Origin of the sequence: Mucilaginibacter sp. SG564 (assembly GCF_013149275.1) — a bacterium.
Taxonomy (GTDB): domain Bacteria; phylum Bacteroidota; class Bacteroidia; order Sphingobacteriales; family Sphingobacteriaceae; genus Mucilaginibacter.
In genome coordinates this window covers 230,686-288,356 of sequence record NZ_JABGNA010000006.1, presented here as the reverse complement: position 1 = coordinate 288,356, position 57,671 = coordinate 230,686, and the positions used below count along the sequence as shown (strand labels likewise).

47 protein-coding genes and 1 riboswitch (2 of these 48 only partly in view) are annotated in these 57,671 nt (G+C 43.9%); of the genes, 22 read left to right on the top strand and 25 right to left on the bottom strand.

Annotated elements, in window-relative coordinates:
• Positions 1–556, top strand: partial view of a ferritin-like domain-containing protein gene (locus tag FHW89_RS15750; RefSeq protein WP_172336016.1) — the 3' portion only. 344 nt of this gene lie to the left of the window's left edge; 556 of the gene's 900 nt are visible here — the last part of the coding sequence; the start codon falls outside the window, past its left edge; the stop codon is at positions 554–556.
• Between the two features lie 66 nt (positions 557–622).
• Here FHW89_RS15750 and FHW89_RS15745 read toward each other — a convergent pair whose 3' ends face one another.
• Together FHW89_RS15745 and FHW89_RS15740 are read right to left on the bottom strand one after the other, a co-directional pair.
• Positions 623–1,078 carry a thioredoxin domain-containing protein gene (locus FHW89_RS15745; RefSeq protein ID WP_172336015.1) on the bottom strand — a complete coding sequence of 152 codons (456 nt, stop codon included), beginning with the start codon at positions 1,076–1,078 and terminating at the stop codon, positions 623–625.
• Positions 1,079–1,179: 101 nt separating this feature from the next.
• Complete coding sequence (locus FHW89_RS15740) at positions 1,180–2,889, bottom strand: DUF6600 domain-containing protein (protein WP_172336014.1); 1,710 nt, start codon at positions 2,887–2,889, stop codon at positions 1,180–1,182.
• Positions 2,890–3,093: 204 nt separating this feature from the next.
• Between FHW89_RS15740 and FHW89_RS15735 the strand changes: the two genes are divergently transcribed.
• On the top strand, positions 3,094–4,056 hold the full coding sequence (locus FHW89_RS15735; RefSeq protein ID WP_172336013.1) for an isopenicillin N synthase family oxygenase: 963 nt from the start codon (positions 3,094–3,096) through the stop codon (positions 4,054–4,056).
• 335 nt (positions 4,057–4,391) lie between these two features.
• Here FHW89_RS15735 and FHW89_RS15730 read toward each other — a convergent pair whose 3' ends face one another.
• A complete protein-coding gene (locus FHW89_RS15730; RefSeq protein ID WP_172336012.1) occupies positions 4,392–5,633 on the bottom strand; it encodes an MFS transporter in 1,242 nt (413 codons plus the stop codon).
• A gap of 142 nt (positions 5,634–5,775) precedes the next feature.
• Between FHW89_RS15730 and FHW89_RS15725 the strand changes: the two genes are divergently transcribed.
• On the top strand, positions 5,776–6,657 hold the full coding sequence (locus FHW89_RS15725; RefSeq protein ID WP_172336011.1) for a LysR substrate-binding domain-containing protein: 882 nt from the start codon (positions 5,776–5,778) through the stop codon (positions 6,655–6,657).
• Positions 6,658–6,668: 11 nt separating this feature from the next.
• Here FHW89_RS15725 and FHW89_RS15720 read toward each other — a convergent pair whose 3' ends face one another.
• From FHW89_RS15720 to tilS, 4 genes are all read right to left on the bottom strand, one after another.
• Entirely contained in the window at positions 6,669–7,619 is a 951-nt protein-coding gene (locus FHW89_RS15720) for a hypothetical protein (RefSeq protein ID WP_172336010.1), read from the bottom strand.
• 104 nt (positions 7,620–7,723) lie between these two features.
• A complete protein-coding gene (locus FHW89_RS15715; protein ID WP_172336009.1) occupies positions 7,724–8,245 on the bottom strand; it encodes a GtrA family protein in 522 nt (173 codons plus the stop codon).
• 28 nt (positions 8,246–8,273) lie between these two features.
• On the bottom strand, positions 8,274–8,756 hold the full coding sequence (locus FHW89_RS15710; RefSeq protein WP_172336008.1) for a hypothetical protein: 483 nt from the start codon (positions 8,754–8,756) through the stop codon (positions 8,274–8,276).
• Complete coding sequence (tilS, locus tag FHW89_RS15705; RefSeq protein WP_172336007.1) at positions 8,753–10,090, bottom strand: tRNA lysidine(34) synthetase TilS; 1,338 nt, start codon at positions 10,088–10,090, stop codon at positions 8,753–8,755. The genes FHW89_RS15710 and tilS overlap by 4 nt, the downstream gene beginning before the upstream one ends.
• 238 nt (positions 10,091–10,328) lie before the next feature.
• Between tilS and FHW89_RS15700 the strand changes: the two genes are divergently transcribed.
• Complete coding sequence (locus FHW89_RS15700) at positions 10,329–13,247, top strand: OstA-like protein (RefSeq protein ID WP_172336006.1); 2,919 nt, start codon at positions 10,329–10,331, stop codon at positions 13,245–13,247.
• A 430-nt stretch (positions 13,248–13,677) separates the two neighbouring features.
• Here the strand turns inward: FHW89_RS15700 and FHW89_RS15695 are convergent, their stop codons facing one another.
• The 3 genes from FHW89_RS15695 to bshA all read right to left on the bottom strand — a co-directional run bounded on the left by FHW89_RS15695 (position 13,678) and on the right by bshA (position 17,027).
• Positions 13,678–15,069, bottom strand: a complete 1,392-nt coding sequence (locus tag FHW89_RS15695) for a voltage-gated chloride channel family protein (RefSeq protein ID WP_172336005.1) — start codon at positions 15,067–15,069, stop codon at positions 13,678–13,680.
• Positions 15,070–15,323: 254 nt separating this feature from the next.
• Positions 15,324–15,388, bottom strand: a riboswitch (Fluoride riboswitch).
• An 83-nt stretch (positions 15,389–15,471) separates the two neighbouring features.
• Complete coding sequence (locus FHW89_RS15690) at positions 15,472–15,666, bottom strand: hypothetical protein (RefSeq protein ID WP_166092468.1); 195 nt, start codon at positions 15,664–15,666, stop codon at positions 15,472–15,474.
• A gap of 188 nt (positions 15,667–15,854) precedes the next feature.
• The gene (gene bshA, locus FHW89_RS15685) at positions 15,855–17,027 is read right to left on the bottom strand and encodes an N-acetyl-alpha-D-glucosaminyl L-malate synthase BshA (protein ID WP_172336004.1); all 1,173 of its coding nucleotides are present in this window, start codon (positions 17,025–17,027) and stop codon (positions 15,855–15,857) included.
• A gap of 126 nt (positions 17,028–17,153) precedes the next feature.
• On the opposite strand from bshA, the gene FHW89_RS15680 reads away from it, so the two are divergent.
• Complete coding sequence (locus tag FHW89_RS15680; protein WP_172336003.1) at positions 17,154–17,576, top strand: VOC family protein; 423 nt, start codon at positions 17,154–17,156, stop codon at positions 17,574–17,576.
• A 10-nt stretch (positions 17,577–17,586) separates the two neighbouring features.
• Here FHW89_RS15680 and FHW89_RS15675 read toward each other — a convergent pair whose 3' ends face one another.
• From FHW89_RS15675 to FHW89_RS15650, 6 genes are all read right to left on the bottom strand, one after another.
• Positions 17,587–18,822, bottom strand: a complete 1,236-nt coding sequence (locus FHW89_RS15675) for an MFS transporter (RefSeq protein WP_172336002.1) — start codon at positions 18,820–18,822, stop codon at positions 17,587–17,589.
• Between the two features lie 372 nt (positions 18,823–19,194).
• On the bottom strand, positions 19,195–19,578 hold the full coding sequence (locus FHW89_RS15670) for a VOC family protein (protein ID WP_172336001.1): 384 nt from the start codon (positions 19,576–19,578) through the stop codon (positions 19,195–19,197).
• Positions 19,579–19,718: 140 nt separating this feature from the next.
• On the bottom strand, positions 19,719–20,525 hold the full coding sequence (locus FHW89_RS15665) for a helix-turn-helix domain-containing protein (RefSeq protein ID WP_172336000.1): 807 nt from the start codon (positions 20,523–20,525) through the stop codon (positions 19,719–19,721).
• Between the two features lie 248 nt (positions 20,526–20,773).
• Complete coding sequence (locus FHW89_RS15660; protein ID WP_172335999.1) at positions 20,774–21,289, bottom strand: OmpH family outer membrane protein; 516 nt, start codon at positions 21,287–21,289, stop codon at positions 20,774–20,776.
• Between the two features lie 167 nt (positions 21,290–21,456).
• Positions 21,457–23,280, bottom strand: a complete 1,824-nt coding sequence (locus FHW89_RS15655) for a serine hydrolase (protein ID WP_172335998.1) — start codon at positions 23,278–23,280, stop codon at positions 21,457–21,459.
• Positions 23,267–24,898 carry an amidohydrolase gene (locus tag FHW89_RS15650; RefSeq protein ID WP_172335997.1) on the bottom strand — a complete coding sequence of 544 codons (1,632 nt, stop codon included), beginning with the start codon at positions 24,896–24,898 and terminating at the stop codon, positions 23,267–23,269. The genes FHW89_RS15655 and FHW89_RS15650 overlap by 14 nt, the downstream gene beginning before the upstream one ends.
• 557 nt (positions 24,899–25,455) lie before the next feature.
• Between FHW89_RS15650 and mutL the strand changes: the two genes are divergently transcribed.
• From mutL to cysS, 5 genes are all read left to right on the top strand, one after another.
• Positions 25,456–27,312, top strand: coding sequence for a DNA mismatch repair endonuclease MutL (gene mutL / locus FHW89_RS15645; RefSeq protein WP_172335996.1), 1,857 nt, complete (start codon positions 25,456–25,458; stop codon positions 27,310–27,312).
• Positions 27,313–27,336: 24 nt separating this feature from the next.
• Entirely contained in the window at positions 27,337–28,053 is a 717-nt protein-coding gene (locus FHW89_RS15640; RefSeq protein WP_172335995.1) for a rhomboid family intramembrane serine protease, read from the top strand.
• Between the two features lie 125 nt (positions 28,054–28,178).
• Positions 28,179–29,048, top strand: coding sequence for a rhomboid family intramembrane serine protease (locus tag FHW89_RS15635; protein ID WP_172335994.1), 870 nt, complete (start codon positions 28,179–28,181; stop codon positions 29,046–29,048).
• Positions 29,038–30,150 (top strand): endonuclease/exonuclease/phosphatase family protein, encoded by a 1,113-nt coding sequence (locus FHW89_RS15630; RefSeq protein WP_172335993.1) that lies wholly within the window; start codon positions 29,038–29,040, stop codon positions 30,148–30,150. The genes FHW89_RS15635 and FHW89_RS15630 overlap by 11 nt, the downstream gene beginning before the upstream one ends.
• A gap of 425 nt (positions 30,151–30,575) precedes the next feature.
• Positions 30,576–32,039 carry a cysteine--tRNA ligase gene (gene cysS, locus FHW89_RS15625; RefSeq protein ID WP_172335992.1) on the top strand — a complete coding sequence of 488 codons (1,464 nt, stop codon included), beginning with the start codon at positions 30,576–30,578 and terminating at the stop codon, positions 32,037–32,039.
• 6 nt (positions 32,040–32,045) lie between these two features.
• On the opposite strand, the gene FHW89_RS15620 is transcribed toward cysS, so the two are convergent.
• Positions 32,046–32,717 (bottom strand): hypothetical protein, encoded by a 672-nt coding sequence (locus FHW89_RS15620; protein WP_172335991.1) that lies wholly within the window; start codon positions 32,715–32,717, stop codon positions 32,046–32,048.
• Positions 32,718–33,007: 290 nt separating this feature from the next.
• Between FHW89_RS15620 and FHW89_RS15615 the strand changes: the two genes are divergently transcribed.
• Complete coding sequence (locus tag FHW89_RS15615; RefSeq protein ID WP_172335990.1) at positions 33,008–33,871, top strand: hypothetical protein; 864 nt, start codon at positions 33,008–33,010, stop codon at positions 33,869–33,871.
• Positions 33,872–34,266: 395 nt separating this feature from the next.
• Here the strand turns inward: FHW89_RS15615 and FHW89_RS15610 are convergent, their stop codons facing one another.
• Together FHW89_RS15610 and FHW89_RS15605 are read right to left on the bottom strand one after the other, a co-directional pair.
• On the bottom strand, positions 34,267–35,229 hold the full coding sequence (locus tag FHW89_RS15610) for a MoxR family ATPase (protein ID WP_172335989.1): 963 nt from the start codon (positions 35,227–35,229) through the stop codon (positions 34,267–34,269).
• A gap of 9 nt (positions 35,230–35,238) precedes the next feature.
• Entirely contained in the window at positions 35,239–36,681 is a 1,443-nt protein-coding gene (locus FHW89_RS15605) for a peptidylprolyl isomerase (RefSeq protein ID WP_172335988.1), read from the bottom strand.
• A gap of 180 nt (positions 36,682–36,861) precedes the next feature.
• Here FHW89_RS15605 and FHW89_RS15600 point away from each other — a divergent pair, with 180 nt between their 5' ends.
• The 4 genes from FHW89_RS15600 (at position 36,862) to FHW89_RS15585 (ending at position 38,921) form a co-directional block, all read left to right on the top strand.
• On the top strand, positions 36,862–37,485 hold the full coding sequence (locus tag FHW89_RS15600) for a hypothetical protein (RefSeq protein ID WP_172335987.1): 624 nt from the start codon (positions 36,862–36,864) through the stop codon (positions 37,483–37,485).
• A gap of 71 nt (positions 37,486–37,556) precedes the next feature.
• Positions 37,557–38,138 carry a non-canonical purine NTP diphosphatase gene (locus tag FHW89_RS15595; RefSeq protein WP_172335986.1) on the top strand — a complete coding sequence of 194 codons (582 nt, stop codon included), beginning with the start codon at positions 37,557–37,559 and terminating at the stop codon, positions 38,136–38,138.
• Positions 38,139–38,219: 81 nt separating this feature from the next.
• Complete coding sequence (locus tag FHW89_RS15590; RefSeq protein WP_172335985.1) at positions 38,220–38,381, top strand: hypothetical protein; 162 nt, start codon at positions 38,220–38,222, stop codon at positions 38,379–38,381.
• Positions 38,382–38,435: 54 nt separating this feature from the next.
• A complete protein-coding gene (locus FHW89_RS15585) occupies positions 38,436–38,921 on the top strand; it encodes a hypothetical protein (protein ID WP_172335984.1) in 486 nt (161 codons plus the stop codon).
• A gap of 115 nt (positions 38,922–39,036) precedes the next feature.
• Here the strand turns inward: FHW89_RS15585 and FHW89_RS15580 are convergent, their stop codons facing one another.
• Together FHW89_RS15580 and FHW89_RS15575 are read right to left on the bottom strand one after the other, a co-directional pair.
• Positions 39,037–40,173 carry a lactonase family protein gene (locus tag FHW89_RS15580; protein ID WP_172335983.1) on the bottom strand — a complete coding sequence of 379 codons (1,137 nt, stop codon included), beginning with the start codon at positions 40,171–40,173 and terminating at the stop codon, positions 39,037–39,039.
• A gap of 389 nt (positions 40,174–40,562) precedes the next feature.
• The gene (locus FHW89_RS15575; protein ID WP_172335982.1) at positions 40,563–41,996 is read right to left on the bottom strand and encodes a pseudouridine synthase; all 1,434 of its coding nucleotides are present in this window, start codon (positions 41,994–41,996) and stop codon (positions 40,563–40,565) included.
• Between the two features lie 231 nt (positions 41,997–42,227).
• On the opposite strand from FHW89_RS15575, the gene FHW89_RS15570 reads away from it, so the two are divergent.
• On the top strand, positions 42,228–43,010 hold the full coding sequence (locus tag FHW89_RS15570) for a lytic transglycosylase domain-containing protein (RefSeq protein WP_253952246.1): 783 nt from the start codon (positions 42,228–42,230) through the stop codon (positions 43,008–43,010).
• Between the two features lie 291 nt (positions 43,011–43,301).
• On the opposite strand, the gene FHW89_RS15565 is transcribed toward FHW89_RS15570, so the two are convergent.
• The 4 genes from FHW89_RS15565 to FHW89_RS15550 all read right to left on the bottom strand — a co-directional run bounded on the left by FHW89_RS15565 (position 43,302) and on the right by FHW89_RS15550 (position 46,599).
• Complete coding sequence (locus FHW89_RS15565) at positions 43,302–43,790, bottom strand: hypothetical protein (RefSeq protein ID WP_172335981.1); 489 nt, start codon at positions 43,788–43,790, stop codon at positions 43,302–43,304.
• Positions 43,791–43,943: 153 nt separating this feature from the next.
• Positions 43,944–44,474: a hypothetical protein gene (locus FHW89_RS15560; protein WP_172335980.1), complete on the bottom strand. Its 531-nt coding sequence runs from the start codon at positions 44,472–44,474 to the stop codon at positions 43,944–43,946.
• Between the two features lie 11 nt (positions 44,475–44,485).
• A complete protein-coding gene (locus tag FHW89_RS15555; protein ID WP_172335979.1) occupies positions 44,486–45,634 on the bottom strand; it encodes a hypothetical protein in 1,149 nt (382 codons plus the stop codon).
• 563 nt (positions 45,635–46,197) lie between these two features.
• Positions 46,198–46,599: a hypothetical protein gene (locus tag FHW89_RS15550; protein ID WP_172335978.1), complete on the bottom strand. Its 402-nt coding sequence runs from the start codon at positions 46,597–46,599 to the stop codon at positions 46,198–46,200.
• 257 nt (positions 46,600–46,856) lie between these two features.
• On the opposite strand from FHW89_RS15550, the gene FHW89_RS15545 reads away from it, so the two are divergent.
• From FHW89_RS15545 to FHW89_RS15520, 6 genes are all read left to right on the top strand, one after another.
• Positions 46,857–47,840 carry a phosphotransferase gene (locus FHW89_RS15545; protein WP_172335977.1) on the top strand — a complete coding sequence of 328 codons (984 nt, stop codon included), beginning with the start codon at positions 46,857–46,859 and terminating at the stop codon, positions 47,838–47,840.
• A gap of 256 nt (positions 47,841–48,096) precedes the next feature.
• Positions 48,097–50,943 (top strand): excinuclease ABC subunit UvrA, encoded by a 2,847-nt coding sequence (uvrA, locus tag FHW89_RS15540; RefSeq protein ID WP_172335976.1) that lies wholly within the window; start codon positions 48,097–48,099, stop codon positions 50,941–50,943.
• Positions 50,944–51,489: 546 nt separating this feature from the next.
• The gene (locus FHW89_RS15535) at positions 51,490–53,271 is read left to right on the top strand and encodes a DUF885 family protein (protein WP_172335975.1); all 1,782 of its coding nucleotides are present in this window, start codon (positions 51,490–51,492) and stop codon (positions 53,269–53,271) included.
• A 203-nt stretch (positions 53,272–53,474) separates the two neighbouring features.
• Positions 53,475–53,870, top strand: a complete 396-nt coding sequence (locus tag FHW89_RS15530; protein ID WP_172335974.1) for a hypothetical protein — start codon at positions 53,475–53,477, stop codon at positions 53,868–53,870.
• Positions 53,871–54,039: 169 nt separating this feature from the next.
• Positions 54,040–55,431 carry a TolC family protein gene (locus FHW89_RS15525; RefSeq protein WP_172335973.1) on the top strand — a complete coding sequence of 464 codons (1,392 nt, stop codon included), beginning with the start codon at positions 54,040–54,042 and terminating at the stop codon, positions 55,429–55,431.
• 7 nt (positions 55,432–55,438) lie between these two features.
• A protein-coding gene (locus FHW89_RS15520) for an efflux RND transporter permease subunit (RefSeq protein WP_172335972.1) crosses the window boundary here: on the top strand, positions 55,439–57,671 show its 5' portion. Its footprint extends 1,028 nt past the window's final position; the window shows 2,233 of its 3,261 coding nt (coding positions 1–2,233); the start codon lies at positions 55,439–55,441; its stop codon lies off the right edge, out of view.

Here is a 57,671-nt window from a genome sequence, read left to right as displayed (position 1 = left end):
TCTTAAAGGCGTAATTACTTCGTTGGGCGCTACCCCCGTAACGGCACCGCAATTTGATTTAACAGCAGGTGGTGGTACCGGCAGCGGACCATTTGCCGATGTATTAACCAACTATCAAACCTTTTTGGCCGTAGCCCAGGTATTTGAAGATACTGGCGTACGCGCTTATAAAGGACAGGCGGCTAATATACTGGCCAACAAAGCAGCTGCCGAAGGTGTAAAAGCCGGCTTATATCAAACCGTATTAACAGCGGCTTTAGGTATCCACGCTGTAGAAGCACGCCATGCATCGGCCATCCGTTCTATCCGTGGGCAAACACCATGGATCACCAGCACCGCAACTTTAGGTAATGATACCGGCGTAGCGCTTGTAAACGCCAATTACGATGGTGAACAAAATGTATCACAGGGCGGGGTTGATGTTACTACATTGAAAAATGCAACAGGAGGCAACACTACTTCGGTAGCCGTAGCCACAGCCGCGTTTGACGAAGCTTTAAGTATGGATCAGGTTTTAGCTATACTCTCAGGAAGCTTCATTGTTAAGTCAGCCTAATTTAAGCATCATATAACAATAAAGAGGTCGTTTACAATGCTGTAAACGACCTCTTTTGTTTTATCATCATTTATTCAATCCCTGTACACCAAATTTAATCAGGTCATCAGGCTTTATAAAACCTACGGTTCCATAAACAGGTTTACCTTTGGCGTTAAAAATAATAAGGGTAGGATAGGCCTGCAAACCCCATTGGGCGGCAAGCTCCGGGCCCTGGCCTTTTTCCATATCCATAGCTACATTGATAAATTTGCTGTTATAAAAGGCTATTACATCTTTATTTTTAAAGGTGGTTGCTTTAAGCATTTTGCAGGGTCCGCACCAGGTGGCGTAGGCATCTACAAAAATATATTTCTTTTTAGCGGCAGCTTGCTTTAAGGCTTCGCCCCAGGAGTTTTCAATAAAATTAATCTGGCTTGCTTTTTTGTCGACCGCTTTTTGTGTGGTCTGGGCTTTTCCATTAAGAGGGTGTAAAAGCGATAACAAAGCGATCATCAAGCAGGCAGGAAAAAAATTCTTCATAAAGGTGTAAAATAGGAAGCATAAAAATAGCACATATAAACCGTTACCGGCTTATATGTGCTATAAATATCTGTTACTGTTATATTAACCAGGCAAAAAGCTTATGGCCTGGTGCGGTGTGCCTCGTCCTGCTGCTGCTGTTGTTGTTGGCGTTGCGCCTGTTGTTGTTGCTGCTGTTGCTGACGCTGTGCAGCCTGTTGTTGACGCTGGGCGGCTTGTTGTTGCTGTTGAGCCTGCTGTTGCTGACGTTGAGCTTGCTGCTGTTGGCGTTGCATTTCCTGCTGCTGGCGCTGGGCGGCTTGTTGTTGCTGCTGAGCCTGTTGTTGCTGGCGTTGAACCTGTTGCTGCTGGCGTTGGGCCTGATCACGTTGCTGCTGAGCCTGCTGTTGCTGACGTTGAGCTTGCTGCTGCTGGCGTTGAACCTCCTGCTGCTGGCGTTGGGCCTGATCACGTTGCTGCTGAACTTCTTGCTGCTGACGCTGTGCCTGCTGCTGTTGGCGTTGAACCTCCTGCTGCTGGCGTTGAGCCTGATCGCGTTGCTGCTGAACTTCTTGCTGCTGACGTTGTGCCTGCTGTTGTTGGCGTTGAACCTCCTGCTGTTGGCGCTGAGCCTGATCGCGTTGCTGCTGAACTTCTTGCTGCTGACGTTGTGCCTGATCACGTTGACGCTGCACGTCCTGCTGCTGACGTTGAACCTGGCCGCGTTGCTGCTGAACTTGTTGTTGCTGACGCTGTGCCTGCTGTTGTTGACGCTGAGCGTCTTGCTGCTGGCGTTGGCCTTGTTGTTGCTGACGTTGGACCTCCTGCTGCTGACGTTGTGCCTGCTGTTGCTGGCGTTGTTGTACAGCAGGGTTTACATTAGGCTGCTGCGTACGTTGAGCTGCGGGCTGGTTATTATTTACTCTTACCAGTCTGTCATTATTGCTTTTAGCTATTTCGGCCAGGCGGGCAGCGTTGCTGCGGTTTACAGTTGCCTGTCCGGCTACGCGGTGTGCAATACCATTATTAGGGTTTTCCTTACGGTACTCGGCGGCATTCACCACACGTGCTGGTCGCGCGTCGGCAGTTCTTCTTATCTCTGGCCTGTAAATATTAAGTCTGTTATTGGTAATGCTTGTCCTGGCGCCGGGCTGGTTGATGTTGTTAACCCGGTATACCTGTACATTCTGACGGGTTACCTGTCTAACTTCATTTACCCGCGGACCGGTTACATAAGTACGATTATTATAAACATACGTATTGTTGATAACCGTGGTATTGCGTATAATGTTAACCACCCGGGTATGCGGTGCATAATAATTGTAAATATTAGGGCGGTTAATGTAGGCTTGCGGTGCACATACCCAATAGTAATCGGGCACGTGATAGCTGTTGCCAAATGAAATATTAATGCTGATGCCCGGTGTTAGTGGCGCCCAGCCATAATAACCACCGCCACTTCTCCAGCTTACCCAGGCTGGTGCCCATTCATGGCCCGGAATCCATTCCCATCCGTAATATTCATCATAGCGCCAGCGGCCGTAGTGAAAAGTGGCCCATCCCCAGGGATAATCAGAAACCCAGGTGTTGCCATAATCTGTCATTACCCAATGCCCGCGTGTGGCATAGGGCCTGAATCCGTCTTCGGCATCAGGTATCCAAACGTTACCATAGGTAGGGTCATCAACCCAAGTTCCGTAAGGGTCAAGTTCGTCATAAAACTGCTGGTCAGATACATACTCTCCTTCCTGTGCCTTTACCTTATTTGGAGCGGCGAGCATTATCAAAAATGCTACTAAACATAAACCGCTTATTTTTTTTATAATCTTCATCTTTATCAGGATTAAAATGTGACCGGATATACCGTTATCAATATAGGTATGACCTATCAAATTATAAAACGTTTAACAGCATAATTGTTTTAACCTGCAACAATAGGAATAATTAGCACAAACCATCTCTGAAATTTTTTATTTATACCTTGCATAGGCTATCTTAAAAATTAAATAGTTTTACATTTCATAACCCATACCATTATGAGTACAGTAAATATCCCAAGACTTGATCTGAACAATTATATTAACGGCAGCGCGGCCGACCGTCAACAATTTTCAGACGAGATAGGTAAAGCATTTAACGAAACCGGTTTTGTAACCATTACTAACCACGGACTAAGCAAAGAGTTGATAGATGAGCTTTACGCCCAGGTAAAAAATTTGTTTACGCAACCCGATGCTGTTAAACAAAAATACGAGATACCCGGTTTGGCAGGCCAGCGCGGTTACACGGGCAAGGGCAAGGAAACTGCAAAAGGCTTTAAAACGCCCGATTTGAAAGAGTTTTGGCAAATAGGCCAAACCGTAACCGATGGATCGCCCATTAAAGATCAATATCCGGACAATGTGGTTGTTGAGGAGCTGCCTGCTTTTAACACTACTACCCGTGAGGTTTACAAAAAACTGGAATCGGCAGGTATACACCTGCTGCGGGCCATAGCGGTTTATTTAAATTTAGAGGAAACTTATTTTGATAATAAAGTGCATAATGGCAACTCCATACTGCGCACCCTGCATTATTTCCCGATCCTCGACCCGGATTCATTGCCTGCAGACGCGGTACGTGCAGGAGCTCATGAGGATATTAACCTGATCACCTTACTGATAGGTGCCAGCGCAGATGGTTTGGAGCTACTTACCCGCGAGGGTACCTGGTTCCCGGTTAAGGCCCATGGCGAAGACCTGGTGGTTAACGTAGGCGATATGCTGCAGCGTTTAACCAATAACAAACTTAAATCAACCACGCACCGCGTAGTGAACCCGCCGCGCGAGCAGATGAAAAACTCCAGATATTCGGTTCCGTTTTTCCTGCACCCGGTATCAGACATGGACCTCACCAGCCTGGAAACCTGTATCAACGCCGAGCACCCGAAATTATACCCGGATATTACCGCCGGCGAATACCTGGATGAACGCCTGAGAGAGATAGGCCTAAAGATGTAGCTATAAAAAAGAGGCTATATCATGAATTCATGATCGCCTCTTTTTTATTTGATCTATCCGGATACTCCATCACCAATTGATGTACGGCCTTGGGTTACATTAACTCACTTAACAAAAAAAGTGGGTTTACATGGTTTACACTTTTTAGGGTTAACATCGACCTATTTATTTGACAATCAATTAATTGTGTATTTTTATCAGAAAAAAGTGTAAACCCACTTTTGGTATAAATATTATCGGTTAAATTTCAATTCATAGGTGGCACTACATTAAGATCCGTCAATTTGATTTACTGTACAGCCTCGCGTATTTTATATTATAATAGGAACATATCTTTATCCGGCCAGTATCGCTTTATCATCCACACTGGCTTCAAGCTTTTGCTGCCTTCTTTTATACAAAACAAACAGGGCAGCGGCCAGTACGCCTATAATACCTTCTATACAAACGGCGCGCCTTGGGCCAAGTCCGCTGGCCAGCCACCCAACCAGTAAGCTGCCGATAGGTATCATGCCCTGGTAAGCCATTACATAGTAACTAATGGCACGGGCCCGCATGGCCGGGATAGCATGGGTTTGTATATAAGTGTTAATGGCCGATGTTTGTGCCATCATACCCACCCCGGTAAGCACCATAAATATTAAGGCGAAGGATAACCGGCCGGCATAGGCTACCATCAAAACGCTGAGCCCGAAAATAAGGCTGGCAGTTATCATAATTTTGATAAGATTTTTATTGCTTTTTAAGTTAGCCAGGTAAACCGCGCTGATCACCGATCCCAGGCCAGCCGCACTCTCAAACCAGCTGAAGGTTTTGGCATCACCATTAAAAATATCTTTCGCGAAGATGGGCATCAGCGTATTAAAAGGAATAACAAAAAGACTGCTGACACCCAGCATCAAGATGAGGCTGCTCAGGTCACGATCGCCGGATACATATTTAAAACCCTCCTGTAGTTCAACCCAAATACTTTTTTCTGAGCGGACGATAGTCCTGGTGTTCAGCTTCATCATAAACAAACAGGCCAGTACCGGTATATAGCTTAAAAAGTTGCCGAAGAAACAAAAGTCTTCACCAAAAGCTCCCAGAACAATACCGGCAACCGCAGGGCCCGCGATGCGAGCCAGGTTGCTCATGGTAGAGTTAAGAGCGATGGCATTGGGCAGGTCGTCCTTGTTATCCACCATCTCCATCATTAAAGCCTGGCGGCAGGTAACATCAAAAGCGTTAATAATTCCCTGTATCAAACTTAACCCTATAATGGCCGGAATGTTATAAAATTTAAACAGGATCATAAAGGCAAGCGCACCGGCCTGTGCCATAGATATCACCTGTGTAATAACCAATATACGATAGCGGTTATGCCTGTCGATAATACTACCTGCATAAGGGGCCAGTATCAACGAGGGGATCAAACTTACAAAACCAACTACACCCAGCAGCAGCGCCGAACCTGTAAGCCGGTAAACCAGCCAGCTAACAGCGGTTTTTTGCATCCAGGTGCCGATAAGCGATATGGATTGGCCGTAAAAAAACAGTTTAAAATTGCGGTACTTAAGTGAGCGAAAAACATTCATCGGGGTAACAGATAACAAAAGCTTTTCAGGGGAGATCTTAATGCAAGACTATTGAAATTCTTTATGGTACAAATATCGGCAATGATGATATATTTGTAAAATAGATTGTTCTAATGATATTGATTAGTAAAACCGATTGATTATGGAGTTGAGACAATTGCAATACTTTGTTAAAGCCGCCGAAACCATGAATTTTACCGAAGCGGCGGCAGCAGTATTCATCACGCAAAGCACTTTATCGCAGCAAATTAAACAGCTGGAAGAAGAGCTGGGCATGTTACTGTTTGACCGCATTGGCAAGCATGTACGCATTACCGAGGCAGGCCATATATTTTTAACCCACGCCCGTAAAGTGCTCCTGGATGTACAAAAAGGCAAACAGGCCATCGCCGAATTAAATAACGCGGCTACCGGCGAGTTAAACATTGGTGTATCCTATGCTTTCACCTCTTCACTGTTCCCGGTTTTGGCTCCATTTTCGACCAAATACCCGGGCATTAAAATTTCTATCATTTCTGATAATCATGTAGAACTGGAGAAAAGACTTCGCCTGGCCGAACTGGATCTGATTGTAGCTTATCATAATGAATCGGACGATGAGGATTTGGAAATGCAGCCCCTGTTCAGCTCCAGTATTATAATGGCGGTTGCTAAAACCAATCCCCTGGCGCAGCTCAAAAGTGTAAACCTGAAGCAACTGGCCGAGCTTGAGCTGATACTGCCCGGCAAGGGTTTCAGCTCGCGCACATTTATAAATGAATTGTTTTACAAACACAAGATGAGCCCCAAGATCCAGATCGAGCTGAATGATGTGCATACACTGCTATCACTGGTACAGGACGGCGAATGGGCAACTATCCTGAACGAAAAAACTTTAATAGGCTGGGACAAATTGATTGCCATTCCTATAGCCGGGCAGGAGGTAAAAAAACAATCCTACATTCTTTGGCAAAAAGGGGTTTACCGCAAAAAAGCCGCTATATTGTTTACCGAGCAACTCATGAAAACTATGAATAACGAATGATGGTTATTATTTTATTTAGCCGCCGCTTTACCTTCCACGTGTAACGATACGGTACTGGCATGAACAAAACCAAGCGTACTGCCTGGTACAACTTTTAAATAGTACTGCAAATAACTGTTCATGATACTTTGTGCAGCTTGCATGTATGCTTTTTCGGCACCTTCATCGCCCATGAACCCTACCAGCGGCCTTGTCAAATGCATCTGGCCTTTGTCATCAACGCACATTTCAAAAGAGTAATAAAAATCCTTATAGGCTTTATGGATAGTAATATCAAAGGTTGGATCAAGATAATCATCCGATGCGTCAAAGTTGTTCATGATATCGGGTTTGGTATGCCAGGGCTTTACAATCACTAAAGGGCTTTTACTTACTAACTGAACAGGTTGCCGGGCCGAAAATGCTTTGGTTATATTGCTGTTGGCTTTGGCTGCCAATCCTTTCACAAACAAAGTATCTTTACGATTGGGGCGCCTGAGTATTGACGTGTCGGTATGCAAAACGTTTTTTACATAATTATCGGCATAAAATAACATATACACTTTAGAGCCATTGATATCAAGTGAATCGCCCTTAGCCTGCAGTATCTCCATGACGATACTGTCCTTGCTTAATTTTTTAATCCTAAACCATGACCGTGCCGCGTTAAAAATAGAATCATATCCACGCGTAAGCGGAAAATTGATGAAGGTATTCTTGGTAGGACTAAAAATGCTCACCGAATCGTCCGAAACGAATTTCATTTTCCATTGGGGTTCCAGCTGGTAACCATATTCGTTGAATGACAGGCCATTTTTTTGCCGCCTGGCTACTTCGCTATAATTAATGCCGTTAAAAGCCCTAAAAGATATCAGGTGTTTTTCTTTCGCCCTGCCCGGATCTTTGCATCCGGAGTGAGCAATAACAGTAATCAGCAGCACTGCCGCGCCTAAATATTTGATGTGATTGTTGGTAAAAAGCATATCGGCTTAAAGATATATAATTCTTGATACCGATATAAATAGTTTAACCATTACCCGTTTGTTTATAGCTTAAACTTTACAAAAAGGGTATTTACCCGTGTTACTTACCGGCCATCTTCGGTAGAAAGCGCTGGTTTCTTTTCGCGGAAGAAGAAATGGGTTTGGCTATAATAGCTAAAGAATACGATAAATATGGTAGCGATGATCTTTGCCGGGGTTGGATAAAGGCCCATTACATCAACCAGTAATTTTAAAAACGCCAGGTTTAGCAGGATACAAATGGCATTAACCAGCATAAAGCGCGATAGCTGCCCTCTTTTAGTGAGGCCCGATTCTTTAAAAACCACGTACCGGTTTAAATAAAACCCGGTGCAAAAAGAGATGCTGAACGAAAATACCTGGGCAGCGATATGCGGACTCAGCGTATAAAAGCCAAGGTTAATGTTCTGTTTTTTAAAAATAAAGTTATAACCGAAGCTAAAAAGCAGGATATCGAACACCGTATTGCTACCGCCACAGGCTGCATAACGAAAGGTGTGCAGCGGCATCCATTTTTTAAATGGCTTGTAAAACAGATCGATAAAATTCAGGATCCCGTGCCTTATAAAATTGTGGACTTTGCGCATACCGTTCTTCTAAATGCAGATCAGCCTGTTAACGGGCCATCTCTTCTTTAATCGCCCTTAAAAATTCATTGGCATGCTGCGATCCGATGATGTACTGCAAGCCATCCCTGTCGGTGAGGTGTATGGCATCATTTCCGGCGGCATAAAAACGGATGGTTCCTTTGGTGTGCAGGTTATATACTGGGTTATTGAACAGGTAGCGGCTATATATGCCTTTTTCAACTTTTACAATACCGTTCAGATCTATCTTAACCAGGCGGGTTGTCCATAAGCCATTAAGCCTGATGCTTTTATTTTCAACCCGGGTGCTAAAGTGCAGTAAAAAACCCATGATAATAGAGATGATGATAATAGCAAAGCCCACCACTACCAGCAGATCGCCGTTGCGTTCGCGTTCGTCAGTAAAAAAATAGGCCGCGAAACAAAACATGGCCAAAACCAGGCGTATCGTAATCGGGATAAATTCCCGGCCGAGGTACTGTTTTTCTACAAAAATTGCTTTTTCGCTCATCTTAATTTATACAGTTCGAAGATAGTAACTTTTTTAGTGTTATCATTTACTTTATACCTTTCATCGGGTCGGTAACCGCCAACCCACATCACTTCGCCATTACCATTTACCAGCACCGGCACCTCTTCTTTTTGATTCAATGATAATTTCTGATTGATAAAAAAATCGCTCAGTTTCTTTCGCCCCTTCATGCCCAGGGGATAAAAATAATCGCCCTCCTGCCATACCCGCAACGTTAGCGGAAATTTCAATAGCGCAGCATCAACAGATAAAGCCAGCGGATTGTCCTTGATGATCAGCGGACTATCATCATGCAAAACCGTCAGCTTATAATTGCCGTAATGCACCTCATGCGTTTTTTCGGCAATTAGTACAGCCTCATGCCCGCTAGTTTTCCGTTTCTCCAATATCAGCCTGTCACGATCCAGTACCAGCGAGTATGCTGTTGATTCAAACACCCGCCCGGAATGTTTATCCAGGGCAGATATCAGGTCATCAACGGCAGTTTCGTTAAAACCGTATGGCTGCAGTAATTTAAACAGCAATAAACGCATTGGGTTTAATTGCCGCACTTCATCCAGCAATAAATAATTACCATCCTGCCCATGCTTAATGATGGTTTGACTTAATACTGATACCTGGTTTTCGAGCAGTGTTTCCAGGTCGCGAAAATGTTTCAGGTTATTTTCAAAGGTTTTCTCCAAGGCAGGATTCAGCTCTTTTAGTTTGGGTATCACCTCCAGGCGGATTTTGTTGCGGGCATATTTGGCCGAAGCGTTGGAGCTATCTTCCACATAATCCAGCTTATTTTGGGCGATGATCGTGGCTATCGCGTCCCGGTTCAGAAATAGCAGCGGGCGCACCAGGTTACCGTTTTGAGGCAATATGCCATGCAAGCCTGCTATACCCGTGCCCCGGGTAAGGTTTAACAATATTGTTTCGATTGTATCGTTTTGGTGGTGTGCAAGCGCAATAACCTGGTAATCTGATCGCTGGCTTACTGCGCCGAACCATTGATAACGCAGTTCGCGCGCGGCCATCTGGACAGAGATCTTATTTTCGGCCGCATAATTCCGGGTATCAAAATTAACGGTGTGAAAAGGTACACGAAACTGGTTGGCCAGGTCGTTACAAAAAGCCTGGTCGCGCAGGGCTTCGTCGCCGCGCAGCTGAAAATTACAATGGGCAATGCCAAAAGTATAACCGGCCTGCTTTAACAAATGGGCCATTAAAACAGAATCCATGCCACCGCTCACCGCAGCCAAAATTTTGCTGCCTGGCGTAAACAAGGCATTTTGTTCAATAAAATTTACAAATTGTTTAACAGGTAACAAGATAATTATTGAATTAGTGAGTTAGTGAATTAGTGATTTTGGTTTTTGATTTGCACCATCAAAATTATTAAATTAAGTTGATGGTTGATAGTTCATAGTTGATGGTTCATGGAAAAAGAAAAAAATACAGTCATCAATCGGTAGCTACTATGAACTATCAACCATCAACTATGAACCATCAACAACGATCTATGAACTTAATTCTCTTTAACCCCAACAAAAAACTAATTTTGCCATCGTGAGTAAATATGTTTTAAGCTTTTTGTTATTGATACTGGCGGGCAATGTTATGGCCCAAAAAAAGAAATCAATTGTAAACCTGATACAATCAGAAAGCAGCACATGGAATAAAATTAATGGGCGCAATGTGATCAAAGTTTATAAAGGAGTTTTCAAACAGGATTTCTCGACCCTGCGTTCAGACAGCGCCTATTTTTACCCCGATGAAAACGCTTTCGACGCCTTTCGCAACGTAAACATCAACCAGGGCGATACGCTGAATATTTTTTCTGACAAACTCAACTACAATGGCAACACCAAGGTAGCTATCCTCACCGATAATGTAAAAATGGTTGACCGCGATGCTACCCTGACCACCAATTATCTTACCTACAACACGGCTACCCGCATAGGCACTTACACTAGCGGTGGTAAACTGGTGAACAAGGATAATGTGCTGACCAGTAAAAACGGTTACTATTTTGCCCAGTCGCGTGATTCATATTTCAGATATGATGTAGTGCTCACCACCGTTGATGCGATTATTAAAACCGATACCCTGCGTTATAATACCGGTACGCGTATATCTTATTTTTACGGCCCAACCAATATTTACGGTAAAAAAGATAAAGATACCCTTTATACCGAAAACGGGCTTTATAATACCGTAACCGAGCAGGCTTTCTTCGGCAAAAAAAACCTCTATAAACAGGGCACCAAATCATTAAAAGGCGATAGCTTATTTTACGACCGGCTTAAAGGCTACGGTCGCGCGGTTAAGAATATCACGTTTAATGACAACGAACAAAAAATAACCCTCAAAGGCGATCTGGGTACTTATTTTAAAGCCGACGAACGTACCGTGGTTACCGAGAATGCGTATATGGTGCTGATCACGGAGCAAAAGGACAGCACTAAAACCGATTCGGCAGCAGAAAAAACGCCACCCGTAATAGCCAAAAAGGCGAAGGATGCGAAAGTATCTAAAACCAAGGATGGACCCGAGATTATCAGTATCAGCAATATGGCTAAAATGGCCAAGGACCTGAAACCCGGAACCATGGTGAGTAAAACAGATTCGACCCGGATAGACTCTGTAGCGAAGGCCCTGATCAAACAAAACAAAGACATGAAGCCGGGCGAAGCTATTCAAAAGGCCGCCGAGATATCAAAAATGGCTGATGATATTAAGAAAAAGGGCGTCGTCGGGAAAGCGGATTCGGTCAAAATAGATTCGATGGCAAAAAAGCTCGGCGTACAAACTAAAAATATAAAATCAGGTGACGCCGAAAAAAAGCTCACGAATATGGCCAAGCTGGCTGCCGATATCAAACCAAAAAATGGAACTAAAACCATAGCAGCACCCGCCGACACCAATAAACAGGGAGAGAAAGTAAAGCGCGACTCGATATTCATGACAGCCGATACCCTGGAAACACAGATCATGACTTTCAAAAATCTGAAAATATACCAGGAGCAACAAAGGTTGCTGCATTTCAGGGATACTTCCGAAGCAGGCTTAAAACGCGCGGTTTTAAACCAGAAACTGAAAGGGATGCCCATAGTTTATATTCACCTCCCGAAAGATACCACTTACCTGCACCGCGACTTTTTTGGAAAACCCAAGGTAGATTCTACCCAGATAAAAAAAGACCTGCTAAACGCCAAAAGAAAGGCCAAACAGGATAGTGTTCGTGCGGTAAATATGAGGAAAGACCCGGTATTTGCCACCCGTGAATTTGATGTAAAAGATACCGCCCGCATCCGGATCCTGATTGCCCATCATCACGCTAAAATATTCAAATCAGATCTGCAGGGTAAAGCCGACTCCATTTTTTACAGCAACGCCGACTCTACCATACGATGCTATGTACATCCCATGTTCTGGACACAGGGTTCACAGCTTTCGGGCGATACCGTGTACCTGCAAATGCGCAACAAAAAGCTGGATAATATCGAATTGTTCCCCTCGGCCTTTGTAGTGAATATCGAGAAGGACGATTCCGTGCACTTTAACCAGTCATCAGGCCGAAAAATGCGGGGTTTCTTTAAAAACGACAAGCTCCACCAGCTATACATAGCCGTTAATGCCGAAAGCATTTACTTTAAGCGCGACAGCGGCAAGGTAGCTGGTATGCAACGATCATTAAGCAGCCGTATTCATGTAGTTTTTAAAAATGGCGAAACCAAGGAGGTTACTTTTTTAACCAAGCCCGAAAACCGCTATATTCCTATAGCTAAGGTGACAGAAGAAGACAAGCTGCTGAAAGGCTTTATCTGGAAGCCAAAGGACCGACCGGCCTCAAAGGAGGCTATCATTCCATCGCGGCATAAAAAAACAGCGGCCTCCAAATCGCCACCTCCGAAAGTTAAGATAGATAGCCTCACTCAGACTAAAATGGATAAGCTGAAGGGAATAATATTGAAGCTCAGCAAGGATTCGACAAAAGCTGATTCCGTGAAGAAGCTGCAATTGAATTTGAAAAACCTGACTGATTCGGCAAATAAAGCAGCCGCAATCATAAAAACTCCACCATCAAAGGTCAAAGTGGATAGTTTAAGCCAGGCCAGGATTGATAACTTGAAAGGGAAAATATTGAAGCTGAGCAAGGATCCGGCTAAAGCCGACTCGGTGAAGAAACTGCAGCTGGCGCTGAAAACCCTAACTGACTCTGTAAGTAAAGCCGCAATAAAACCGGCGACGGCGGTCTCCATTAAAGACAAGCAACCGGCAGCAACCAATGCAGGGAAGGTTACATCAGGAAGTAAAGCAGGTGCTGGAAATTTGCCGGCGATAAAAGCTGGTAAAGACTCCACAGCTACACCGGCAGCAATAAAGGCAATCAAAGACAGTACAAGTAAATCCGGAGGGGCAGCATCACCAATAAAAGCAGTTAAGGATACGACGATTGCTCCGCCTAAGAAGCCGGGGAGTTAAAGCTACTATGTCACAGCGAGCGATAGCGTGATGGTTTCGTCGCGTTTATGTACACGAGGAGATTGCCACGCTGTCGCTCGCAATGACATAGTTTTATTAGTTTTTCTTCCCGTCAGCAGATAAGCTTCGGGTGAAAACGGGCAGAACGATGGTGGCCTACGTGATGGAAGGGGCATAGCAAGTTTTTGCTGAAGCGCAGGGAAATGTGCGAACAAAGTGGCGCAAAATAATTGCAGCCCGTGGTTCTGTCTAATTTGCAGGGCAAAGGCCTTGTGCGGCAAAGAAGCATTTCTGCTGACTTGATTTTTGGTTACTTTGTATCAAGACAAAGTAACAGCCTTAGCGGCAATTGAGCGCTCTACAACCAGCATCTTCGCCCTACATAAAAGGAGGCGTTCATCGCAATGACGTGATTTTATACTCCCATCCATTACTCTTCCTTTTTACCCCCAAACCCATACTTCTGCAATTTCTTTTGCACATAATTATGTCTTTGGTTGCCTGCTTCTGACAGGGTAGTCGCGTCAGAAAATCGGGTGTCTGATAATTTGGGTACACCAATGCGTTGCGCGCTATAGATGCCCGAGTGACCACTAAAAAAGTAGGCTGTAAAACAAGCTACCGCGAAAAACAACACATACTGACCGCCAAAAAGCTCTACTCCCATAATGGTGCAGGCCAGCGGCGTGTTGGTTGCCCCGGCAAACACCGCGATGAAACCCAATGCGGCAAATAAACTTACCGGCGCGTCCATCAATACGGATAAGGTATTACCTAATGTAGCACCGATATAAAAAAGCGGGGTTACTTCGCCCCCTTTAAAACCGGTGGCCAGCGTGGTGGTGGTATAAATAGTTTTCCAGAGCCAACTCCAGGTGTGAGCACCGCCTGCATGAAAGGCCGATGGTATGGTAACTGCCCCGGCATACTCCGGATCGACGCCCAGGCTCAGGTAATCTGGTTTGCCCAGCAATGCAGTGAGGCTGATAATGATCAATCCACCCAGTACCGGTATCAGCCAGGGAATGGGCACCCGCTTTACAAAAAAGCCCTTAATACCATGCACCATCCAGGCAAACAGGTAACTGGCCAGCCCGAACGCTGCCGAAGCGATCATTATCTTGAAAAGCAACACAAAATCAAACGACAGGTAGGAGGAGAACCAACGCGGCGCTGTCGCGAAAATATCAATGTGGTAAGCGGTATGATGAACGCCCCAGGCCGCCACCGTAACATCGCCTACAATACTGGCTATAAGGCAAGGCAGCAGAGCATTGTACTGGATGCGACCTATAGTTAATACCTCCATGGCAAATATGGCCCCGGTAAGCGGTGTACCAAAAACAGCGCCAAAACCTGCTGCAATACCGGCAATGAGTACAATGCGGGTATCGTCATTATTCAATTTAAACCAGCCGCTAAACATTTGCGCTATGCTACCGCCTATTTGCACAGCGGTACCTTCGCGCCCGGCCGAGCCGCCAAACAGGTGAGTGATGATGGTGGTGATGAGCACGATGGGGGCCATGCGTTTGGGCACCCCACCGCCAGGCATATGAATCTCGTCGATGATGAGATTATTCCCTTTTTCGGCCGATCCGCCTATGAGTTTATAAATAAAATAAATGAGCACCCCGGCAACAGGTAGCAGGTACAACAGAAAGGTGTGAGCAAATCTGAAATGAATAGCCCAGTTAAGCAGCCATAAAAACAAAGCCACCATACTGCCAATGACAATAGCAATCGGTATGATGATGACCGTCCAGCGGATGAGGTGTTTCAGGATCGAAAAATGTTCGGACGTAAAAAGCTTATCGTTCATGAGCGACTAATTTAGGTTAAATAATAGAGGATCTGTCATGCTAGACACAGTGAAGCATCTATTAGCCGATAGGTATATTCGAACAATAGATCCTTCGTTCCTCAGGATGACAAGAGAAATAATATAGACTACGGGATACCAGAAAGATAATAGAGATTTCACCCGGGCATTATGCCGGTATATTTTTAAAAGCGATATATTGAGTTTTTTTTCCACCTACAAAAAATCAGCACAGGGTAAGCCCTATGGGTTAATTTATTGTAGGCGCCATCAGCTTTTTAGGGCGGTTGAGTAGGAAGACACCATTTCCTTTGGTACGAATATAGCTCCTTTTTTTATAAAGCCATAATTATGCAGGGCAAGTTTAAAAACAAACCCTTCGCAGCATTTGAACTGACTGTTTTAAACAGCCAGCTCAACTTCTTTAACAGAGATCAGTAAAGTACGGCCCTGGTACTCTACCCACAGATCAGCGAAGCCACTCCCATCATCGTAACCCAGGAATTTCATGAAGGGGTTACTAATGTTTAAATTCTTCCATCTTTTACCAATATACTTAAGTAATTGACCACGTTTAAGGGTTGTGTGCTTTGCCATAAGTTGAATTTTTAAAAGTGAAACAATAAACTAAGTTAATTAACATGGACGAAAAAATTTAACCTTTAGGGAATATTCTTTCGATTGTATCAGCCATGTTACATCTCTGCAGTTGCCAAAAAAGCGAGTTTGAATATAAGAAAAAATTCCTGCAGGTAGCTAATTAACTTTATATGAATTAATTATATTCAGGCAACTTTAGCTTTACCTGTACATAACTCTTTACATTTGTCTTTGCACTTATCAATCACCTGTAAGTAGTAATTTTCATACAAAGGCAAAATGGTGGCCAGGTCAAATTCCTTGGCACGGGCCAGGGCGTTTTCCTTGAACTGATTCAGGCGATCTTCGTCTTCCAGTATATAAATGGCACTTTGGCCCATGCCTTCTACATCGCCAACGTCTTTCAGGAAACCGGTTACGCCATCCACATTCAACTCTGGCAAGCCGCCGGCATTGGTACTGATCACCGGCACTTTGCAAGCCATAGCTTCCAGGGCTGCCAAACCAAAGCTTTCAGATTGTGATGGCATCAGGAACAGATCGGCTACCGAAAGTATTTCTTCAATAGCATCCTGTTTACCCAAAAAGCGCACATTGTCGGCAACACCCAGGTCGCGGCACAACTGCTCGCAGCCAGAGCGTTCAGGTCCGTCGCCAACCATCAGTAGTTTGGAAGGTATCTTTTTAATTACTTCGGCAAAAATCCGCACCACATCCTCGGTACGTTTTACCTTACGGAAATTGGAGGTATGTACCAATACTTTTTCGCCCGATGGCGCTATGGCCTTTTTAAAATGGTCTTTAGCTTTAAGACTGAAACGGGTGAGATCAATAAAATTGGGTATCACGTTGATATCAATATCGATTTCAAAAAACTCATAAGTATCATGCCTCAGGTTTTCGGATACCGCGGTAACACCGTCTGATTGATTGATGGAGAAGGTAACCACCGGTTTAAAGGTACGATCCTTGCCAACCAGGGTAATATCGGTACCGTGCAGGGTAGTAACTACGGGGATATAAATACCGTAGGTTAATAATATCTGTTTGGCCATAAATGCCGCCGAAGCATGCGGAATGGCATAATGAACGTGCAATACATCCAGCTTTTCGTGCCGGACCACATCAACCAAACGACTGGCCAGGGCCAGCTCATAAGGCGGAAAATCAAAAAGGGGATAGTTGGATACCGACACCTCGTGATAAAACAGGTTTTCGGAAAAAAGATCCAACCGGGCCGGCTGGTTATAGGTAACAAAATGAACCTGGTGACCGCGGTCGGCAAGGGCCTTACCGAGTTCTGTGGCTACAACGCCGCTTCCACCAAAGGTTGGGTAACATACAATTCCGATCTTCATTAAGTTGGTTAATTATGGCTGCAAGTTTAACAGCAATTTATGGCAAATGTGTTAACACTGTGTAAAATGATATAACTTAGTCAAGTTACTCATTTTTTTAATTTTATACGATTAATATCGCCTTACATGAAAAACGCTATCCAATTAAAAATCAACAGCATACAACACATAGGCATCCCGGTAACTAACCTGGATGCGTCACAGCAATTTTACAAGCGGCTGGGTTTTAACAACGTGATGCAGGCCCATTTTACCGACCATGGCGAACAGGGCACCTGCGTCATGATGCAGCGCGAAAACATATTGATGGAACTTTATCAATTACCCGAAGCAGGCTTAACCGGGATCAGGGCTCGTGGTAACGGGCATATTGACCACGTGGCTTTTGACGTAAGCGATATTGATGAAACCTATGCCATCATTAAAGACGCTGGTTTTAACATCATGGAAGAAGCGCCTGTTTTTCTGCAGTTCTGGAAAAACGGCTGCAAATATTTTAACATCACCGGTCCCGATGGCGAACGGCTGGAATTTAACCAGGTGCTTTAACCGCATTTAACTAAGCTAAAGTTTCCGCCGGTGCTTTTTCCCTCTTATTGATGCGGAAGATCAGGAACATGATCAGGCCGGAGAGTAAAATGAATATCAGGTAGCTGAAACTCAGGTTGCGCTCATCTTTGGCCGGTACTACATTAACAATACCGTAGCTTAAAAAGGAAACGATAACGTAAGTAATTCCCCCGGTGAGCCCACCGGCTATGCCAGCATTCTTGGGGAATTTGCTCAAACAAAAAGTAAAATAGTTGTTAAAAGTATACCCGGCGCAAACGTGAATAATAAAGGCAAAAAATATCATTGAATATAAATTGCTGATAAACTGAACGCTGATGATCATCACCAATACAAAAAGGGCCTGCATAAGCACATTAACTACCATCCTTTTAAAGAACGGACGATTGATAGTTGCCTTACCGATAAAGCCGCCAACCATCCACGCAAAGCCCAGTACCAGTGAACTATAGCCCGCAATAACAGGCGTTAGGTGTAAGTGATGTTCGATAATAAACGGGCCGGTCATGTTATAGGTCATCACCATGCAATAGGCTAAACCGAGCATCACAATGCCCAATGTAAAGCTGTGGGTTTTGATCATATTGGCATATACCCTCACGATCTTCTGAAAATGAAACTCTGAAAAATGCACCAGGGTTTCGCCACTAAAAATGAGCTCCAGGATGACAAATACAGCTGCAAAACCAGCCAGGAAATAAAAGTTTGATTCCCAGCCAAAGGCGGTTTGCAGGTATCCGCCGATAAACGGCGCCACGATAGGCCCGGTTGACCAGATGATAGAAAACATGCTCAGGTAATGTTTCAGCTTATCACCAGTAAACAGATCCACAAAATAGGCGCGCTTAGCTACGATGATAGCGCCAACGGTTACGCCGTGGATCACCCGCATCAGGTAAATCAAATAGATATTATGGGTGATAGCGATCACGACACTGGCTATCGCGAAAATAACCAGTGAGCCCAGGCTAACCTTGTACCGGCCAAAACTATCCAGTATACTACCAATAAATAGTTGCGATACGCCATAGCTGATCAGGAAAATGCTTAATGTTAGTTGTACCTGCACATTGCTCACACTCATTTCGCCGGCCATGGTGGGTAACGATGGTATATAAATATCGGTAGCGAAACCGGACAAAGGGATTAGGGCAAAAGCCAGCAGGGTTGCTATGGACTGGTGATGCTCTTTAATTGCAGGGGCTTTTGATGTTAACGTATTCATAGATACCGCAAAATTAGCAATCTTATCAGCGGTATATGGGATGAAACTATAAAGGGCCAATTAACACAGGCAAAAGATAGCAATGTAATTTTCTAATTATTAATTAGTTACAATACACTCGCCAACAGGCGATACCTTATAAAATTACATCCCCTAAACAAAACACCAGCCCCTTTTTAATAATCTAAAGTGCGTACACTACTTTCTGAAAAATGTCATTTCGACGAACAAGCGTGGGCTCATGCGTGGAGTGAGGAGAAATCTTCTGCGCTGAACATGTTTGACATAAAGAGTTTGCATCAAAAGTCGTAGAAGATTTCTCCCTCCGGTTCGAAATGACATCCCTTCTATTTGTTTGGGATAGACAACATTTTAAAGCGGATTAGTTACCCACCAGGTATTGCCAAAAGGGTCTTTTAGGCCGGCACTGCGGCCATAGGGCTGATCAGCTGGCTCGGTGACGCTTTCAGCGCCGTATTCCAGTGCTTTTTGATAGGTTCCGTCGCAGCTGTCAACATAAATAAACAAGCCGGCATTTTGAGGGAGATAGGTTTCGGTACTATCGCAAAACATAATGGTGCTGCCCTGAATGTTGAGCTCGGCATGCATAATATGTTTTTCATCACGCATTTGTTTGTACTGCTCCTTCGCCCCAAATACGTTTTGCATAAAGATAATAAAGCGGGGAGCATCCTTTACAATAAGGTATGGCATAATACGCTGGTAGGTTTCGGGGATGTTTTTTGTGGTTTCCATGTCGATCTGTTTTTTTATTCAAAACTAATCTGCCCGGCTCGGGCAAAATTGTAAAAACAAGACATTCTCATTTCGGATTTGAGATGTTCGATTTCGGATTTATTATGCTGTTAATTCTGAAATTCTGGTTCAGATAGCATTTACACGTTTCTATATTCCGTTCCTTCGGCTTTGCCCGAAAAGTAAAAGCTGGGGTGATAGCCGGTAAAAGTTTTTACATCGTGTATAAAGTGCGATTGATCGTAATAACCACACTCCAATGCTATCCGGGTTAATGATTTATTGCTGCCGTATCGTTTTATAGCATCCTGAAAGCGGATCAAACGCAGATAACTTTTAGGACTAAACCCGGCATACTCCTTAAAACGCCTATCAAACTGCCTTACCGAAAGGTTAAAAGTATCTGCCAGCTGCGCTACTGTTTTATGCTGATTGGAGTGAATCACCTGCCTGATAGAGGTAATGATCCGGTCGTCTGTAGGTATGTTGTGCCGTAAGCGCATCAGTAAAAAATCACTCAATATCGCGGCACGTTTCCGGTTATCGGGCGCCAGCATTATCCGTTCTTCCAGGTCACGACCGGTACTACCCAAAAAAGTATCATAATCGAGCGCCAGATTGGTGGTTTCGCTGCTGGGGATTTTAAAAAACCTGGGAACAGCAAAGGGATAAATGTAAGCGCCAAAAATGCCAAAGCTTTGCCGGGTTATAAAACGGCGGTAACGGTTAGTTTGAAATTGAATGCCGGATGGCCCTCCGTTTTCCTGCCCCCGGTCATTGATCTCATCAAAGGTTGATTGATAATGAAACACCATTTCGGTACAGCCATCGGCTATGGAGCGGTAAACATACTCCGGATCACCGGCACACAGCTCATGCTCCAGCACCCAAAAAAACCTCACAAAAGGTTTTAAAATATCCGGTGGCTGAATGGTATAGTATTTCATTTCGGAGTTGGGAATTTTGATGCCGGATTTACATATAAAGTTATGATTTATTGTTTGATTTTATATTGATAGCCAATATCTTATAAAATTTATTCATAAAACATTGCCTAACAAAAGCGTCATTGCTGTAAAGCGTGGCAATCCCTTACTTACAGAGACGCTCTGCATATCTGGGATTGCCACGTCGTTCCTCCTCGCAATGACGTGTTTTGTAATTAGTTGTGTTAAAAAAATGGGAAAGAATGTATTTACTTGATCCCCAACTTAGTTTTAACCGACGCGGTAAGATTAGCGCCCTCATTGGAAACCAATAATGCCGAGCCCTGGGAAGAATCAAACACATAGGTTATGCCTTTTTCTTTGGCTACATCATTAACCGCCGCACGGGCTTTATCGGTTATCGGTTTTATCAGTTCATTTGATTTAGCTTCAACCTGTTGTTGAGCGGTGGCCTGATAATCCTGCATCTTTTTTTGCAGATCTTGCAGTTCCGTCTGCTTGGCTGTCTTATCAGCATCACTCATGGTTTTGCTTTGATCCTGGTAAGCTTTGCCCTTGGTTTGCAAATCGTTGTTCATGGCGGTTAGCTGGGTAACAAATTGCTTTTGATAGGCATCTATCTGGGGCTTAATAGTTTTGGCCTCGGGCATCTGGCTAACGATGGCCTGAAAATCAACATAGCCGATCTTAGACTGGGCATTTGAAAATTTGCTTATAAACAAAAGGCTTAAAGCGAGCAGGGTAACTTTGAATAGTTTTCTCATGTTTGGTAATTTAATTATCAGAGAAAACTGAAACGCATTAATGGGAAAATTGTTTTACTTAAAGTTAAGAAAAACCAATGGTAAAAGGGACGCGAATACGCGTCTCTACGATTTTAATTTTTGTAGAGACGCATAATTGTGTCTCGCCCTTTAACTTTTCAAACGAATCACATCCCCTTATTGATCGCCTCATAAACCACATCCTGTATCCTTGGCCTGATATTGAGGCTGCCCAGCTTGCTGCTTACATCGGGGTGTACCCGGTTACTCAGGAATACATAAACAAGATTATATTTCGGATCGACCCAAATACAGGTACCGGTAAAACCGGTATGCCCGTAGGTTTGCGGCGATGCCAGTTTGGAGGGGTAATGTCTGTCGGCAATGGGATCCCAGCGATCAAAACCCAGTCCCCGGCGACTTACTGCCGACTGCTTAGAGGTAAACAGATCAACTACCTCTGGCTTAAAATACTGTGTGCCGCCATAGGTACCGCGGTTCAGCAGCATCTGGTAAATAATGGCTACATCATTAGCGCTCCCAAAAAGCCCGGCATGCCCCGCTACTCCACCCATCAGCGCCGCGGTAGGGTCATGCACATAACCATCAAGTAAGCTATGACGGTATTCCTGATCGTTTTCTGTAGGTGGTATCTGGTTTTGGTTAAAACGGTACAACGGTAAAAAACCCGCGGTTTGCATGCCCAGCGGTTTATAAAATTGCTGCTGTACATACACATTCTCGGGCACCGAAGTAATGTTTTCCAGTACTTCCATCATAAACAGCATGCTTACATCGCTGTACACATATTGCCCGCGTGTTTTTAACGGCGAGCTCAGCATTTCCGGAAACATGACATCTTTATAATAATCTTTCCGCAAAAAATAATGATCAGATACCCGGGTTGGGTAAGCCGCGGATGAATCGGTGCTATGATCTGTTGGTTTTACTTTTTCAAAGCCTTTAATATCTGGTATCAAACCAGCCTGGTGCATCAGCAGCTCGCGGATCTGTATATTATTCTTATTGCTGTTACGGGTAAGCGGAACATAATCACTAAGGGTAGCCTCCAGGTTCAGCTTGCCTTCGTCGGTGAGTTTCATGGCCTCGACGGTGGTAGCGGTAATTTTGGTCATGGATGCCAGGTCAAAAATATCCGTTATCTGGTCTGGAATGGCTTTATCATAAGTATGATAGCCATAGGCCTTATTAAATATCACTTTGCCATCCTTAGCTACCAATACTACACAGCCCGGGGTAGCATGTTCGGCTATGGCCTGACGGGCAATGTCATCAATACCGGTTAAATTACCGGCATTGATACCGGCATCCTCCGGAACGGTGTATTGCAGCCTGATTTTATCGGTAGTAAAACCCATACCTGCTGCAAATTGCGGCGAGTAGGTACGCGTAAGTTTTTGAGTTACCGGCAAACCGCCAAAAATAGCCTGGGCACTGTATAATGCCGAAACCACCGTTAACCGTTCGCTCCATAAAATGGGTACGGCAACATTATTGAGTTTGCTTAAAATAGTGCCGCTCCCAAACGCCGCCACGATCACATTTTTGAGTTTTTGGGTACTATTGATAAAATCGAGTATCTGTGGATTGTTCAGATCGGCATCGGTTACCTGCAGAATGACCGTGTTGTACCACTTCAGATCGGCCGACAGATCGGCCAATGTTTTTGCGCCGTTGTACATACGGCCATCAAACGCTTGTACCTTGTTGTATTTATTAAGCAAACTATCAAATGCCGAAGCATATTGATTGGAGAAATGAACGCTGGCAATTTTTAACTGATCGAGATCTTTTAGCGGCAGCAGGTATTTGCTGTTGTTAAATAAAATGGTAGAGCGCTCAACCAGCCGCTCTTCGTTAACATACGCTTGCCCGGTTGGGATAAGCGGTGGTATTTGCGCGCAGGCGGTATTTAAAAAGGTAAATCCGAGTAATACAAAAGGGATACAGCCCCATTTATTTTTTATCATATACTTTAACTCCGTTTATATAAGTACTGGTCACTTTAACTTTTGGCAATTCGGTGCCTTTTATTTTCATGATATCCTTATCCAGGATCACAAAATCGGCGTATTTGCCGGGCTCCAGGCTGCCTTTCTCTTTCTCTTCAAAATTGGCTTTTGCGGCCCATATGGTAATGCCTTTTAAGGCTTCGGTACGATTCAGCGCGTTCTCGGGCTGAAAGCCTCCTTCGGGAAAACCTTTCAGGTCTTTCCGTTCCACCGCTGCATAAAACGTATACATTGGGTTTATATTCTCTACCGGGAAATCTGTTCCCAAGGGCAACCAGCCGTTTTGTTTTAACAATTGCTTGTATACGTAAGCCGATTTTAAACGATCAGCACCCAATCTTTTACCGGCCCAGTACATATCGGAGGTGGCATGGGTAGGCTGCACCGAGGGGATGATGCTGTTATCGCCAAACAATTTAATATCCTGGGGCGACAGCACCTGCGCGTGCTCGATGCGCCAGCGACGGTCATTCTTCCCTTTCAACACCGAGGCATATATTTTCAACATCACGCGGTTGGCCGAATCGCCAATGGCATGAGTAGCCATCTGAAAACCCCTGTCGTAGATCTTTTTGGCTACCTCTTCAAAATGTTTTTGGCTGCTTAGTAAAAATCCCTTCCAGTTTTTTTGATCGTTATAGGGTTGTAATAGGCAAGCTCCTCTTGAGCCCAGGGCGCCGTCGGCGTAAACCTTAAATGCCCTTACATTGAGGCTTGGCGTTTTATAAGCGCCGCGCTTAAATAAATATTCGTAATTCTCCTCCCTGTCGGCCAGCATTACGTACATACGCATTTTTAACGCGCCTTTGTGTTGCAGCTCGGCAATGGTATTGATCATGGTATAAGGCAGTCCGCAATCATCAACGGTAGTTAATCCCACGGCAAAACAGTTTTTTTGCGCGGCCAGCAGGGCATCTTCGGTTACCTGGGCAATAGGCTCAGGAATTTTGCGGGTTACTATTCCTACGGCATTATCCACCAGGATACCAGTAAGTTTCCCATTTACGGTTTCTATTTCGCCTCCGTTTATGGTTTGTCCCGGCTTTACCCCGGCAATGTTCAGCGCTGCCTGGTTGGCTATAGCGGCATGGCCATCAACCCGGCTCAGTATCACCGGCCGAACCGGGAACAGGGAATCAAGTTTAGCTTTATTGGGGAATTGTTTCTGAGCCCAATCATTCTGATCCCAGCCTTGACCGGTTATCCAGCCGTCGGTATTACGAACCGAATAAGCCTGCACCGAATCAACCGCTTCATTCCAGCTGTGTGTGCCTGTCAGGTTAACTTCCTGCAAACCTAATCCATATTCATAAAAATGAGCATGGGCATCAATAAAACCAGGATATATGGGGGCGCCTTTCGCGTCAATTACTTCGTTGGCCAGGTATTTTTGTTCCAGCGTATCGGCATCTCCTACGGCCAATATTTTTCCTCCCTTTACCACAATGGTATTGGCGGTAGTAAAGGAACTATCAACCGTATACACTACGGCGTTTTTAACCAAAAGGTCGGCATTGTACTCTTTTTGCTTGCAGGCTACCGCGAAAAGGAGCAGTGCTGGCCATAATTTCTTCATAAAATGTTTCTTTTTAGTATCAAGTAGTTAGTATCAAGTATCAAGACTTGTGAAAGACTCATAACAAAAATGTAGCCGTTTTGATTCTTGATACTAACTACTTGATACTAATTGTAAAGTTATGCCTTCAAATATTTAATTTAGCATAGCCTTTAAAAATTAGATCAATTATCTTTTTTAAACTTTTCGTAATAAACATCAAACTGGTGAGCTAAATTTAAATATTCATGGCTCCAGCCATTTGAAATAGAAAGTTCCTGAAACGTACCTGTAGGAGCAAAAAGCATATATACTTCTTTAAGTGTTTGATGATCACCTACCCGAAGTTTTTGAATACAATCGGTTAATTCATTTGTAAGATCCTGGGCAGAGTTAAATCTTGTCCATACAATATCAGTTTGTATATCTATTTTACTTTGGATGATCTAAAGAATTTCAATTACTTCCTGAAAGTCATTAAATGAAGGAATTATATCTGCCATAAATACAAATCATAAAGTTATGCCTTCAAATATTTAATTTAGCATCGAATTCGAAATTGGAGGGATTTTTTTTAGATGTCAGATATCATACAGCTTTTACCGGATGCCGTTGCCAACCAGATTGCCGCAGGCGAAGTGGTGCAACGCCCCGCATCTGCCGTAAAGGAATTAGTGGAGAACGCGATCGACGCGGGGGCCGGAAAAATTCAGCTCATTGTAAAAGACGCAGGCAAATCATTGATACAGGTTATTGATGATGGCTGCGGCATGAGCCTTACCGATGCCCGCATGTGTTTTGAACGCCATGCCACCTCAAAAATACGCAAAGCCGACGATCTGTTTGCCATCCGTACCATGGGTTTCCGGGGCGAGGCCATGGCATCTATAGCAGCCATAGCACAGGTTGAAATGAAAACCCGCCGCCATGAGGATGAGCTGGGCACCTGCATTTTTATTGAAGGCTCCGAAGTAGTAAGCCAGGATGCCTGCCAGGCCAATACCGGCACTTCTATATCGGTTAAAAATCTTTTTTATAATACACCGGCACGCCGCAACTTTTTAAAAAGCAACCCGGTAGAGATGCGCCATATCATCGACGAATTTCAACGGGTAGCACTGGCCAATCCGCAGATATTTTTCACTCTGCACCATGATGGGCAGGAGGTATATCATTTGCCGGGGGCCGCTTTAAAGCAACGTATTGTACATCTGTTCGGCAACAATTATAATCAGCGCCTGGTGCCTGTAGAGGAAGATACCACCATCATTAACCTGCGTGGTTTTGTAGGGAAGCCCGAATTTGCCCGTAAAACCCGGGGCGAGCAGTTCTTTTTTGTAAACAACCGTTTTATCCGCGATGCTTATTTGAATCATGCGGTAATTACCGCTTTTGAAGAGCTATTACCCGATGATAGCTTCCCGTTTTATGTATTGTTTATTGATATCGACCCATCGCGGATAGATATCAATGTACACCCTACCAAAACCGAGATCAAATACCAGGATGAGAAAGCTATTTATGCCATCATCCGTTCGGCGGTAAAACGTTCATTGGGGCGATACAACATTACACCAAGCTTGGATTTTGACCAGGAGAACAGCATCGAGCACCTGATAACACCCAAGCCATTTGAGGAGATTGTGGCGCCAACCATATCTTTCAACCCCGATTTTAACCCTTTTGCTTCGGAACAAAAACCGGTACGCGAGCACCCTTTTTTGAGGGCGGATGGCGGTTTTAAAAGCAGCCCTATACCCAAAAACTGGGATACGCTGTATGAGATCAGCAAAAAAGAAGAAAACCTGCAGCATGAATTGCACCAGGAAGAGCGCATCGCGGTAAATGAGCAGGAAGTAAGCAAATCAAGCGAACGCCAACTATTCCAGATCCATAACCGTTTTATCCTGTCGCAGATTAAATCGGGCTTTATGCTTATAGGGCAGCAGGCCGCGCATGAGCGCATTTTGTATGAACGTTTTTTACTGCAATTGCAAAATCATTCGGGTGTAAGTCAGCAAAGTTTATTCCCGCAGTCGGTCACACTAAACGGCAGCGATTTTGAGTTATTAAGAGAATTGTTGCCTGATATAAGGTCTCTGGGATTTGACATCCGCGAGTTTGGCAAAAATACGGTAGTGGTAGAAGGTATACCCGCCGAACTGAGCAATGTAGGTGAGCATGAGTTGTTAGAGCATTTGCTGGAGGGCTTTAAAAATAACATGGCTATTTTAAAACTCGATAAGCGTGATAACCTGGCCCGTTCACTGGCGCGTAACGCGGCTATTAAAACCGGCACCAAATTATCGTTGGAGGAAATGAACCAGCTTATTGACCAGCTTTTTGCCTGCGAAACACCAAACCAGGCATTGAACGGTAAGCCCGTAATCAGTACCTTTACCATGGCCGAGCTTTTAGAACGATTTGAAAAATAACCCCCGTAGGCTTTTATTTATACTATGAACAGTCAATCACCTTTTGCCAATATACCACCGGTTGTAAAAAACCTGTTGATCATTAATATTATATTCTTTATAGGTTCTCTCACACTGGAAAAATTCATCCCCGATGTGTTTAAGTATCTGCCGGTATATTATTTTAACTCTCCGAATTTCAGGCTATGGGAGGTTATAACCTATATGTTTATGCATGGAGGGTTCGCACACATTTTTTTTAACATGTTTGCGCTATTCTCTTTCGGCCCCATCGTTGAGTATTCGATAGGGTCAAAAAGGTTTCTTAATTTCTATTTTATTTGCGGCATTGGAGCCATTGTATTTCAAACATTGGTTCAGGTTTATGAGGTACATGCTATAACAGGTGCATTCACTATAACTCATCCCAGCCTGCCAGAATCTTTTGCCGCATACGGAGCAAACGCACAAAAATTAGCCGAAATATACTATGTACCAATAGTAGGCGCATCAGGTGCCATATTCGGCTTGTTGATCGCTTTTGGCATGCTTTATCCCAACATGGAATTGATGATCATGTTTATCCCGGTACCCATTAAAGCAAAATATATTATACCTGTATATGTGATATTAGAGTTATTTTTGGGTGTTAAACAGTATTCGGGCGATTCGGTGGCGCATTTTGCTCATTTGGGTGGCGCGCTCATTGGTTATATTATGGTAAAAGTTTGGCGTTTACAAAGGCCAAACAATTTTTATTAATTATGATTATTATCAAGTAGTTAGTAGCAAGTATCAAGACAACCTCCCAAAGCGATAATTATGGTTATTACTAAATTTGGATACTTGATACTAACTACCGGATATTATAAACGAAAGTATATTTTATGAGTACGCTTTGGCAAAATATTCAATACAAAATGCTGCGGTCGGGCAATAAGCTTAACCTCCTCATTGGCATTAATGTAGCCGTCTTTTTGCTTATTAATATCCCTGCAGTTATTGAAAATCTTTTTGGGCAACCCAGCGTAATAGCCTATTACGCTAATGATTACCTGGCGGCAACTGCCTACCTGCCCAAGCTACTCACCCGGTTCTGGACACCTTTTACCTATATGTTTATGCACGCGGGTGTGCTTCATATTCTGTTTAATATGCTTTGGCTGTATTGGATGGGGCAAATATTTGAAGAGTACCTGGGTAATAAACGCACTATAGGCTTGTACATTATGGGTGGCCTTGCAGGTGCCATTTTCTATATTGCCTGTTACAATATTTTTCCAGCTTTTACGCGAAATCCCGGTTTACAGGCTATTCCGGTTGTAGGCGCTTCGGCCAGCGTTATGGCCATTGTGGTTGCTACAGCCACACTGTTACCTAATTATACCATATCACTGTTACTGTTTGGACCTGTAAAGTTAAAATGGCTGGTATTTGTGATCCTGGTGATTGATTTTCTGGGCGTTGTTGGCCCCAACGCAGGCGGCGAAATAGCTCACCTGGGCGGCGCGTTACTTGGCTTTGTTTATATTAAACAATTACAAAAAGGGCACGATTGGATAGGCAGCATAGGCAATATATTTAAAGCCAGGCCCAAATTAAAAGTAGCGGCTAAAAACTTCAATAAAAATAGCACCGAGTCTCCACGTCAAGAAGATATTGACCGTATCTTAGATAAAATATCACAATCGGGCTATGACAGCCTGACCAAGCAGGAAAAAGAAATTTTATTTCGCGCAAGCAATAATGAAAGTTAAACGCAAACAGAGTTTTATAGGTAAAATAATTTTATGGATAAACCTGTTGTTATGCGTTGCTTTACTGATAAGCTATTTAGCGCCAAACGTTGACCCGCGGAAGGTCTGGCTCTTCGCCTTTTTTGGCCTGGCCTATCCTGTATTACTCATCTTTAACCTCATCATGCTTACCTATTGGGTGTTGCGTCGCCGCTGGCAATTCCTGTTATCACTGGTTACTATCTTGTTGGGTTATGGCGTATTGTTTAACAACATTGGCTTCAGACTGGGGAGTGCCGAAACCGAAAAACCGGCAGCTACAAATGCCATCAGGGTAATGACGTATAACGTGCATAATTTTAAGCGGTATGGCGCCTCAAATGATATCTCCACCAAGCATCAGATCCTAACCCTCATTAGTCAACAACAGCCGGATATTATTGGTTTCCAGGAATTCTATACTAAAAACAAGGGCCAGTATGAAATGCGCGACTCCCTGATCAGGATCATCGGGGCCAGCAATTTTTATTTCGAACCATTTAACTTTAACAATACTGAAGCCATTGGCATGGCCATTTTTTCCCGGTTCCCGATAGTAGGCAAAGGACTCATCCGCCTTACAGAAACCAAATCCGAGAACCAATGCCTGTTTGTTGATGTAAAAAGGGGGGAGAAGGTTTTCCGCTTCTATAGCGTCCACCTGCAATCTATCCGCTTTGATCCCGAAGATTATAAATACCTGGACAGTGTATCCAAAAAGGGCAAAACAGATATGCAATCAACCAAACGTTTGGGGGGCAAGCTCAAGATTGCCTTTGAAAAAAGAAGTGAGCAGGTTTTCAAGATCAAAGAACACGCTGCTAAATGCCCATATCCTTACCTTATTACCGGCGACTTTAATGATACGCCTACCTCATTCGCCGTTAACCAAATGGCTAAAGGCTTAAAAAACGCGTTCCGCCAGAAAGGATCTGGGTTTGGGCGTACCTATAATGGCGATTTCCCCAATTACCAGATCGATTATATTATGGCCAGCCCGCAGTTTGACGTAGCTACGTACAAGATCATCGAAAAAAAACTATCCGACCATTACCCCCTGCGCAGTGATGTGGTGCTCAATTAAGAAGCAAAAAATAAGAGCCAAGAATCAAGAAAGACTAAGTGCTTTATGTAGCAATAGTCCGAAGTCTCTGACTTCGGACAGCGCATATACCCCCTCAACAGAATAATAGCCCATTTGGTTAAAAAAGTGGGTTTACATGGTTTACACTTTTTTGGGTTAACATAATTTTAAAAGCCTTATTATCAAATATATAGTAAAATTTTTGCTCGTTTTTCCATAAAATGTGTAAACCCACTTTTTTAACCAGGTTTAGCCATCTTGCTTAAATTCAACCTACCCGTTTAGTTAGGGCAAGAGGTGGCATGTTAGCGTCAAGAATCAAGAGCATGTAAAATAATCCTGGTATTGCCGTAAATCTTGATTCTTGATTCTAATCTCTGGGCTCTATATTAGCATGAAATTGAAAAAATCGTAAGTTTGCGCTCATGCAACAAAATTTGTTTGTTTACAATACTTTAACCCGTAAAAAGGAAAAATTTAAACCGCTTAACGCGCCCCATGTGGGCATGTACGTATGTGGCCCTACTGTTTACAGCGATGTACACCTGGGTAACTGTCGTACCTATATATCATTTGACCTTATTTTCAGATACCTTACCCAAATAGGATACAAGGTTCGCTATGTGCGTAACGTGACCGATGCCGGTCACCTGGAAGGCGATGCCGGCGATGAGGGTGAAGACAAAATATCAAAAAAAGCAAAAATAGCACAGCTGGAGCCGATGGAAATTGTACAAAAGTACACCGTTGGCTTTCATGATGTAATGCAAATATTTAATACGCTGCCACCCAGTATTGAACCCACCGCTACCGGCCATATTATTGAGCAGATAGAAATGGTAAAGCAAATACTGGAAAAAGGGTATGCCTATGAGGTTGATGGCACCGTGTATTTTGATGTAGAAAAGTACAACAAAAGCAAAAACTATGGCATACTGAGCGGTCGTAACCTGGAAGACCTGTTAAACAATACCCGTACACTTGGTGGCCAGGACGAAAAGCACGGCAAGCTTGATTTTGCCCTGTGGATAAAAGCCAAGCCCGAGCACCTGATGAAGTGGCCATCACCCTGGAGCGTAGGCTTCCCGGGCTGGCATTTGGAATGCTCGGCCATGAGCCAAAAATACCTGGGCAACCAGTTTGATATACACGGCGGCGGCATCGACCTGGTACCCACCCACCATACCAATGAAATTGCTCAGCACGAAGCCTGCTGCGGTGTAAACCCGGCCAATTACTGGGTGCATACCAATATGCTTACGGTGAACGGGCAAAAAATGTCAAAATCATTAGGCAACAGCTTTTTGCCGCATGAGCTTTTTACCGGCAACAACTCCATCCTGAATAAAGGCTACAGCCCCATGACCGTAAGGTTTTTTATGCTGCAGGCCCACTACCGCAGTACGCTTGATTTTGGTAACGAAGCCATGGAGGCCTCTGAAAAAGGATTTAAACGCTTAATGAACGCCTTTGCCCTGCTTAACGGCTTAAAGGCAAGCAGCACTACCGAAGTGGAGATAGAGCCCTTGTTACAGCGTTGCTACGCGGCTATGAACGATGACTTTAACAGCCCGGTGCTTATTGCCGAACTGTTTGAGGCTTCGCGCATGATCAATTCGGTTCAGGATGGCAAGATGAAGATAGATGAAGCCAATTTGCAACAGCTCAAAAGCTTAATGAACACTTTTGTTATTGATGTATTGGGATTAAAAGATGAGCAAGCCGCCAATGACGATTTACCCAATATACTGAACTTTATAGTTGAGCTGAGAAGCGAGGCCAAGATCAATAAGGACTATGCCATATCAGACAAGATACGTGATGGCCTGGCCCGGATCGGTTTTCAGCTTAAGGACAGTAAAGACGGTACGCACTGGAGCAAATCTTAAAAACCGTTAAAGCGAGTTGTAATAATTGAACAGCTTGGCTAATGCAGCGTCGTTTTTATAGTCTACGGTATTATTTTTCAAATAAGCTTGCATCTCTGTACTTTTATTAGCCATAGCGGCCAGGATACTCTTTTGGCTCGGCTTAATACGGATGATCTTGTTATCGGCATACAGGTAATAAAAATCGGTATAGGCGAACGTTTTGGTAACCGTAGCCGAATTAAAAGCCTGATCGGTACGTATAGCTTTTCGATAGTGCCTTAACAGCTGCATTTTGCCCGGAGCAATTATCTGGTAAAATGAGGCCGGTGTTTGCACGTCAATGGCCGGGTAGCCACTATTAAACACCAATGGCAGAATGTTGCTTTCATTAATAAAGCCATTGGTTAACGTAAAGCCCTTCACCGGCTCAATAAAATACATCGCCGTTGAATCGCCTTGATGCTGAAATAAAAGCACATCCTTTACCAGGTCATATTTTACTTTAACATTGGTGGCTTTACCGTTAGAAAAGGTAATTGTCGCCCCGGTCCAACTATCAATCAGATAAGGAGTACCATCCACTTCGGTATAGGATTTCTCCATGTATGGCTTACCCTGCAGGTCATGAATTATCTGGGCATGAGTGCTTAAATAGCCCAATACCATAACCATTAAACAGACAATAAACTTGTTCATTACAACGTAATTTTTTATAAATATGAACATAATGATTTTTTTAATCAAAACATAATCAAGCCTCTGCGGTTATTTAGTTTTTAATTTAACGCATTTAGTTAATATTTGCCATTAGGTATCATTTTTTACATGATTAACCCTGTTCAGCTACAATTAAATATCAATCGTTTCGTTTCAAACATGAACCTATTTGGCTGCAATGTTGCAGGGTTATTTACTTATCACCTTAATTCAAATTACATTCCCGACTTAAAATTTATTGTTAAATTGCCCCAAAATCTAATATGACCATGAAGAAAATAATATTAGCTGCTACGTTTATTAGTTACAGTGCGTTTGCCTTTGCGCAAACCGCTCCCGCACAAGTAAATAAAGTGGTTAGTGCCGAAGAAGCCTTTAATAAGTTAGTTGAACGCAAAGGCATAAAAGACGGTTTTTTGTCCGTTGCCGATCCTGAAGGTATTGTTTTTAAACCCAACGCCGTTAAAATAACCGACTTTTACTCTAATATTGATAAACAGGCCGGCAAGCTGAGCTGGGTACCTAAGTTTGGCCGTATATCAGCCAATGGCGATTTAGCCTTTACCGCTGGCCCTTATACTTATACCAATGGTAAAAGCGATGACGACAAAGTTTTTGGCGATTACGTTTCTGTTTGGCGCTCTGATGCCGAAGGTAAACTAAAGCTGCTGATAGATCTGGGCATACAACACCCGGAACCAGAGCAGGAAGAGGTAACTGATTTTAAAGAGCCTACAGCAGCCCGCACCGCGCCAAGCAAAGATCCATTTACCGCAAAAAGCATCATTGTAAATACCGATAAGATATTTAACCACTCGTTAACTATATCCGCACTGGCCAGCTACAAAGAGTTTTTAAGTCCCGAGGCCCGTTATTATTTCCCCGGTTTCGACCCGATGACAGGCCCGGACGTTATTATGAAATTTATTAACAACCAGGCCATCACTATTACAGCCGAAACTACAGATGGAGGCAGATCAGCCAGTAATGATCTGGCTTACACCTATGGCCATGCCCGTATAACCAAAGGCAATGTAGTAAGCAATTACAACTATGTGCGTATCTGGGAACTGGATAAATCAAAAAAATGGGATATCCTGCTGGAAGTGTTCTCAGCAATTGAAAACGAATAAACAGATTCTATAACATAAACAAAAAGGGAGCATTTCTGAAAAATGCTCCCTTTTTGTTTTAGCTCTTTATAGTGGCTGTCATGCTGAGCCCATCGAAGCATGGTGGGCTGGGCCTCTGCGCGCGATACTTCGACAAGCTACCGCCGTTGTTGGTGTTGTCACCAACAACTATCCGCACGAGTAATTAATCAACACGTATAATGTTGGTGACAACACCAACATTGGCGGCGAAGTTTCTATATAAAACCAAAAAGAGCGTAGTTCTGAGAACTGCGCTCTTTTTGGTTTTATACTAACATTTGTCATGCTGAACATAGTGAAGCATCTATTAAACGACATGTATGTTTACGAGTAGATCCTTCGTTCCTCAGGATGACAAACCTGTAGGAGAAATCTTAAAACAGCTGTTCAATAATATCAGCCGCAGACAGGCCTTCGGCCTCGGCATGGTAACTGCGTACAATACGGTGGCTTAAAATGGGTTTAGCTATGGCCTGTACGTCCTCAATATCGGGCGAATACTTACCATTGATCACCGCGTGGCATTTAGCGCCCAGGATGAGGAACTGCGATGCCCTTGGCCCTGCACCCCAGCTTAGTAAACGATTAATCTGTGGTGTTGCAAATTCACCATTGGGCCGGGTCTTGGATACCAGCTTAACGGCATACTCCAATACATTATCGGTAACCGGTATATTGCGCACCAGCTGTTGAAAATAGGTGATCTGCGCAGCGTTGAGTATTTTGTTTACCTCTGTTTGCGTGGTACTCGTTGTGTTTTTAACTACCTGCAGCTCTTCCTGAAAAGATGGATAGTTTAGCGCTACGCTAAACATAAAGCGGTCAAGCTGTGCCTCGGGTAGTGGATAAGTACCTTCCTGTTCAATAGGGTTTTGGGTAGCCAATACAAAAAATGGCTGGGCCAACTTATGGGTAAGACCGGCAGCGGTAACTGCTTTCTCCTGCATGGCCTCTAATAAAGCAGCCTGCGTTTTGGGTGGTGTGCGGTTAATCTCGTCGGCCAGAATAATGTTGGAGAAAACCGGACCGGGTATAAATTTAAAATTCCGGTCTTCGCCCAGTATTTCAGACCCGATAATGTCTGAGGGCATAAGATCGGGCGTAAATTGTATGCGTTTAAAATCAAGATCAAGCACCCTGGCAATAGTTTGTACCAGCAGGGTTTTGGCCAAGCCCGGTACCCCAACCAGCAAACAATGACCATTGCTAAAGATGGATACCAATACAAATTTCACCACTTCATCCTGCCCGATGATAACTTTACCTATTTCAGAGCGTATTTGCTGATATGCCTGCCTTAAAGCATCGGCAGCTTCCACGTCAGATCGGTGTTGCATATAGTTGTTTTATTTAGCTTGCGCGGTGATTGTTGGCGGGGTGATCCATTTTTTCAATATATCACAAGATTGATATTCGTGGTCGATCCTAATAAAAGTCTCTTTCCTGCGTTTTTCAAACCATTGAGTTACCGTACGGTTGGTTTTATCCTCATATGCCATATCCTTTAATTTAGGAAAATCTTGCTCCAGGTTGGCTTTATGCGCACTTGTTGCCGATTTAAGGTACAGTATCTTATACGTTTTTTTACCATCGGCACCGGTAAATACATCGGGTTTTGATATGCTGCCAATTTTCATGGTATCAACCGTAAGGGCAACCTTAGGATCAAGCTTATCTGTAGGGATAAAGGTAGTACGGGTTTGAACGTTTTCGGCATTCAGCATCATACCGCCATTGAACTTGGTGTCCTTGTTATCAGAATAATAAGCAGCAGCGCTCGAAAAATCGATCTTCTTATTGGTCATCATCAGGGTATAAATACTATCGGCTTTTACTTTAGCCCTTTCTAAACTGGCCTGGGTTATTACCGGAGCTATTAATATATGCCTAACGTGTACCTGCTCGCCACGGCGCTCAATCACCTGTAAAAAGTGAAACCCGAAATCGGTTTCAAACACCGGTGATATTTCCCCCGCTTTAAGTCTGAACGCATTCGCTGTAAACTCTTTCACAAAGGTTGTACGGTCGGCAAAGCCCAAATCACCACCATCAGGTGCCGAACCCGGATCCTGAGAGTATAAACGGGCAAGCGTTCCAAAATCTTCGCCTTTTTTAATACGCTGGCGCAGTTCCTCTGCTTTTTCCTTATACAGTTCTTTTTCTTCCTTATTTAATTTGGGTTGAAATACGATCTCTCCAACCTCCACCTCTTTATTAAAAGATGGTAAACTATCTTTCGGGATCTTATCGTAATAGCTTTTAACATCCTGCGGGGTAACGTTCAGTTTCTCGGTAATGTGCTGCTGCATTTTCTGCGCAACCATTTGTTCTTTCAGGTCGGGACGGATCTCATCTTTATACTGAATAACCGATTTGCCCAGGAATGCTTCCAGCTTTTCCTGTCCGCCGGCTCTTTGGGTCATCTCGCGCATACGGCGGTCAACATTGTTATCAACCTCATCCTCTTTTACCTCGATGCTATCAATAGCAGCCTGCTGTGCCAATAATTTTTGTGTTAATAACGATTGCAGGATGCGGCATTTTACACCCGGATCTGGTTGATTACCCTGAACAAGAAATTGAGCATATGATAATTCAATATCCGATTGTAATATAGGGGCGTTACCCACAATGGCTGCAATTTTATCTAAGGTATGCTTTGGGCCCGATGGTACCACCGTCGAATCGGCCTTAGCCGTTGCCTTTGCTGTGGAATCGGCCTTGGTTTGCGCCCGGGCAACTGATATGATCAAAACAAAACTTAAAATGAATATCCCTAACTTTCTCATGTAATGCACTTATACTCTAAATAATACGGATCAATAGTCCGTTAAAAACTTCGAATTTCGGTAAAATTTATTAATTATAGCTGAACAAAAAACGGCAATTAAATATAAGCGCCTATAATTGTGCTAATATGGCTATAAAGCTTGAAACCGTTTAACTACTTTTGGTTAAAATTTGTTAAAGTGAAAGTTGAAAACCCAGTTGCCCTCCGTTTTATATTACAGGATGATCTTTACCTGTTAAATGCAGACAAATCCTTTTATGAAAAAAGAGAAATACTTCCACCTGTTATTCAAGAAATATCCGAACCTGAAATAAGAACGCAGGTTGATACCCCTGTTATTCAGGAACCTCAACCAGAAATAAAAACGCCGGTTATTGACATTGTACCTCAGGAAGCTAAGCCCGAGGCTAAAACGCCCGAGCCTGCTTTTAATTATCTGGGTAAAAATTTAAAAAACTTCTTAATACTGGTTCATTACCCTGATCAGGAATTTATAGCTGATGCCCATCTAGCTGCCCTGCAAAATATACTGAAACGCAAGGAGTTTAGCCTTGATGATGTTGTTATATTCAACATGGCTAAATATAGCACCACTACAATTGCTCAGCTCGCCGCGTTTTTTAAACCTGTAAAGCTATTATTATTAGGCCAGGCTTCTACACCGCAAGGGATGACCGGGCTTACCCTAAACATGCCAAAAACATCAGGAAACCGCACGGCGTTATATAGTTTTAGTTTTGACGAGATGATGGACAGTGTTGATAATAAGAAAATTTTCTGGGAGCTGATGAAAGCTTTGTAAGTCTACAGTCCGGAGTCTAAAGTCTTTAGTCTAAAAATCCTTTATCCCTTTAATCTTACATCCCATAAAATATGCAGCAATTAGTTTTTGCAACCAACAATCGTCATAAACTGGAAGAAGTATCGGCCAAAATAAACGGCCGGTTTGAACTGCTTAGCCTGGATGATATTGGTTGTACCGATGATATTGAAGAAACCGGCACTACCTTTCGCGAAAATGCATCCATAAAAAGTCAATATATCTATCAGAAATATAAACTAAATTGTTTTGGCGACGATAGCGGCCTGGAGATAGATGCCTTAAACGGCGAACCAGGAGTTTACTCGGCACGCTATGCAGGCGGGCACGGCAATCAAATGGCTAATATTAACAAAGTGCTGCAAAATTTAGCCGGCGAAACCAATCGCAAAGCACGTTTCCGCACAGTGATATCATTAATATGGAATGGGGAGGAGCACTTTTTTGACGGAACTGTTGAAGGCAGCATCCGCACCGAACCCAGTGGCAATGACCCATTTGGCTACAACCCCATATTTGAAGCCGATGGTTACAATGTTACCTTTGCCGAGATCAGCCTGGAAGAAAAAAACAGGATAAGCCACCGCGCCAAAGCCATGGATCAACTCATCCATTTTTTAAGTACGTTAAGCTAAATTAAGAATAATTGTTTTTCGGTTAACCTGGGCGTAACATTCCGCTTAAATGCTCGTATAACTAAGCCTTTAGGAGTGCCTATGAAAACCGTCAAAAATTTTAGCCGTAACGTATTTTCCAAAAATAACGATCAGCAATTTGCCAATAGCCTTACTCATATTAAAGAAGCAGACCAGATAACCGAGGCTATCAATAAGCGATTAGATGAAATTCAAAAAAAGCTTAAGCTAAAAAACTGTTGAGTTTAGCCAGGTTTGGCAGGATTTATGCTCTTATGCCATAAAATAACCCCAATCATGAAAAAGATATTTCAAACCTCAATCGCAATCTTATCTGTTATTCTTGTTTTATCGGCTTGCTCAGGACAAAAAAGCACGGTATCAAACAATGTATCACGAGGCAAATTTGTGGGTACCTGGACGTTAAATAATGTAAGTTATGATGGTCTGGTACAAAATGCTGTTCAAAATGTATTTGATCAGGCACCTCCGGAAGCGTTTGCTGGCAGTACATGGAAACTAACCAATAGCGGCAATGGTGTGTATACTTTATCGAACGGTGCATCACAAACTATATTCTGGTCGGTTTATAATGGCGGCAGTACCGGTACACAATTCCAGTTCAAAAAACTATACGAAGGCGATAAAGCCAAAAACGTTGCCGAAGGTTATCGTTTAGATATAGCGGGCAATGATGGCTCAACCATGACCCTGAAAGCACCTGTTGCCATTGGCAGTAACGGCACCGGGTATATCATTTACTCGTTTACAAAAAGCAAATAATCTTAGGGTAAAAGGCGAAAGGCGAAAGGCGAAAGGTCTTTATCCGTAATTAAAAAAAGGCAAAGTTGAATAGCATCAACTTTGCCTTTTTTGTAAAATCCTTTTGCCTTTCACCTTATTCGGCAGGTACAAATTTTAAACATACCGGATTACCAATTTCCAGTTTAGTGCCGGTTGGCGAAATACGGCCGGTGGTTTGATCGATCCGGAATACAAAAATGCTGTCGCTGCTTTGATTGGCTACCAGCAGGAATTTACCTGTAGGATCAATAGCAAAATCACGAGGGTTTTTACCCATTGATGATTGACGCTGTACAAAAGTAAGTTCGCCGGTTTCCTGATTGATGGCATACACAATAATCTCGTTAGTTTCTAAACGATTGGACGCATACAGAAATTTGCCATTAGGCGATATATGAATAGCCGCACCTGCGGTTTGGCCTTTAAAACCTTCAGGAAGCAGGGTTATGGTTTGTTTTTGTTTAAGCTTACCATTATCATAATCAAATACATAAACGTTTGATCCCATTTCGGTGATCAGGTAGGCGTGTTTTTTATCAGGCGAAAAATCCAGGTGGCGCGGACCATCGCCAGGGGTTACCCTTATCGATGTGGGATCGGTTAAAGGTGAGCTTTTACCTGAGCGGAAACGATAGCTGTATATTTTATCAGTCCCCAAATCATTGTAAAACACGTATTTTTCATCGGGCGATAATATGCTCATGTGGGCGTGAGGGCCTTCTTGGCGTTCCTTATTAGGGCCTGTGCCATCATTTTTTACCGTTTCTACACCGTTGGCTAATGAGCCATCTTTGTTGATTGGCATTACCGTAACCTGTCCGCTGGAGTAGTTGGCGATAAATGCGTTTTTACGGGCTTTATCTACAGTGATGTAGCAAGGATCGGCGCCGAGTGACGATTGTTTATTGATGAACTGTATTTTGCCCGTTTTAGCCTCAAATGAAAAGGAGCTTACTTCGCCCTTGGGTAACTCGTTTACAGCGTATATAAATTTATTATCGGCACTTACGGTTACATAGGAGGGGTTCACCACGCCATCAATCTGGCTCAGGTAAGCCAGCCTGCCGTTTTCGGCATAAAAGCGGTAAACGGCTATACCTTTACTGGTACCAGTGGTATAGGTACCAATAACGAGGTCATAAGTTGAGGGGCCTTTCTTTTTGTTTTGCTTGCTTTGCGCCTGCGCTAACAAAGGCAGCAACAGAACAACGAATAATGCGATTTTCTTCATAAGAGATGAATTGGGTTACGAACCGCAAGTTAACAAAATTGCTAAAAAAACAGCCCTCTCACCCAAAGGACATCAACCCCGAAATAAAAACTTTTTAAACCTGGCATTTCATCACCTTTCTGGTCAAAAAGCGATATAAAACACTTCAAAAATCATCCAAAATTGATTCAAAACTATCGATTTTAACAAATTTCTGATGAAGCTTGAAAGCTTTAAAAAGTATTAACAATTGGACACAAGCATATTAAACAAAAACAGGGCTAAAATAGCCCTGTTTTTGTTTCTGAACCCTGATTTTTAGGATTTCAGGATCAACCTGATTTGTTTAAAAATCGGGGCAATCCTTTAATCTGGTGAATCATGGTTCAGACATCCACCAATCCGTACCTCTATTTAATCAAATGCTTCAGTTGGATAATTTCTTTTTCGTCCAGGAAACGCCATTTGCCGCGGGGCAGATCTTTCTTGGTGAGGTTGGCATAAACCACTCTATCAAGCTTTACTACTTCGTAACCAAGGCTTTCAAAAATACGGCGAACCACACGGTTTTTACCGCTATGTATCTGTATGCCTACTTCTCTTTTGGTGCCGCCGGCTACGTATGATACCGCATCGGGTTTTATCACACCGTCTTCCAGTTCAACACCAAAGCCAATTTTGTTCAAATCGCCCTGGGTTAAAGCTTTGCTTAGCTCCACTTGGTACAACTTGCTGATGTTGCTGCGCGGGTGCGACAGCTTGTCGGCCAGTTCACCATCGTTGGTCATGAGCAATAAGCCGGTGGTGTTCCTGTCTAAACGACCAATAGGGTAAATGCGCTCCTTGGTTGCTTTTTCAACCAGGTGCATTACGGTACGGCGTTCCTGCGGATCTTCGGTAGTAGTAATATAGTCTTTTGGTTTATTCAATAACACATAAACCATTTTTTCGCGGCGAAGGGTTTCGCCGTTGTATTTGATATCGTCTTTTTGGGGATCAACTTTGGCGCCCAGTTCGTCAACCACCACACCGTTTACCGAAACCACACCGGCAATGATCAGCTCATCGGCCTTGCGGCGAGAGCAGATACCAGCGTTGGATATATAACGGTTGAGGCGGATAAGGCCATCGTCTTTAGTTTTTGGTGCAGCGGGGTTTTTACGGCCACGCATGGTTTTAGCAGGAGCACCCTGATCACGTGATGGTTTATCGCGGTAAGGTTTATCTTTAAACGAGGCGTCATCGCGTTTTTTAAAACCGCCTTCGGTTGGCCTGTTGCCAAACTTACGGTCGCCACCCTCGCTAAAACTTCTTTTGGGTTTACCTTCGGCACCTGCTCCTGAGCGGGTACGTGGGGATGAGTATGGTTTTTTGTCGCCGGTGGCGCTGCCGCCAAAGCTTCTTTTTGGTCTTTCGTCGTCACCAGATGATGGGCGGCCCGAGTACGGCTTCCTGTCGCCTGCTGAATTGGAGCCGAAACTTCTTTTCGGTTTTTCCTCATCGCCGCCTGTTGGCCTGCCAGAGTATGGCTTGCTGCGCGGGCTAAATGATGATGAGCTATCGCCAGACGGGCGGCCCGAATAAGGTTTTGATCTTCCGCCAGATTTTCTTTCACCGGATGATGAGGCGCCATCCCTGAAATTGCTTTTGGGCTTGTCGTCACTAAACCTGTTGTTTTGAAAAGTTTTGGGTTCTGGTTTGGTGAATTTCTTTTTCTCTCCGTTTGGCGTGGCTTTGCCTTTTGCGGTTGCAGGCCTTTTGGGTTTTTCGTCGCTTCCTGAGCTCCGGCCTGTTGTTCTTTTTGGCTTGTCGTCGCGACTACCTTGTGGTCTCTTAAATACCATATTTTTTTGTTTTGCGCTTTCGCAGCGTGAGGGTCAAAGATACGCTTTTTTGGCAATTTTTAATCAAAAAAAGCAAAAATTTTAAGCGGTTCAAAAACCGGGTTTAAACAGTTTTAAAGCCCGTTTTTGGACCAAAAACCGCAACTAAAATATTTAGTATTTTGCTAAGTATTTGATTATGTGCCCTGTATAGCCTACCTTTGCAGCACATTTTAACCAAATGTATAGTTAATGATAAAGAAAGAAATGATCAAAAAACACTTATTTACGTGCTCCGTAATGCTAGTGCTGGTTCTCATTTCAAAGCTCAATATTTTCAGCACAACCATCAGTGAAAAGGTTGTGAGCACTGGAGATATTAGCCATCGGAACTCGAAATTTATTTTTATAAAAAGCAATGCAAATGCATACAATTTTGCAAACGAAGCTTTACCTGTAAACGATGCGCGGGTGACACGAAAATTGAAAGTATCGCTTAAACAGCACACTTTCAAAACCGTTCAGTCAACCATTCTGCATCGCAAAGCCGAAAAATGGTTCCCTATTATTGAACCGCTTTTGAGACTTTACGGTATCCCCGATGATTTTAAGTACATCCCGCTGGTGGAGTCGGGCCTTTGTGAAGGCACTTCGCCCCGGGGAGCACGTGGTCTGTGGCAGTTTATGCCGGGCACCGCGCGTACTTACGGGCTTAGAGTGGGCCATGGGGTCGATGAGCGCAATAACCTGCGCAAATCAACCATTGCAGCCTGCAAGTATATCAAAGAACTATACGGTGAGTTTAATAGCTGGACACTGGCTGCAGCCGCGTACAACAACGGCTCTGTTAAGCTGGAAAGAGCTATAAACAGACAAAATGAAGATAATTACTTCCGCATGAGTCTGAACCGCGAAACCGGTTCATATGTGTACAAGCTTATTGCGATGAAAGCGATTATCCAGCAACCTAAAAAGTTCGGGTACGACGATTATTTCGCCATGACCCCGTCTACACAATTGCTGAATTTTAATTAAGGTTAGTATCGAGTAGTTAGTATCAAGTATCAAGCTTTTTTGTGCTTCACTTATACTCATCATCTTTAATTAAACAATACATTACGGAGCACCCTGAGTCCTGCTTTCCCAGATGGAAAGCAGGACTTTTTTGTTTTAAATGAGTGAATAACTTCGCAGTTCGTTGTCGGTGCTATCGCCGTACCACTAATTATATGTACTTCATGTAAAATGTTATCAAACTCGACTGTGAGTGGCGCGGTGAAACCATCTGCCCTAAGCTAAAAGGACAACTATTCTCTTTTTTCTTTTCTACTGTACCACCGGTTTGACAACGATAGGCGCAACCTCTGATCCGCGGAAGCAATGAATAGTGTGGAATATTTCTGCGTATACTTCAGGCCCTTCTTCTACTATCTGGTCTCGGTCTTTATAAATCGTGTCAGACATTCCTGCATGTGAACGTTTGGGGTTATTTTCATTGATAGTTAAATATCCATAAAATTTACCATTATTATCCACTACCCGTGGTGGGTAATTTGCTTTGGCATTAAAAACAGAATAATCACTCGTTTTGCTGCCGTAAATACCATATTCATTCCATATGGATTTAGCGCTATGAGTAGCCCCATAATCACTAAACTGACTCCATATAGAATTTAGTTCATCATTTTCGATATAGGAGATGTATCCCAAAAACTGGTCATAATTTTTACCACCATATAATTTAAACCTGGGTTGAGCATTGCTGTTAAATGATATAGCAAACAATAATAAAATTACGATTGTAAGTTGTTTCATGATCTATTTCTTGGTTGGCGCACATGTATAGCTGTGCTTTCACTTTAACATTTTAAATTTTCCTAATTGTTGCCTGCATTAAGCATTCTTGATCAATATTCACTATACATGATGTGCGCACGCGACCGATACGCGTGCACCGACAGAGGGAAGTTACATTTCTCCTTTTGCGCTTACTTTTATAAAAATCGGTGATTCCATTATAGCATTGCCCGTAAAGTTTTTCTTGTCAAATTTAAAATATGACTCCAAGTAGTCATTAGTGTAGTATTTTGTGGAGTTAGGAAGTTGGGGTTCATAACTCACTGGTATTAATAAAGAAAGGTTTTTATAAGATTTGACTTTAGCATAACGCTCTAAGGTCGCTTTATCATCATGCCACTTTTTTCTATTTTCAAACGCTTTAACAAAGGATGAATCGGCGCTATCTGAGAATCCCATAGCTGTCACTTTACTATTTTTATCAAAATCAATTTTGAGTATTGCAAAAGTTGGGGTATTTGTTGACATATAAGATGTTGCATAAAAACTATAATAAATAGTAGTTGAGATCTCCATATAAAGACTGTCCGAAACGGCCTGCTTAGATTTTTCCGAATCCGATCTCTTTTCTTGAGCTTTTAAACTATTGATCAATAATAACCCTGCAGCAAAGGCAAAAATCGTTTTTATAATAATTTTCATATTCCTAATTTTTAATTACACCTTAAGCCTGAAGAACCAATTGAATAAGATGATTGCGTAGCATCAAAACTACCTGATAACCCCATGTCCTTTGCAATTGTATTTTGAAAGGTTGTTGTTTGGGTTAATCCACCCAAAGATAAATTCTTAGCATCTGCATCAGATAATCCCGGAAATAATTGCTGTAGAGAAGATGCCATTTTTGTAACATAACTTATAGCCATATCTTCGTGTTGCTCCACTGGAGGAATTTTTTTGGCTATCATATAAGCATGTAATGCTTCATGCATGATAACTCTCGCAACATATTGTTGAGAAAAATGTGGCATTGTATTTTTATTTAATAGAACGGTTATATTCAGCTTGCCATTGGCATCAAAAAATCCATTTGGCTTTGTTTGCCCGTCGACATAGTTTTTAAGAGTGTCGACATCAACAAATGTAAGGTTTAATTTATCAGAGTTGCCGAATACGCCTTGTACCAGCGTATTTACTTGGCTTGTTACCCCTGCAGAAATCGTAGCCTTTACCATGTTTTTCAAGCAGGGATCATTAACATTATTAATAACATAAACTGTTGGACAAGGTACTGGCTTAGGTGGAGGTGTAGTAGTAGGCGGAGGAAATGTGCCATCCCCATCACCTATAGTTATTGGGCCACCATCCTTTTTATTAACAATTAAATGTCCATCCGTTGACTGTATCTTTACTTTTACCGAATTAGGTACTGTACAATCTGTTTTAGGAGGAGCTGCCGGATTGCCGCCTCCCCCGGGAGCAGGCGCTCCTGGTGGGGCACCTGGGCCGGTTCCGTTACCGCCTGAATAATCACAAATAGGGCCAAGATATTTAACATCCACAACCGTTCCGTCTACTTCAGATACCTGGTACCAGTCCGTACAGTTCACCTGCGCTAAATTTGGATGCAGGTTTTGGACAGATAGCTCATTATTTTTTACCGTGTCTTTTCCAGTGGCGTTTGAAGGCTGTAGGGTATTCACGATGTCCCCGTTATTATAAAACCAACCACTAATAAATTCGCCTTTGGGCGTACTATATAACACAGCCCCGGTAAAATCACTATCGCGTTTACTGTACTTGTTATGATCGAGTTTGGTTAGATCATTTTTCAGGTAAGCAGGATCGGCTATAACGGTCATCACATAGGCCTGATAACTCCCTCCATCTTTCAGTAAAAGGAACGAACTGCGGCTGTAATCCTGGGAATAAAGGATAGTATTGGCTGTTCCGTTTTTTAGTATAGACGTGAGTTTAGCCGAAGAATTGATAGGTATCTCCAATACCGTTGACCTTCACGGTTGTAACTGGCCGCATGCTGCCAATCCGGACTGATCAATTGACTAAAAGCAGTGCTTGTTCCTGCGGCCTGTGTAGCAATCTTGGCATTACTCGCAGGATAAGTGCTTTCATACCAATTTTTACCCTGGGCTATGGCCGGATCGGATATAGTATTTTGTTGACCAGTTCGGGAATCTTTTTTTCAGCTGTAAATAGCAACGGTAACTAAACAGGTAACGGCAAATAGAAAAAAGTGTACTTTCTTTAACATGGGTTTAGGCATTTGGATCGGAAATTTATTTAATACGCCCAATATGTGCCTAATATTTTATCGCGGCAATAGGTAAAAACACGGTATTTGAAGGTATGAAATAATCTATTCTTAGCTACCGCGAGTTTTTATCTAAATAGAAGCCGGAATCCCTCAATAAACAAACTTCGGTTTACCATCTTCACAGGCTACACCCTGGGGCGACTGAACCATCATACAATCTGAGCTTACATCCCATCTTTTATTAAACGCAGCCTGCTGCTCGGTATATGATCGCACCCTCTGCAGAAAGGCAGTTGTGTCCATTTTAATAGAGTAAGCTATAAAACCCGTGGGGCCGCCGCATGCTTTTGAGCCAATGGCGGTAAATTTCCAATCGTTGATATTTTCGCAGTTAAACTGCTGTGTCATTTTTTGAATATTGGTATAAAACTCTTTGAGCTTTTTTTCGTCATCGGCCTTCAGGCTTTGATGATTGTCTTTACAAGAGGTCATCAAAAACAGTGCGAGCAGCATAATAACAGCACTCCAAAGCAGGGCTAAATGTTTCATCATTACAGGATTGTGATTTATTAACCATACGCAGGCAAAAAGAAAAATGCTACAGATATGCTGGAAAAAAGGACCAGGTAAGTGAAGGAAAAGAAAAAAAATCACTAATTCACTAAATCAATAATTCAGTAACTAATCTTCAGGGTAAACGTTCATTTTATCTAAAAAGTACGCTTCAAAAAATATACTTTAAAAAGCTATCGAAAGCAGAAAGCCGTAAATATATTTGCCTCATCATCACCATTTTAAAACCTGAATTTATGATTCCTGAGAGTAAAAAAAACGCTGTTGACCATGCCTTGCTGGCAGCCTTTGGCACCAATACCCTGGAAGATATCCGTGAGCTCACCGCCGGCCTTTCTACGGCCCTGGTTTTCCGGATCGTGGTTGGCGGAAAGCCTTATCTGCTCCGCATCATTACCCGCACCGATGCCATGGCCGATCCAACGCTGGAATATAACTGCATGAAAGCCGCTGCCGAAGCCGGGATAGCACCCAAGGTGTGGTATACCAATGTAGATGACAGGATTGCTATTATTGATTTTATAGATGCCAAGCCTTTCCCGATGGAGGAAGCAAAAACAAAACTGCCTGCTTTGCTTAGTCAGTTGCATGCATTGCCGCCATTCCCTTTCCGCATCAACTATCTGGATAAAATTGGGGAGTTTATTGAAAAATTCAGGGACGATGAACTGATGCCTGATGAACTAACCACCGGACTGTTCGACTTTTACACCCAGGTTAAAAACATCTACCCCCGCAATCCCGAAGACCAGGTAGGCTGCCACAACGACCTGAAACCCGAGAACACCCTATTTGATGGCGAACGGGTATGGCTGGTTGACTGGGAAGCCGCCTTTTTAAACGACCGCTACCTGGACCTGGCCATCATGGCCAATTTTTTGGTGAAGAATGAGGACGATGAAAAGATCTATCTAAAAACTTACTTTGGTAAGGAAGCTACCGAGTATCAGCTCGCGCGCTTTTTCCTGATGCGGCAGATCCTTCACCTGTTTTACTTTGTTGTTTTTACGATTGTGGGCAAAACACCCGATAAACCCATCGATCCGGATATGCCCGTGCCCGGATTCAGGGAATTTCACGACCTCATCTGGACCGGGAAACTCAGCCTGGCCAATATGGACAACCGCCTGCAATATGCCCTGGTTCATCGGGAACAGTTGCAACACCATTTGGGATTGAGAAGATTGGATGATTCACTGCAGATTGTGGCGGGCTGCTAATTTCTACTTATTGTCATCTCGAACGAGGTACGAGGAGAGATCTTTTACGCCTGGCAAATGACAATTGCATTTTATCGTTCTCCTTAACCCCGTAAATATTAACCTTATGCTGACACGTTTAGCATACAATCCACATCAATTTTTTGTACATTTGCTTAAATTTTTAGCATTTTCTTTTTAAAGGCTGTATCTTAAACAAGCTTTTAAAAGCAAACCCGTTTACCCGGGTTTAATAAATTTGGTACCAATTACATATATGAACGAAATAACCGTTGACCTGGGCGAACAAAGCGAAGTTGAAGTTTATGGCGCCAGGGTACATAATTTAAAAAATATTGATGTTTCTTTTCCGCGCAACAAGCTGGTAGTGATCACCGGTTTGAGTGGCAGCGGCAAATCATCATTGGCTTTTGATACCATTTATGCCGAAGGGCAGCGCCGTTATATGGAAACATTTTCGGCCTACTCGCGCCAGTTCATGGGCGGTATGGAACGGCCCGATGTGGATAAGGTTTCGGGCCTGAGCCCGGTTATTGCCATTGAGCAAAAAACCACTAGCAAAAACCCTCGCTCAACCGTAGGTACCATTACCGAGATCTATGATTTTATGCGCCTGCTTTTTGCTCGTACCGGCGAGGCCTACTCCTACACTACCGGCGAGAAGATGGAGCGCATGAGCGAAGATCAGATCCTGAAAACCATTACCGAAAAATTCGACGGGCAGCCGGTAAATATCCTGGCCCCGGTGGTAAAAGCCCGAAAAGGTCATTACCGTGAGCTTTTTGAATCGATTCGCAAACAAGGCTATCTGAAAGTATGGATAGATGGCGCCATGGCCGATGTGGAGCCCAAAATGCAGGTGGATCGTTACAAGATACACGATATTGATATTGTGGTTGACCGCCTGGTGGTATCCGAAAAAGACAGCAAGCGTTTATATACTTCGGTACAAACAGCCCTTAAAATTGCCAAGGGCATCATCCGCGTAGGCGATAAGGACAACAACGTTGCGTATTACAGCAAGTATCTGATGGATCCGGTGTCGGGTATATCATACGATGAACCACAACCCAATACATTTTCCTTTAACTCGCCTTATGGCGCCTGCGAAAAGTGTAACGGTTTAGGTTATATTTTTGAGGTTGACGAAGCTTCGGTGATCCCCAACCCCAAACTAAGCATCATGAATGGCGGCCTTGCGCCTATTGGCGAGTACCGCGAAACCTGGATATTCCAGGTGTTGAAATCGCTCGCCAAAAAGTATGAGTTTTCGCTGTCGACCCCGATCGAAAAACTGACGCCCGAGCAAAAGGATATCATCCTGAACGGATCGCCGGATATGATCACTGTTGCCGTGGAGTACAACAAATGGAATGTACAAAGCTACCAGATCACTTTTGACGGTATTGTGCGTATGCTGGAAGAGCAGCAGGAGCGTCGCGGCGACGAAGGCATGGACGATATGGAAAATTATCGTGTGTTAAAAACCTGCCCGGTTTGCGAGGGTGCCCGATTAAAAAAGGAGTCGCTGCATTTCAAAGTCGATAATAAAAATATATTTGAACTGGCCTGTATGGACATCCGTACCCTGCAGGAGTGGTTCAACAACCTGGAAGACAGGCTGACCGAGCGCCAGAATGTAATTGCCAAAGAGATCCTGAAAGAGATCCGTGCACGTATTGTATTCCTATTGGATGTGGGTTTGAGCTATTTAACGCTCGACCGTACGGCCAAAACCCTTTCAGGCGGTGAAGCACAGCGGATCCGTTTGGCCACGCAGATAGGCTCGCAGCTCATGAATGTGATGTACATCCTGGATGAGCCCAGCATCGGTTTACACCAGCGCGATAACGAACGCCTCATCAATGCCCTCAAAAACCTGCGCGACCTGGGCAATACCGTGCTGGTGGTAGAGCATGATAAAGATATGATACTGGAAGCCGACCACGTGATTGATATGGGTCCGGCGGCTGGCGTACATGGCGGACAGGTAGTGGCCGAAGGCACCCCGGCCGAGCTGATGGCCAAACATACGCTCACCACATCCTATATCAACGGCGAGCGTTCCATTGCCATCCCTGCAAAACGCAGGGAAGGTAACGGCAAAACGCTGAGCCTGAAAAAAGCTACCGGCCATAACCTGAAAAAAGTATCGGTTGAATTTCCGCTGGGTAAACTCATTGGCATCACCGGCGTATCGGGCAGCGGTAAGTCAAGTCTCATCACTGAAACTTTGTATCCTATACTAAACCATCATTTTTTCAGGGCCAAGAAACAGCCTTTGCCTTATGAAAAAATTGAAGGGTTAGAAAATATCGACAAGGTGATCGAGATCGATCAAACACCAATCGGTCGTACACCGCGATCCAATCCGGCTACTTATACCGGGGTGTTCTCAGATATCCGTAACCTGTATGTGGCCCTGCCCGAATCCAGGATCAGAGGTTATAAACCAGGTCGCTTCTCCTTCAACGTAAAAGGCGGCCGCTGCGAAACCTGCCAGGGCGCCGGTATGAAAGTGATCGAGATGAACTTTTTACCCGATGTACAGGTGCCTTGCGAAGAATGCGGAGGTCGTAGGTACAATCGCGAAACACTGGAAGTACGCTATCGCGGCAAATCCATCAGCGATGTACTGGACATGAGCATTGAGGATGCTACGCCATTTTTTGAGCATATTCCATCCATATACCGCAAGGTGAAAACCTTATATGATGTAGGTTTGGGTTACATTACCCTGGGGCAGGCCTCCACAACGTTGTCCGGTGGTGAGGCGCAGCGTGTTAAACTGGCTACTGAGCTCTCCAAAAAGGATACTGGCAATACTTTTTATATACTGGACGAGCCAACAACCGGTTTGCATTTTGAAGACATCAACGTACTGCTGGGCGTACTGTACCAGCTTGTTGATAAAGGCAACACCGTACTGGTAATTGAACATAACCTGGATGTAATTAAAGTGGTTGACCACGTGATAGATCTAGGCCCCGAAGGTGGATCAGGAGGTGGGAATATCCTATTCTCCGGCACGCCAGAAGGACTATGCAAGGTTAAAAACAGCTTTACCGGTCAGTTCCTGAAAAAGGAAATGGGAATAAATTAATTATTGAATTAGTGAATTATTGATTGAAAAACCTTTCTTTCCCCGTCAGCAGATAAGCTTCGGGTGATTCTTAATTATCGAATTAGTGATTTAGTGAATTATTGATTGAAAAAACTTTCTTTCCTCGTCAGCAAATAAGCTTCGGGTGAAAGCGGACAGAACAATGGTGGGATGTGCGCTTGTAAGGGCATAGCGAACCTTACCTGAAGCGTGGGGGACTGAGCGAACGAAGTGGCGGTAAGGTTTAGTCCCGATAGCTATCGGGATGGTTCTGCCCGATTTGCAGAGCAAAGGCCTTGCGCGCAAAGAAGCATTTCTGCTGACTTGATTTTTTGGTTACTTTTGTATCAAGACAAAAGTAACAGCCTCAGCGGCAATTGAGCGCTCTACGACATTCATCTTCGCCCTGTATAAAAGGAATCGCTTCGTTCCTTGCAATGACGTATCGAATCAGGCTTGTACATCATGCTTTCAACTAAAAGGTGATTCACGCACAGTTTTCTTTATTTTCATTTTGTTAGCTTTACTCATTAACTACTAACTAAAATGAAGAAAACCGTCCTTTACCTCTTCGCTGCGATTGTATTAGCCGCATGTAATCAGCCTAAAACAAACAGTTCATCCAAAACCGACAACCCGGAGCTGGCCAAAGTATTCAACAATTACTTTGAAGAATCATTAAAACTATACCCGCTTACTGCCACCGGCATTGGCGATAACCGCTATAATGATCAGCTGCCCAATGATGGCTCGGCAGAATTTTTAGCGAAATCAAAAGCTTTTTATGAAAACTACCTGGCACAAGTAAAACACTTTAACCGGGAAGACCTTAGCGAGGCCGACCAGCTTTCCTACGATATTTTTACTTACGAGGCTCAGCTCGCATTGGACGGTTTTAAACAGCATTTTGAATACATGCCCTTTAACCAGTTCTATGCACTGCCACTTACTATAGGGCAGTTAGGCTCGGGCTCGGGTTCACAACCATTTAAAAGCGTAAAGGATTATAATGATTGGCTAAAACGCGTATCGGCATTTTCAGTTTGGGCCGATACCGCCATCAGCAATTTCAATAAAGGCATCAAAGCCGGTGTGGTTTTGCCCAAAGCGCTGGTAGTAAAAACCATTCCCGAATTGCAGGATCTGGTAGTTGCTGACCCTACAAAAAGTTTATTTTACGGCCCGATCACCAATCTGCCCAAAGACTTTTCTGATGCTGATAAAAAACAACTCACCGAAACTTACAAAAAAACCATCACCACCGTTATTTCGCCCACCTATAAAAAACTGGCCGATTATTTAAAAACCGAGTATTTGCCGCACGCACGTACAACTTCTGGTTACTCAGCCTTGCCCGATGGCACGGCCAAATATGCCTACCTGGTAAAACAACAAACCACTACTGACAAAACGCCTGAGGAAATTTACCAGACCGGATTGAAAGAGGTAAGCCGTATCCGTGGTATTATGGACAGCATCAAAACCAGTGTTGGCTTTAAAGGCGATCTGCAGGCGTTTTTTGAATACATGCGAACTGATCCTAAGTTCACCCCTTACAAAACCCCAAAAGAGGTTTTAGCCGCGTTCGAGAACATCCACAAACGCATGGAACCCAACCTGGAGAAAATGTTTAACCACGTACCTAAAACGCCTTTCGAGATCAGGCAAACGGAAGCTTTCAGGGCAGCATCAGCCAGTGCCGAATATAATGCAGGATCCGCCGATGGCAGCAGACCGGGTATATTTTATGTACCGATACTGGATGCTACCAAATTCAACATTACCTCGGGCATGGAGTCATTATTCCTGCATGAGGCTATCCCCGGCCATCATTACCAAATCTCGTTGACCCAGGAAAACAGTTCACTGCCAAAATTCAGACGGTTTGATCAGAATGAGAATGCCTACGTAGAGGGATGGGCGCTGTACTGCGAATCCTTAGGTAAAGAACTGGGGCTGTATACCGATCCTTACCAATACATGGGCGCTCTGGGCGACGAGATGCACCGTGCCATCCGCCTGGTGGTTGATGTGGCCATCCACACCAAAAACATGACCCGCGAGCAGGCTATTAAATACATGATGGATAACGAAGCCATCAGCGAACAAGGCGCCACCGCCGAAATTGAACGCTATATGGCTATCCCGGGCCAGGCACTGGGCTATAAAATAGGGGCTCTTAAAATACGCGAGTTGCGTAACAAGTACGAAAAACAGCTGGGCCGCAAATTTAACCTGGCCGAATTTCATAACCAGGTGCTTAAAGACGGAGCCATGCCGCTTGCCGTATTTGAAGCCAAAATGAACGCCTGGGCCGCCAAACAATAATACACAAACTATCTTCCGTTGCCCGTGATGACACGGGCAACTTTCATATTCACACCATTGCCCGTGTCACCAGGGGTAATTTTTATATCAGGCTATCGCAACTATTTTGCATTAAGTTCATCAGTACTTCATACTGCAACAATATTTTTGCATAAAAACAATTGGTTTTTTTTTGACCTTTGTTGTATAAAATTGTTGCCTGCGTGAAACAAAGCAATACAGATATCCTTAAAAAATTGCAAGTGCTGTGCATAGCTGCTTGTTATGTTTTTATTGCCGTATCGCACATCTTTTTTTTACCGCGTTTAACCGGGCCGGTGGTTGAGGCTGCCGTAAGTCATAATTCCATCTTTAAAAGGAAGACCGAAACCACAGTGGCCAGCCTTTCCCATACCAACTTTTTTCAACGTACCGATAAGTTTGTCATGAATGATAAAAAATCGGCTATTGATCTGTTAAGTATGGTGGTGGGCAATTTTATCATCCTGTTGTTTGCACAGCGCCTCTGGAAACTCAATCCGCAGCGTTTGCTCAACATTAATTGGTCAGTCACCGATTCACAATACTCCTATTTGTCCTTCTGCACCTTTAAAATTTGAGTTGATGAGGCCTGTCCGGCCCTGAGCTTATGCTCCATCATATATTCAAATTAGTTTATCTATCATTTACCGGTATTTACTGTATGCTTTGCCTTTAGGGTGATGCTTTTAATGCATCCTATCTGCTTAGTTTTTAACAGCCGCCGGTATAAGTTCATTTCAGAAACTTATGCAAAGTTTAAAAATAACCTTAGGTATTGCTGCGGGCCTGCTCATAGCGGTAAATACCTATGCACAGCAAAACAATGATCCGGCAGTCAGCCTAAAAACGCTGCTTAACCGCGTTGATCAGAATGCGCCTACGCTGCTTACCGACTCCGCAGCTATCAAGATCCGCCGCACGCAGGCTGCCGAAACGCATAGCAACTGGTTGCCTAATCTGCGCCTTAATTACCAGGCCGATATCGGTACCAACAACAACGTGGCCGGCCCATATTTTGGGTTTGGCATTATCCCGGCCGACTCCAAAGTACGCGCCGAAAGCAACAGCTCCGCCGTATCGGCTACCGTGGGCGTAGCCGCGCTCGACTGGGAGATCTACAATTTTGGCTCTTACGGCGCGCAAAACAAAGTGGCCAATTCTGATATCCAGGTGGAGCAAAATCAATTTGCAAGCTCCAAATACCAGTTACGGGCCTATACCATCAGCAATTATCTGCAACTGTTGCGCCTGCATGATCTGCTGGGTATACAGTCGCTCAATATACAGCGCAATACCGAGATCCTTCGCTCCATACAGTCATTGGCTAAAAGTGGGGTACGGGCAGGCGTTGATACCAGCATATCCGAGGCCGAGCTGTCAAAAGCCCGGTTAAATTATATCGAACTGATGAACCAGCAAAAGCAGGTGCAATTACAGCTTTCGTCGGTTAGTGGTTTGCCCTACCAATCCATCGTTCCGGATACTACCGCTGAGATGACGCTGATCGGGCAGTCGGCAGTGGTACAATCCTTAAATCCCGATACGGCTAATCACCCTTTGATCAACTATTACCAGTCGGTATACCAAAACAGCCTGCAGCGCGAGGATATGGTTAAAAAAAGCTATAATCCCAAGATCATGTTCGAAGCCGCGGCCTGGGGCCGGGGATCAAGTATCGATGCTAATGATCATTTCAACAGCCTGTCAAGTGGCCTGGGTGTCGATAGGAGCAATTACCTTGTAGGTATCGGCTTATCCTATAATTTGTTTGATATCCGCCGCCGCCAGCTCAAGCTACGCACCCAAAAGGCAACCACCGACTACAGCTCGCAAAAGCTGGCCGAGCAAAAACAACTGCTATCCATCAGCGCCAGCCAGGCCGATGTTGAACTGGAAACCGCCAGGCAGCGCTTGCAGGAAATTCCGCGACAGTTAAAAGCGGCTAACGAAGGTTACCGGCAAAAGCTGTCATTATATAAAAGCGGCTTAACCGATATTATTGAGCTCAATGCCGCGCTCAATATCCTTTACCGTGCCGAAACAGACCTGGCACAGGCCAAATTCGCTTACACCGGGGCCTTGTTCCAGAAAGCCGTTACCGAAAATCAGGTCAATACCGTTTTAAACCTTTTAAAATAATTTAGCTATGTCAATGGTCACCTCCGCGCTGAAAAGGCCCATCACTACCATAGTGATCACCATGAGTTTGCTGATATTTTCAGTGCTCAGCGCAGTAAAAATACCGATAGATATATTCCCGCAACTCAACCTGCCCACCATATACGTTATCGAAGCCTATGGCGGCATGTCGCCGCAGCAAATGGAAGGCTTTTTCTCTACCAAGTTCCAGGATCAGTTCCTGTACATCAATGGTATTAAAAGCATCACCAGTAAAAACATACAGGGTTTAACCCTCATTAAATTGTCCTTTTATGAAAGTACTAACATGGCCGAAGCTTCGGCACAGGTGGCGCTGCAGGTAAACAGGGCATCCAGCTTTTTCCCTCCCGGTGCATTGCCGCCGCAGGTAGTCCGGTTTGATGCCTCCTCCTTACCTGTTGGTCAACTGGTGTTCTCGAGCCCGACACGAAGTCTGAAGGATATTTACGATATGGCTGCCACCAAGATCCGCCCTATGTTTGCTACTGTTCCGGGCCTTTCGCCATCGCCGCCATTTGGCGCCAACGCGCGCTCCATCACCGTAAATCTTGATCCGGATAAACTGCGCAGTTACAATTTAACACCCGATGAAGTGGTTGACGCGCTGGCCAAGTTCAACGTAACATCGCCATCAGGTAACCTCAGGCTGGATAATACGATGTTCCTGACTACCATGAACACGCTCATTAAAAACCCGGACAACTTTGGCGATATCCCCGTAAAAACGCAGAATGGCGTACCCATCTTTGTAAAGGATGTGGCCCGCGTGGCCGATGCTGCAGATATTACGGTGGATTATGCCCTCATCAACGGCAAACGCTCGGTGTATATCCCCGTAGTGAAAACCGCCGATGCCTCTACCTGGGCCGTGGTGCAAAACCTCAAAAGCAAACTGCCCGAAATGCAGAACCTGCTGCCCGATGATGTGAAGCTGAGCTATGAGTTTGACCAATCGGTGTTTGTGGTGAATGCCGTGAAAAGTTTAATGACCGAAGGCGGACTGGGAGCCCTGCTCACCGGTTTAATGGTACTATTGTTTCTTCGCGATTGGCGAAGCAGTCTTATCGTGGTGATCACCATCCCGGTATCTATCCTGATAGGAGTGTTACTGCTCAGCATGTTCGGGCAAACCATCAATATCATGACCCTGAGCGGATTGGCGCTGGCCATCGGCATCCTCGTCGATCAGGCCACGGTAACCATCGAGAACATTCACCAGCACCTGGAAATGGGCAAATCCAAACGACAGGCTATTTATGATGCCTGCGAAGAGATCTCGTTTCCGTTATTGCTGATACTACTTTGTATCCTGGCGGTTTTCGCCCCATCGTTTATGATGAACGGCGTACCCAAGGCCATGTTTTTGCCGCTTTCCTTATCCATCGGTTTAACCATGATCGTATCCTACGTGCTGGCGCAAACTGTGGTACCTATTCTGAGTAACTGGCTCATCAAGGCCGAGCGTTACCAGCACTACCGCCACGAAGATATTCACGCCCACGCGGGCGAAGCACTGGATGAGCAGGAAGAAGGACAGGTAAAAAATCACCTGACTAACGAACAAAAACACCCCGAAGAGAACGACCTGTTTGAGCGCGTTAAACTATGGCTTATTGGAGTACTTAACAGGAGCATGCCGCGTAAAAAGGGCATAGTGCTGGTGTATCTTTTTAGTGTGATCATCCTGGCCGGTTTTTGCTTTGTGTTTATCGGCAAGGATATGATGCCGAAGCTCAATAACGGCCAGTTTCAGATCCGCATTAAAGAGCCCGATGGTACCCGTTTGGAACGCACCGAAGACGCCTTTAAACAGGTATTGCAGATCATTAACCAAACGGTGAATAACCATGTGGAGATCACCTCGGGTTATATTGGTTTGGTACCTACCGCTTACGGAACCAGTAACCTGTACGTATTTAATACCGGTACCCAGGAAGCTGTATTGCAGGTAAACCTGGATGAAAAATACAAGGTGAATATGGATGAGCTGAAAGATGCCCTGCGTAAAAACATCCACTATAAACTGCCTGAATTGCGCATAACCTTTGAACCTATTGACATGACCGAGAAGATTATGAGCCAGGGTGCATCATCGCCTATTGAGGTGCAGGTAGCAGGTAAGGATATGGCCCAGATTGAAGGCTATGCCAACAAAGTGGTAGATAAACTCAAAAGCATCAGTTACCTGCGCGATGTACAGATAGCTCAACCCCTTAAAT

Coding starts and splice junctions, on each gene's coding strand:
- FHW89_RS15640 (WP_172335995.1), top strand. CDS start 27,337: ATGAACAGTCAATCACCTTTTGCCAATATACCACCGGTTGTAAAAAAC.
- mutL (WP_172335996.1), top strand. CDS start 25,456: ATGTCAGATATCATACAGCTTTTACCGGATGCCGTTGCCAACCAGATT.
- FHW89_RS15580 (WP_172335983.1), bottom strand. CDS start 40,173: ATGAAGAAAATCGCATTATTCGTTGTTCTGTTGCTGCCTTTGTTAGCG.
- FHW89_RS15635 (WP_172335994.1), top strand. CDS start 28,179: ATGAGTACGCTTTGGCAAAATATTCAATACAAAATGCTGCGGTCGGGC.
- FHW89_RS15670 (WP_172336001.1), bottom strand. CDS start 19,578: ATGGAAACCACAAAAAACATCCCCGAAACCTACCAGCGTATTATGCCA.
- FHW89_RS15695 (WP_172336005.1), bottom strand. CDS start 15,069: ATGAACGATAAGCTTTTTACGTCCGAACATTTTTCGATCCTGAAACAC.
- uvrA (WP_172335976.1), top strand. CDS start 48,097: ATGAACGAAATAACCGTTGACCTGGGCGAACAAAGCGAAGTTGAAGTT.
- FHW89_RS15660 (WP_172335999.1), bottom strand. CDS start 21,289: ATGAGAAAACTATTCAAAGTTACCCTGCTCGCTTTAAGCCTTTTGTTT.
- FHW89_RS15745 (WP_172336015.1), bottom strand. CDS start 1,078: ATGAAGAATTTTTTTCCTGCCTGCTTGATGATCGCTTTGTTATCGCTT.
- FHW89_RS15560 (WP_172335980.1), bottom strand. CDS start 44,474: ATGAAAATTATTATAAAAACGATTTTTGCCTTTGCTGCAGGGTTATTA.
- FHW89_RS15740 (WP_172336014.1), bottom strand. CDS start 2,889: ATGAAGATTATAAAAAAAATAAGCGGTTTATGTTTAGTAGCATTTTTG.
- FHW89_RS15735 (WP_172336013.1), top strand. CDS start 3,094: ATGAGTACAGTAAATATCCCAAGACTTGATCTGAACAATTATATTAAC.
- bshA (WP_172336004.1), bottom strand. CDS start 17,027: ATGAAGATCGGAATTGTATGTTACCCAACCTTTGGTGGAAGCGGCGTT.
- FHW89_RS15675 (WP_172336002.1), bottom strand. CDS start 18,822: ATGAATACGTTAACATCAAAAGCCCCTGCAATTAAAGAGCATCACCAG.
- FHW89_RS15610 (WP_172335989.1), bottom strand. CDS start 35,229: ATGCAACACCGATCTGACGTGGAAGCTGCCGATGCTTTAAGGCAGGCA.
- FHW89_RS15630 (WP_172335993.1), top strand. CDS start 29,038: ATGAAAGTTAAACGCAAACAGAGTTTTATAGGTAAAATAATTTTATGG.
- cysS (WP_172335992.1), top strand. CDS start 30,576: ATGCAACAAAATTTGTTTGTTTACAATACTTTAACCCGTAAAAAGGAA.
- FHW89_RS15570 (WP_253952246.1), top strand. CDS start 42,228: ATGATAAAGAAAGAAATGATCAAAAAACACTTATTTACGTGCTCCGTA.
- FHW89_RS15605 (WP_172335988.1), bottom strand. CDS start 36,681: ATGAGAAAGTTAGGGATATTCATTTTAAGTTTTGTTTTGATCATATCA.
- FHW89_RS15590 (WP_172335985.1), top strand. CDS start 38,220: ATGAAAACCGTCAAAAATTTTAGCCGTAACGTATTTTCCAAAAATAAC.
- FHW89_RS15665 (WP_172336000.1), bottom strand. CDS start 20,525: ATGAAATACTATACCATTCAGCCACCGGATATTTTAAAACCTTTTGTG.
- FHW89_RS15550 (WP_172335978.1), bottom strand. CDS start 46,599: ATGATGAAACATTTAGCCCTGCTTTGGAGTGCTGTTATTATGCTGCTC.
- FHW89_RS15715 (WP_172336009.1), bottom strand. CDS start 8,245: ATGCGCAAAGTCCACAATTTTATAAGGCACGGGATCCTGAATTTTATC.
- FHW89_RS15555 (WP_172335979.1), bottom strand. CDS start 45,634: ATGACCGTTATAGCCGATCCTGCTTACCTGAAAAATGATCTAACCAAA.
- FHW89_RS15720 (WP_172336010.1), bottom strand. CDS start 7,619: ATGCTTTTTACCAACAATCACATCAAATATTTAGGCGCGGCAGTGCTG.
- FHW89_RS15690 (WP_166092468.1), bottom strand. CDS start 15,666: ATGGCAAAGCACACAACCCTTAAACGTGGTCAATTACTTAAGTATATT.
- FHW89_RS15575 (WP_172335982.1), bottom strand. CDS start 41,996: ATGGTATTTAAGAGACCACAAGGTAGTCGCGACGACAAGCCAAAAAGA.
- FHW89_RS15585 (WP_172335984.1), top strand. CDS start 38,436: ATGAAAAAGATATTTCAAACCTCAATCGCAATCTTATCTGTTATTCTT.
- FHW89_RS15535 (WP_172335975.1), top strand. CDS start 51,490: ATGAAGAAAACCGTCCTTTACCTCTTCGCTGCGATTGTATTAGCCGCA.
- FHW89_RS15710 (WP_172336008.1), bottom strand. CDS start 8,756: ATGAGCGAAAAAGCAATTTTTGTAGAAAAACAGTACCTCGGCCGGGAA.
- FHW89_RS15680 (WP_172336003.1), top strand. CDS start 17,154: ATGAAAAACGCTATCCAATTAAAAATCAACAGCATACAACACATAGGC.
- FHW89_RS15650 (WP_172335997.1), bottom strand. CDS start 24,898: ATGAAGAAATTATGGCCAGCACTGCTCCTTTTCGCGGTAGCCTGCAAG.
- FHW89_RS15730 (WP_172336012.1), bottom strand. CDS start 5,633: ATGAATGTTTTTCGCTCACTTAAGTACCGCAATTTTAAACTGTTTTTT.
- FHW89_RS15545 (WP_172335977.1), top strand. CDS start 46,857: ATGATTCCTGAGAGTAAAAAAAACGCTGTTGACCATGCCTTGCTGGCA.
- FHW89_RS15725 (WP_172336011.1), top strand. CDS start 5,776: ATGGAGTTGAGACAATTGCAATACTTTGTTAAAGCCGCCGAAACCATG.
- FHW89_RS15655 (WP_172335998.1), bottom strand. CDS start 23,280: ATGATAAAAAATAAATGGGGCTGTATCCCTTTTGTATTACTCGGATTT.
- FHW89_RS15525 (WP_172335973.1), top strand. CDS start 54,040: ATGCAAAGTTTAAAAATAACCTTAGGTATTGCTGCGGGCCTGCTCATA.
- FHW89_RS15565 (WP_172335981.1), bottom strand. CDS start 43,790: ATGAAACAACTTACAATCGTAATTTTATTATTGTTTGCTATATCATTT.
- FHW89_RS15595 (WP_172335986.1), top strand. CDS start 37,557: ATGCAGCAATTAGTTTTTGCAACCAACAATCGTCATAAACTGGAAGAA.
- FHW89_RS15615 (WP_172335990.1), top strand. CDS start 33,008: ATGAAGAAAATAATATTAGCTGCTACGTTTATTAGTTACAGTGCGTTT.
- FHW89_RS15620 (WP_172335991.1), bottom strand. CDS start 32,717: ATGAACAAGTTTATTGTCTGTTTAATGGTTATGGTATTGGGCTATTTA.